A 56,159-nucleotide genomic window follows, 5' to 3' on the forward strand; every position below is an offset into this window, starting at 1 on the left:
AAACCTGACCGCATGAATGCCATAGCGCGCCAGGCTGGTGTCGCGTCTCCCACGGGACGCGTGGATTGAAACATGGCCGGGTAGCCCTCGACCTGGACGGAAGCGCCCCGTCGCGTCCCCCACGGGACGCGTGGATTGAAACTCGCTGCTTGGTGTGCCCATTTATGCGCCCTGGAGTCGCGTCCCCCACGGGACGCGTGGATTGAAACTGGGAGATGGTGGGGGCGCTCTCCCGGCGCGAGGTCGCGTCCCCCACGGGACGCGTGGATTGAAACAGAATGGCGTGACGGCGTGTATCAGCCGGGTTAGGTCGCGTCCCCCACGGGACGCGTGGATTGAAACAAGCTCTCGCGCGAGCTTGTGTACGCCGAGCACAAGTCGCGTCCCCCACGGGACGCGTGGATTGAAACTTTGGATTGCCTTTGCGGAGGAGGAAGTCTGAACGTCGCGTCCCCCACGGGACGCGTGGATTGAAACGCCTTGCGCGAAGCCAAAAAACACCAGCTTTAGACAAAGATATGGCGCAACCTTCTATCGCTTTTGGCATCCCCGGAGAGCATTTATTGGGATTTGCGCAAACCGGGACTGGTCTGTGTGATGGAAGGATCGGAGGTGCAAGGGAAAATCATTGTCCTGATTGACTATAGAGCCAAGAAAATTTTGACAAACACGGTCAGGACGGGGCGACGCATGGATAGATCGGAGGAAATTGAGAACAGCAACTGGTATGAGAGAGTGCGGTAGAGTCTGTCGGGGGGAGTACGCGACGCTCCTTTCAGATTGTCACTGCCAGGGTGATTTAATCCAGACCAGGCGCGATTTCACGGCGGCCCCGAACAGACATGCGCGCAATAATGTATGCATTTCGCGGCCATTGTCAATTTTGGGGCCACCTTATAGCGCGTCTTCCGCCGCCTTTTTTATTTCCTCCGCTATAGCCCCGAAATTTTTATATTCATACGTCAATGAGAGGTCGCTCCCTAGAGGGGATACTCCCTTAACATTGAGACCGATGGCAGCTATATTATCAGGGAGATTTGTTTTCCAGAAAGCAGCAAGGACTCTTTCGCCCCTATAGACTGCCATGACAAAGTCTTTACTTTTATTCCATATGCTGCCATCTTCTAAAAAGTCATATGACTTGGGCTTCCCATATTTTTTTTGTCAGTTGTTCCTTAAGGGTACTGTACTCCTCCTGCACCTGATTCCCATAACTATAATTTGCATATGTTTTATTGGTAGCGATAACTTTTGCCAGCCCATTTTTACCAAATAACAATGTATAGCTCTCAAAAAGGGGATTCGTTTTGGGCAGTGTGTCTGTCGTGTAGAAGGTATAGATGTCCGCCCCAGAGCCCGCGACCTCAACTTTTTTGAGACCTGTGAACTGCTCAGGCTTTTGCACCATTTCCGTGCCGAAGGGTCCGGCCTGAGCAATACCCGAAAGACAAAGGAAAAAGGCAACGGAGAAAATGATCAATACGTTGCGCATGACGGTTCATCGTTAGTTGAAAATGTCATTCCATGATTCCCTAACATGGGATTCATCGCAAGTGACCAATGTTGGCAAGGGCAAAAATGGATTCTAAGCCCCAATCACGTTCCCCACAGAACGTTCGGCTTGATCAGCCGTACCGACCTCTCCCCGCAGTCTAGCCTCCCCCTCTTAATTCAAGGGCGCCGTTCCCTCAGGAACGGCGCCCTTTCAACATTCAAATCCGCTCAAGCACTTACGGCCGCTTGGGCGCCCCCTTGGGCGTCATGGAATAGCGGTAGATCTCGCTGATCTCCTTGTCGTAGCCGGGGTAGAAGCCCTTGCCCATGCCAAGCACGATGCGCGCGCCGCGGTTCATGAGCACGAGCAGGTCGCCGCTGGCCGGGTCAACGCAGAGGCCTTCGATCTCGCCCTGCTTGATGGCCTCGTCCAGGGTCTTTTCGAGCACCACGGGGGCGTTGGTGGCCGAGCTCACTTCCACGCGATAGATGTGGTCGGGCTCGTTGTCGTCGGCGGTGCCGTCGTCGGCGGTCACGAAGAGCGCGCCGTCCACATAGTAAACGCCCTGCACCCACTGCGGCACGGGCTGGAGATGCACCTTGCGCAGATACTTGCCGTTGAGGTCGTACTCATAGAGATAGCGGCCGCTTTCCTCGCCCACCCAGGAGCACATCCACACCGTGCCCTTGACCGGGTCCACGGTGATGCCGGAGACTTCCTCCTGGCCGGACTTGGGCTCGAAGGCGAAGGTGCGCTTCAGCTTCAGCGTTTCCGCGTCATGCACCGCGATCTGGATGTCCTTGCCCACGCCGTCCATGAAGTTCTCGGCGCTGATGTAGAGTTCGCCGTTGTAGATGTCGATGTCGCCGATGTGGTTGGACGGGATGGAGTAGCCCTCGAAAGGCTTGGTGTTCTCCTTCACCAGCTTGCCGTCCATGTCATACTTGTAGAGCGCGGTGCTGCCGCTCACATAGATGAACTTGCCGTCGCAGGCAACGCCCTGGCGGCCGGCCACAGGAATGACGCTTTTGAGTTTGTAGACGTACTTGGGGCCGGGAATCTTGGGGCCGTTCACGGGCGCGGCGGACGCCATCTGGGGGAAGACCAGGGCCAGGGCCAGGGCGGCAAGCGCCAGGAATTTGGGCATGGAACACTCCTTCCGTCTTCAGGTTGGCGGCCGCAAAATGCCGCTTCCGTCTGCACGAGCCCTGCGGTTCGGCAGGATGGCCGGCCAGGGGCCCACAGCGGGCGCCGCGCCGGCCCGCGCCTTCCGCTTCGCGGGGCGCGCCGCGTTCCCGGCGCGAAGCGCCGGAGCCCGCGTTTATTCCAGGACCTCGGCCTTCTTGATGATCACCGGCGTCACGGGCACATCCTCATAATGGCCCTTGCGCCCGGTGGTCACGGCCTCGATCTTGTCCACCACGTTCTGCCCCTGGATGACCTTGCCGAACACCGCATAGCCCCAGCCCTGCGGCGTCTTGGCCTTGAAATCCAGGAAATCGTTGTTCTTGGTATTGATAAAGAACTGCGAGCTCGCCGAATGCGGGTCCGACGTGCGCGCCATGGCGATGGTGTACTTCTGGTTGCGCAGGCCGTTGTCCGCCTCGTTGCGGATGGGGGCCACGGTGCGCTTTTCCTTGAGCTCGGGCGTCATGCCGCCGCCCTGGATCATGAAATCCTTGATGACGCGGTGGAAGACCGTGCCGTCATAGTGGCCGGATTTCACATACTGGATGAAGTTGGCCACCGTGATGGGGGCCTTGCGGGCGTCGAGCCTGAGCACGATGTCGCCGAGGCTGGTCTCCAGCTTGACCACCGGATCGGCCGCGGGCTGCGCCGCCGCCTGGACGCCAGCCGGCGCCAGTGCCGCCATCAGAGCCAGGGAGAGCGCCGCCACAGCGCCGCGCAGGGCGCGGCCCAACCATTTCCCGCGGGGGGCGGGGATATTCTTTTGCATGACAAGCTCCTTCTATCTCAGAATTTTTTGCAAATCCGCGGTGCTGCGGGCGTGCGGCTCAGTCAGCCTCGATGAGCCCCTGCGCGACCAGCACCTGCTTCAGGCGCTCGGTATCCTCAGGGCTCATGGGGCAGAGCGGCAGCCGCATCTCCGCGGACATGCGGCCCATGAGAGCGAGCGCCGTCTTGACCGGGATGGGATTGCTCACCATGAACATGGCGCGGTGCAGCGGGAAGAGCTCGTGGTGGATGGCGCGCGCGCCCGCGAGGTCGCCCCGCGCGAAGGCGTTGCACATGGCGGCCACGCGCCCGGGCACGAGGTTGGATGTCACGGAGATGACCCCCTGCCCGCCCAGCGCCAGGAGCGCCAGGGCCGTGAGGTCGTCGCCGCTCATGACGCTGAAGCGCGCGGGGCAGCTTTCCAGCACCTCGCTCGCCTGGGCCATGTCGCCCGTGGCTTCTTTCACGCCCACGATATGCGGAAACTCCGCGGCCAGCCGCGCCAGCACCGGCGGCAGCATGTTGCAGCCCGTGCGGCCCGGCACATTGTAGGGCACGAGCGGGATGTCCACGGCCTCGGCGATGGCCTTGTAGTGGAGATAAAGCCCTTCCTGGGTGGGCTTGTTGTAGTAGGGCGTGATGAGCAGCGCGCCGTCCGCGCCCGCCTTCTGCGCGAAGCGCGCGAGGCGGATGGCCTCCTGCGTGTTGTTGGAGCCCGCGCCCGCGAGCACGGGCACGCGCCCTGCGGCCTGCTCGATGCAGATCTCGATGACGCGCTCGTGCTCCTCGTGCGTCAGCGTGGCCGATTCGCCGGTGGTGCCGCAGGGCACGAGGCCGTGGATCCCCTCGGCGATCTGGTTTTCAATGAAGGCGCGGTAGCCTTCCTCATCAATGGCGTTGTTCCTGAACGGCGTCACCAGGGCAGTCATCGCGCCGGAAAAAAACATGGAAGACTCCTTGCGGAACTGTCGTTTTCAACGTCGCTGGCAGAAGAGCAGGGCATGCGGGCCGCTCACGGCCCGGGCGGCGCTCAACTGTTGATGAATTCCTTGAGTTCCTTGCCGGCGCGGAAAAAGGGCAGCCGCTTGGGCACGACCTCGACGCTCTCGCCGGTCTTGGGATTGCGGCCGGAATAGCCGCCGTATTCCTTGATCTTGAAACTGCCGAAGCCGCGGATTTCGATGCGCTCGCCGGCGATGAGCGACTTTTTCATGGCGTCGATGAAGGTGTTGACCACCAGGGACGCATCATCAAAGGGGATATTGCTTTCTTCGGCAAGTGCCTTGATAAGCTCGCTCTTGTTCATGCTGCCTCCGTTCGGCTCTTTCGCATTGCCCGTGGAGGTGGGGCAGTGGGGGCTGGCCGGCGGCCGGCCGGCCTCGGAATGCGCAATGCCTTACCCTACGGCAAAGCTCAGGAATGGGCAAGAGGCGCCAGCCAGGAAGCGGGGCCGGTTGACGCCGGGCGCCCTCCGGGCTATGCGGCGCTAAACGGGTGACTGCCGGGTATTGGGCAGCTTCCCGGAGGAGGGGGCGATGCCATACCAGCGGGGGGATTGTGTCTGCATCCTGCGAAAGCTCTCCGGCAGAAATACCTTCGGGGAGAAACGTGTCACGGCCAGGGCGGGGAGCCTGGGCACGGTCTGGCTGGAGAGTGGGGACGGGTGGTATGAAGTACGATTTCAGCGCCCCAGAGCCATCGGCGTGGCCGGCCTTGACATCCACGAAGCCGATCTGGCGCCCTGTACGGAAGACGAGGCCAGCATGGAGGCGATGCAGCGCAGGGAGGGGGCGGCCCGTGCACGTATCGTTGCCATGCGTAAGTTCCCACCTGCACGAGGCTCTTCAACACGCTGTTTCATGGAGAAAGTGACCGCATAGAAAGTTTTTCGCCTGTGCGATAAAGACGTTGAGGGAGCGGCATCGGGAGCGGCATCGGGAGCGCAGAGGAATGACGGAAACAGAAGCAAAAAGTATATTACGGGCAAAACTGGAAAAGATCGCGGATAAGGATTGCCCTCTCGCATGGGTTGGCGATGTCCTTTATGAAGCGCCAACTGCCTTTATCATTGAGGGCTCACTCTATGCTGAGGGAGAAAACCCGGAGGAGAGCGCGGGATTTTGCGCCGTAGACAAAAAAACAGGAAAAAGCGGCATCGTTCTCCCGTACCCGGGGGCGACTCTCTCGATAGAGAGTTTCAGGGATTTCCGCTGGGAGGACTGGATAATCGTCTGATGGCCGAGCATCCTGAGGGCAGAGAGAGCCGTTTGCGTGGCGTTTCGCGTTTTCCTTCCCTGAAAAGAGTTCGTCCTTTTGGTGAGTAGAGCTTGGTGGAAGTGGCAGTTCCCACTCCAGCCGGGGCGTGCGATGCAGCGCGCGCATCGGGGCTGCCCCGCTTGGTTCCATGCAGGGAGCGGAACCTTGGATAACTGGTGGAGACCACGCCCGTGCTGGCACCATTGCAGATAAATCGGGCCAGATCCAATCTGCATGGGGACGCGAGCGGACGGCACGGTTTTCCAAGGCAAGCTCAACAAGTTTCAATCCACGCGTCCGCGGGGACGCGACCAGGCTAGGCCGTCCTTTGACGCAACCTGCTCGCCGTTGCAATCCACATGTCCCGAGGAGGACGTGACGCCCATGATTTCCAGATAATGCGGATCATCACGCTGGTTTCAATCCACGCGTTCCGCGGGGGACGCGACGGGACAGCCCGCCCACAACCTCGCTCGCCTCGTAGTTTCAATCCACGCGTCCCGTAGGGACGTGACCTGCTGACTGCCCACTCCGTGTCCAGCAGATCATCGTTTCAATCCACGCGTTCCGTGGGGGACGCGACCGGGGGCTTGCCCACGCGCGGGGTGCCCGGGAAAATGGTTTCAATCCACGCGCCCACACTCCAGTCCTGTTTCCCTCACCGCCCCGAGAGCGCGGCAAAACGGCGCATGCCCAGGTGGCAGATGGCTACGGCAAGGGCGTCCGAGGCGTCCAGCGGCCACTTGGCGGCGGCTTCGTCGCGCACGTTGAGCAGGCGGCGCACCATGAAGGCCACCTGTTCCTTTTCTGCGCGCCCCGTTCCCACCAGGGATTTCTTGACCAGGGTGGGGGCGTAGTCGGCCACATCCAGCCCGGCGGCGGCGCAGGCCGCCACGGCGGCGCCGCGCGCCTGCCCGAGCTTGAGGGCGCTGGCCGCGTTCTTGGCGGTGAAGACCTGCTCCATGGCGGCCTGGTCGGGCCTGTGGCGGCCGAGGATGGCGGCGAGCTCGTGATAGATGCGCGCGAGCCGGCGCGAAAAGCCGGTCGCCGTCCCTACGTCTGCGTCCTCGCGGCCCCGGGAGCTCGCGGTGCGCACCACGCCGCACTCAACGAGCGAGAGCACGCCCGAGACCTCGCGCACCACGCCCCAGCCCGTGCGCTGCGAGCCGGGGTCGATGCCGATGACGGTGATGGCTGCCATCCCGGTGAGGCGCGCCCGCGTCAGCTAGTCGGTCGGCATGTCGTCCGGGAAGTCCGCGTTGACGTAGACGTTCTGGACATCGTCGTTGTCGTCCAGCGCGTCCATGAGCCTGAGCAGCTTGACGCCCGTCTCGGCGTTGACGGCCACGAGGTTGGCCGGCACCATGGCGAGCTCGGCGGATTCCATGGAAACGCCCGCTGCCTCCAGCGCGTCGCGCACGGCCGCGAAGTCGGCCATGGCCGTCTGGATGGTCCACACGTCCTCGTCGTCGATAACATCGTCGGCGCCGGCCTCGAGCGCGGCCTCCATGATGGCGTCCTCGGCGTAGTCGGCGCGGGGCACCGCGATCACGCCCTTGCGCTCGAACATCCAGGCAACGCTGCCGTTCTCGCCCATGGCGCCGCCGTGCTTGGTGAAAAGGTGGCGCACCTCGGCCACGGTGCGGTTCTTGTTGTCCGTGGCGACCTCCACCATGATGGCGATCCCGCCCGGGCCGTAGCCTTCGTAGAAGGCTTCGGCGATGTCACCGCCCGCGTCCTCGCCGGTGCCCTTGCGGATGGCCGCCTCGATCTTGTCCTTGGGCAGGTTCACGGCCTTGGCCGCGGCGATGGCCGCGCGCAGGCGCGGGTTGCCGGACGGGTCGCCGCCGTTCTTGGCGGCGATGATGATCTCCTTGGCGGCCTTGGTGAACACCTTGCCGCGCTTGGCGTCCTGGCGCCCCTTGCGGTGCTGGATATTGGCCCATTTGCTGTGACCGGACATATGACCTCCCCGTGTGGGTAAAAAAAGTGCCGAAAATTGCCGCGCCGGCCCTAGCCGGCGTTGTCGCTTGGGGGCGCCTCCGCAGTCTCAGCGGCGTCCCCCGCAGGCGCCGCGCCCTTGAAGCCCAGGCCCGTGAAAAAGGTTTCCTTGCTCTCGGCGCGCGAGCTCTTGGGCTTGAAGGTCGTGACCTTGCGGAAGGCCCGGCGCATAGGCGCGAGCAGTTCGCCCACGTCCGGCCCCATGAAGATCTTGACCACGAAGTTGCCGCCCGGCTTCAGGTGCTTGAGCGCTGTCTCGAAGGCCGTCTGCGCGAGCTCCAGCGAGCGCGCCTGGTCCGTGAAGCGCGTGCCCGTGGTGGAGGGGGCCATGTCGCTCATGACGAGATCGAAAGGCCCGGTCTCCGCCATGGCCGCGGCAAATGCCTCCGTGGGCTCAAAGGCGTTGGAGACCATGAACACCACCTGCGGCGGGAAGGCCGTGGCCGTCTCCTGGATGTCACAGGCGAGCACGCGCCCGCGCTTGCCCACGCGCTCGGCCGCGCCCAGCGACCACGAGCCCGGGGCCGCGCCCAGGTCGAGCACGCGCATCCCCGGCGCAAGCAGGCGGAAGCGGGCATCCAGCTCGCGCAGCTTGTAGATGGAGCGGGCCGGATAGTTCTCGCGCTTGGCTTTGAGAAAGTAGTGGTCGCGGTATTCCTTCATGCAGCGGAACAGCATACAGGTTTTTTTGCTGCCCGCCAAGGGGCGCGCCCGCTCCCCCGGTGCTCGGCCCTGGCCGCGACGCCGGTTGACAGAAGCCCCTTTGGCGGGTATCAATCTTGATTCCTTGCCCGTACCTCTGGTGCGAGCTGTCAATCCACAAGGAGAAGCATCATGCGGAAGTTCGAGACCCTCCTCCTGTTCTCGCCGGAGCTTTCGGCCGAGAGCCGCGAGGGCATCCTGGCCGCGCTCACGGGCATCATCGAGCGCGAAGGCGGCAAAATGGTCGAGGTGGACCAGTGGGGCATGCGCGACCTTGCCTATCCCGTGAAGAAGCTCATGCGCGGCTTCTATGTGCGCCTCGTCTACGAGGCCCCGGCGCCGCTGGTGGCCGAGCTGGAGCGCAATATCCGTATCACCGACGGCATCTTCAAGTTCCTCACCGTCAAGCTGGCCGACGAAGCGGCCGGGGAGGATGCGTAAATGGCCTTCAAGAAGAAGTTCGCCCCGCGCCGCAAGTTCTGCCGCTTCTGCGCCGACAAGGAACTGCCGCTGAACTACAAGAATCCCGAAGTTCTGAAGGACTTTATCACCGAGCGCGGCAAGATCATCGCCCGCCGCATCACCGGCACCTGCGCCCGCCACCAGCGCGAGCTGACGCGCGAGATCAAGCGCGCCCGCCAGATGGCCATGCTCATCTACACGGCCACGCACGATTCCGGCGTCAAGAAAAAGAGCAACATCTAGGAGGCGCCCATGAAACTCATTCTTCGCGCCGATGTGGAAAATCTCGGCAATCTTGGCGATGTGGTCGAGGTGAAGCCCGGCTACGGGCGCAACTACCTTCTGCCCCAGGGCCTCGCCATGGTGGCGAGCCCGGCCAACCTCAAGGTCTTCGAGCAGGAGCGCAACAAGCTCCAGGCCCGCATGGACGCCCTGCGCGCCGAAGCCCGCGGCCTCGCCGCCCGCCTCGAGGCCCTCAAGGTGGTCATCCCCATGCACGTGGGTGAAAACGACAAGCTCTACGGCTCCGTGACGAGCACCATCATCGGCGACGCCATCGCCGAGCAGGGCCTCGAAGTGGACCGCCGCCGCATCCTCATGGACGCGCCCATCCGCACCCTGGGCGAGCATCCCGTGCGCGTGCGCCTGCACGCTGATGTCATCGCCGTGGTGCCGGTGCAGGTGGTTTCCGACCACCAGCCCGAGGTGACGGAAGAGGAGCTCGCCGCGGCCGAAGCCGAGGCTGTGGCCGAAGCTGTCGCAGCCGTGGCCGAGGCCGAAGCCGGGGCCTAGGGTGGCGCAGGCAGGTAACGCTTCCGACGCCCCCGGCCGCAAGGCCGGGGGCGTTCCTTCTGGAGCCGGCCCTCGCGCCACTCCGGGCGCTGACAGGACGGCCAGCGCCCAGGCCGACCTCGTGCGCCGCGTGCCGCCGCACAGCGCCGAGGCCGAACAGGCCGTGCTCGGCGGCCTGCTCATGCGGCCCCAGCTCATGCACTCCATCGCGGACATCCTCGTGCCCGCGGATTTTTACCTTCCCGCGCACACGGTCATCTTCCGCGCCTTTCTCGAGCTCTATTCCAAGACCGCGCCCATCGACCTCGTTTCCACGGCCGAACAGCTCAAGGCCATGAACGCCCTGGAGGAGGCGGGCGGGGCCGTCTATCTCGCGGACCTCGCGCAGGCCGTGGTCTCCGGCGCCAATGCCGAATACTATGCGGGCATCGTGCGCGACAAGGCGCTCCAGCGCGGGCTCATCGACGTGTGCTCCGGCATCATCGGCAACTGCTACGACGCCTCGCGCGAGGTGGACGCGCTTCTCGACGAGTCCGAGCAGGCGGTGTTCGCGGTGTCGCGCCGCACGGCCCGGCGCGATTTTTCGCCCACGCGCGAGCTTTTGGACAAGGTGTTTGAAAACCTCTCCAAGCTCGCGGACGCGCGCGATGTGGTGACGGGCGTGACCACGGGCTACCGCCGGCTCGACACGCTGACCGCCGGCCTCCAGCCCTCGGACCTCATCATCGTGGCCGCGCGCCCGAGCATGGGCAAGACGGCCTTCGCGCTCTGCATGGCCCTGCACGCGGCCGTGGAGCAGGAGGTGCCCGTGGGCATCTTCTCGCTGGAAATGAGCAAGGAACAGCTCATGCAGCGCATGCTCGCCGTGTGGGGCAAGGTGGATCTCTCCAGGCTCCGCCGCCCCTCGCAGCTCACGGACGAGGACTGGCAGCGCCTCTACACCGCGGCGGACGTGGTCTCGCGCGCGCCCGTCTATATCGACGACACCCCGGCCCTCTCCACGCTGGAGCTCAGGGCGCGGGCGCGGCGCCTCAAGGCGGAGAAGGGCCTGGGGCTCGTGGTGGTGGATTACCTCCAGCTCATGCGCACGAGCCGCCGCACCGACTCGCGCGAGCTCGAGATCTCGGACATCTCGCGCTCGCTCAAGGGCCTCGCCAAGGAGCTCGACATCCCGGTGGTGGCGCTCTCGCAGCTCAACCGCAAGGTGGAGGAGCGCGGCGACAAGCGGCCCATGCTCTCCGACCTGCGCGAATCCGGCGCCATCGAGCAGGACGCGGACGTGATCATGTTCGTCTACCGCGAGGACGTGTACAAGTACCAGAAGCCCTCGGAGCGGCCGCCGCAGGGTGTCGCCGAGATCATCATCGGCAAGCAGCGCAACGGCCCGGTGGGTGCGGTGGAGCTCATGTATCTCTCGCCCTACACCTCCTTCGAGACCATGGCGCCCGACTGGACGCCCGGCCCCTCGGAAAGCCGCGCCTGAGCGTCGTGGCCGGCAACGCCATGAAGCATGTCATCATCCACACGGACGGCTCCTGCCTCGGCAATCCCGGGTCGGGGGGCTGGGCCGCGGTGCTCACGCATCCCGACACCGGCGCGCGGCGGGAGCTCTCGGGCGGCTTCAGGCGCACCACCAATAACCGCATGGAGATCATGGCCGTCATCGCCGCGCTCGAGGCGCTGAAAGAGCCCTGCGCCGTGGATCTCCATACGGATTCGCAATACGTGCGCAATGCGGTGGAGAAGGGCTGGCTCAAATCCTGGCGCGCGAAAAACTGGGTCAAGGCGGACAAGAAGCCCGTGCTCAACGTCGACCTCTGGCAGCGGCTGGTGCCCCTTTTGGAGCGGCATGAGGTGCGCCTGCACTGGCTGCGCGGCCATGCCGGCCATGCGGAAAACGAGCGCTGCGACGAGCTGGCGCGGGCCTGCGCCGGGCGCCCGGACCTGCCGCCGGATGCGGGCTTTGCGGCGGAGGGCGCCCGCACGTGAGGCGCCCCGCGGCGTTTCCGGGAGTGGGCGGGAGAACTGGCGGGGGCGCCCGTGGCTGAGCCTCTATCGTGGCTCGCGGACGGGGCCGCGCTCTGGCATTCCCTCCTCTGGCCGCTGTTGCGGCTTTTGCTCGGGCTCGCCTGTGGCCTCCTGGTCGCCAATGTGCTCGAGGCCCTGCACTGGACGCGGGCGCTCGCCCGGCTCGCCATGCCGCTGGCCCGCGCCGCGCACATGCCGCCGGTGGCCGGGGCCGCCTTCGCCCTGGCCTTCGTGTCGCCGGCATCGGCCAATGCCCTGCTCGCCGGCCGGCGGGACGCGGGCGAACTTTCCGGCCGCGAGCTCATGCTCGCCAACCTCTTCAACAGCCTGCCCGCCTATCTCGTGCACACGCCGGCCATCTTCCTGCTCACCTGGCCGGTGCTCGGCCTGCCGGCCGTTGTCTATGTGGGCCTGACCCTCGTGGCCGCGGCGGTGCGCACGGCTTTCACCGTCTTTCTCGGCCGGGCGCTGTTGCCCGCGCCGGGGCAGAGCGGCATGGCCGGCGCCGTTCCCGCGCCGGAGGCGCCTCAGCCCGAGGCAGGCCCCCGCCCTGCGCTGGAAAAGGCGTGGCGGCGTTTTCGCCGGCGCCTGCCGAGGCTCGTGGGCTTCACGGTGCCGGTCTACATCCTCATGTACGCGCTCCAGCGGCTCGGCGCCTTCGCCGCGCTGGAGGCGTGGCTGGCCGGGCATATGGACTGGCTCAGCTTTCTGAAGCCGCAGGCCGTGGGCATCATCGTGCTCCATTTCGCGGCCGAGCTCGGCGCGGCCCTGGGCGCTGCCGGGAGCCTGCTTGAGGCCGGCGGCCTCGACGCGCGCGACGTGGTGCTGGCCTTGCTCGCCGGCAATATTCTCTCCACGCCGGCGCGCGCCATCCGGCACCAGTTCCCGGCCTATGCCGGCTTTTTCCGCCCGGCCGAGGCCCTGCGCCTCATCCTCGCCAATCAGGGCCTGCGCGCGGCCAGCATGGCGTTCATGACCTGGGTCTACTATCTCTGGACGCGCACCTAAAAGGGGGGAAACATGATGGACGACACGCCGCCCGCCGGCACGGACTTTCGCGAAAACACCGTCACCGTGCTCCTCCAGCCCGAGGAGCGCCGCCTCACCCTGCGCCGGCCCAAGACCGCGCGGCAACTGCTGGAGGCCCTCGGCCTCATGGAAGAGACCGCCCTGGTGGCGCGCGGCGGGGAACTGCTCACGCCCGACCGCCGCATCTGGCCCGGGGACGAGCTCCTGGTGCGCGTGGTGACATCCGCGGGTTAGGGCAGCATCCGGGTTTTTCAGGCAAAATGGCAGCGCGCGCGCCAGCCCGGCGCGAGCTCTTTCCACGGCGGCGGCGTTGTGCGGCAGATGGCCTCTGCTCTCGGGCAGCGCGGGTGGAAGCGGCAGCCGGCAGGAGGCGCCAGCGGACTCGGCGGCTCGCCGCGCAGGGGCGGCGGCAGGTCGTCGAGGCCCCGGCCGCGGGCCCAGTCGCGCTCGCCCGCCGGCATGGCCGCGAGCAGGGCCTGGCTGTAGGGATGCGCCGGCCCGGCGAAGAGGCGTTCCGCGCTGGCCTCCTCCACGAGCTCACCCAGATACATCACAAGGATGCGCCGGCACATGAAGCCCACCACCGCGAGGTCGTGGGAAATGAAGAGATAGGCCGGGCGGAAGCGCTCCTGCGCGTCGCGCAGCAGGTTGAGGATCTGGGCCTGCACCGACGCGTCGAGCGCCGAGACCGGTTCGTCGCAGACGATGATGTCCGGCCGGGTGACAAGGGCGCGCGCAAGGGCGATGCGCTGGCGCTGGCCGCCGGAAAAGGCGTGCGGATAGCGCTCCCCGGCGCCGGCGAGGCCCACGGCCGCAAGGGCCTCTTCGGCGCGGGCGCGGCGTTCGGCGCGGGGCACACCGGCCGCGGCCAGCGGCTCGGCCACCGAGGCGCGCACCTTAAGGCGCGGGTTGAGGGACGAGGCCGGGTCCTGAAAGACCATCTGCAGCCGCCCGGCGCTCCAGCTTCCGGCGCCCGCGGGGGGCAGCGCGCGCCCCTCCAGCAGTATCTCGCCGGCATCGGGCCTGAGCAGCCCGCAGGCGAGCCGCCCCAGGGTGGACTTGCCGCAGCCCGATTCGCCCACGAGACCGAGGCTCTCGCCGCCCGCGAGAGTGAAGCTCACGCCGTCCACGGCGCGCAGGCTACGCGTTTCGCCAAAAAGGCCCCGGCGCACGGCAAAGGAGCGGGCCACGTCCCGCAGCTCCAGAAGGGGCGTGTCGGCGCCCGGCCCGCTCTCGCTCACGCGAGCCTGTCCTCTTCCCGGGCGCTCACGCCCGCCGAAGCCATGGTCGCCATGTCGTTACAGATGGCCGCCGCGCTCTTCACCAGCGGCCAGGCCAGCGCCGCGCCCGTGCCCTCGCCGAGGCGCAGGCCGAGCGCAAGCAACGGCTCGCCCCAGTCCGGGGTGCCCGCATGAGGGGCGGCGCGCTCGGTCATGCGGCGGATGGCGCCCGCATAGCCGGGCTCGGCCGAAACATGGGTCAGGATGGCATAGCCCGCGAAGTCCGGCGCCATGGCGAGCGCGGCCGCGCACGCCGAAGTGCTGATGAAGCCGTCCACGAGCACGGCCATGCCCTGCGCCGCGGCGCCGAGCATGGCGCCGCACATGACGGCGATCTCGAAGCCGCCAAGCGCCGCCATGGTCTCCACCGGGCCCTCCGCCACGGCATCGGCATTGACGCTGAGCGCCTGCGCCACGAGGCGCGCCTTGCGCGCCACCATGGGTGGTTCGGCGCCCGCGCCGGGGCCGGCCACAGCCTCGGGCGCAAGGCCGAGCAGGGCGCAATAGAGGGCCGTGGCGGCCGTGGAATTGGCGATGCCCATCTCGCCCAGGCCCAGCGTGCGGAAGCCCTCGGCATGGGCGTCTTTCGCAAGGGCAAAGCCCGCGCGCAAGGCCGCTTCGCAGGCCGCAAGGCTCATGGCCGGGCCTTCGCTCAGGTCGGCGGTGCCATCGCCCTGGCGGCGGTCAAGCAGGAGGGGATGCGCCGGGAAGGGCCCGCCCGCGCAGCCCGCGTCCACCACGCGCAGGGAAAGGCCGTTGGCGGCGCAGAGCACGTTGATGGCCGCGCCGCCGGCGAGGAAGTTGGCGACCATCTGGCGGGTCACGGCCTGGGGAAAGGGCGAGACGCCCTGCGCGGCGATGCCGTGGTCGCCCGCCACGGTGAGCATGAGGCCCGGGCCAACAGCGAGGGGACGGCGCCCCTGCGCCATGGCCCAGAGCCGGGCCGCCAGTGTTTCGAGGCGCCCGAGGCTGCCCACGGGCTTGGTGAGACTGTTCAGCCACGCGCGCGCGGCCTCAAGGTTCGCGGGGGCCACGGGACGGATGCGTTCGCCGGGGAAGAGCCGGGAGAACGTATCCGCGCCCGTGCCGCCGCCTTGGGAGAGAGTGTCATTCATGGCGCGACAGTATCCGTTCAGGGCAGCGAGGGCAAGCGCGGAAGCGCCGCCTGCCCGCCGTGCCGCGCGTGTTGCTTCCGCCCTTACTTGCGCCCTACTTCCGCATGACCCGGAGGCCGTTGGCCACCACCACGAGCGAGGCGCCCACATCCGCAAAGACCGCCATCCACATGGTCGCCATGCCGGCGAAGGTCAGGGCGAAGAACACGGCCTTGATGCCCAGGGCGAAGGCGATGTTCTCCACAAGGATGGCGTGGGTCGCCCGCGAAAGGCGGATGAAGCGCGGCACCTTGCGCAAGTCGTCGTCCATGAGGGCCACATCGGCGGTCTCGATGGCCGTGTCCGTGCCGCCGGCGGCCATGGCGAAGCCGATATCGGCCTTGGCGAGCGCCGGCGCGTCGTTGATGCCGTCGCCCACCATGCCCACATGCGCGCCCGTGCGCTCCAGCTCCTCCACGATGGCGAGCTTGTCCTGCGGGAGCAGCCCGGCCCGGTATTCGTCTACGCCCGCTGCCCTGGCCATGGCCCTGGCCGTGGCCTCGGTGTCGCCGGTGAGGAGCAGGGTGCGCACGCCGAGGGCCTTGAGCTCGGCCACGGCCTCCACGCTGGTCTCTCGCAGGCCGTCGGCCACGGCGAACAGGGCTTCGGCGCGGGCGGCTCCGGGCGTGGCAAGCTCCGCCGAGGCGAGCACCACCGTGGTCTTGCCGTCGGCCTCCAGGGCGGCCATGCGCTCCCCGAGGGCCGGGCTTCCCGCGCCGAGGCGTTCCATGAGGCGGTAATTGCCGAGATACCAGCGCCGGCCCGCGCCGCTGGCGGCCACGCCCTCGCCGGGCAGGGCCTCCACGGCTTCCATGTCGAGCAGGGCAAGATCCTTGCCCGCGGCCGCGACGGCCCGCGAGACCGGATGGTCGGAGCGCGCCGCGAGGCTTGCCGCCATGCGGGCGATCTCGTCGCGCCGTCCCTCTTCGGCGAGGAGGATGAAGTCCGTCTGCACGGGCTCGCCGCGGGTGAGGGTTCCGGTCTTGTCGAGGGCGAGGCGGTCGAGCAGGCGCCCCTGCTCCAGATAGGCGCCGCCCTTGATGAGGATGCCCTTGCGCGCGGCCGCGGCCATGCCGGAGACCACGGTCACGGGCGTGGAGATGACGAGCGCGCAGGGGCAGCCGATGACGAGCAGGACGAGAGCCATGTAAACAGAGCCGGCCCACGCCGCGCCGAAGAAGAGCGGCGGCACGAGGGCCGTCACCACGGCGAGGCCGAAGACCGCGGGTGTGTACCAGCGGGCGAAGCTGTCTACGAAGCGCTGCATGGGCGCGCGCGTGGCCTGTGCCTCCTCCACGGCGTGGATGATGCGCGCGAGCGTGGTGTCGCGGGCGGCAGCGGTGACGGTGAACTCGAAGGCGCCGGTCTCGTTGATGGTGCCGGCGTAGACCGTGTCGCCGACGGCCTTCTCCACGGGGATGCTCTCGCCGGTGATGGGCGCCTGGTTGACCGTGGAGCGGCCCTCGACCACCTCCCCGTCCAGAGCCACGCGCTCGCCGGGGCGCACGCGCACGCGGCTTCCCACCGCCACGTCGGCGGCGGCCACTTCGCGCCAGGCGCCGTCCGGCTGGAGCACGGTGGCCGTGGCCGGCGCGAGCGCCAGGAGGTCGCTCACGGCGTTGCGGGCGCGGTCGAGGGCGCGGGCCTCCAGCGCCTCGGAGAGGTTGAAGAGCGCCATGACCATGGCCGCTTCGGGGAATTGGCCGATGCAGAAGGCGCCGGTCACGGCCACGGCCATGAGGGCGTTGATATTGAGGTTGCGGTTGATGAGCGCGAGCCAGCCCTTGCGGAAGGTGCCGAGCCCGGCGAGCAGGATGGCCGCCAGCGAGATGGCCGCGGCGAGCCATTCGGCCCCGGTTTGCATGGCGGCGGGGAAGTGCCCCCATTCGGCGCCGAGTTCCACGGCTTCGGCGAGCGCGGCGAGCCCGGTGGCCCAGCAGATGCGCCGCCAGGGCAGGCCCTGCGGGGCGGCGGCCGCCGCGTCCGGCTGCGCCGGGGCCATGTCGATGGCAAGGAGCGCTTCCTCGATGCGGGAGGGCGCAAGGCCGGGCTCGTGATCCACGGTGAGCAGGCGCTGCATGAGGTTGAACTCAAGGCCGGTCACGCCGGGAAGGCCGCCGAGCTTGTTGCGGATGAGCGCTTCCTCCATGGGGCAGTCCATGTTGGGGATGCGGTAGACCGCGCGGGTGGCCGTGGACGCGGGCACGGGGGTGGTGAAGGCGGCCTGGGCCTCGTGGCTGTGGTCGTGCCCCTCGTGGCTCTGTTCGTGGGCGCCGTGGGTATGCACATGGCCTTCGTGGCCGTGGATCTCATGGTCGTGGCAGCACTGGCATTGAGACATGTCGTTTCTCCTTGGGCCGGGCGTTTCGCAGGCTCCGGCGTTCATCCATGTCAACCATAAGTGCTATAGCGGCTATAGAGTCAAGGGGCGTGAGCGTTCTTTGAGAAAATTTTTTGCGCGGCGAGGACTCAAAGCAAGGAAAGCGGCTCCTCGCTGCGGCGCACATGCCGGGTGAGGGTGCTCTCGCGGCAAAAGGCGCGGATATGGTCCAGAAAGGGCGACGGCGCAAGGGCGAGCTTGCGCCCGTAGAGGCCGCGGGCCCCGGCAAAGCTCGCAAAGATGCCGCGGGCGGCGCGGGTCAGGCCCACATAGAGCAGGCGCCGCTCCTCCGTCAGCGCGGCCTCTGAGGGCTTTTCGGCGGAAGGGCCGAAGAGCAGGTCGCGCCGAAGCGGCAAGAGGCCGTTCTCGAGCCCGGGCAAAAAGACCGCCTGGAATTCCAGCCCCTTGGAGGCATGCAGGGTGAGGATGCGCACGCGCTCCGCTCTGGCGCCTACCAGTTCCGCCTCGTGCAGCCAGGCAAGGCGCTCGAAGAAGGCGCCCCAGGACCCGCACTGGGCCCAAAGGCGGCAGAGCCGCCGCCAGGGCTCGCTCAGGCGCAGGCCCTCGGCCTCGCCGGCAGTGGCCGGGGCGTCCTCGCCGGCGAGGCAATCCTGCGCGAGGAGTTCCTGCGGGGGCGCGAGCGCCGTGCCCTGTTCGCGGGCTTCGCGCCAGCGCTCTTCGGCTGCGGTGAGAAAGCGGCCGCAAAGCTCGTCGCGCCAGAATTCCTCGGCGGCGGGCGCGACGCAGGGCACGCCGGCGGCCTCCAGGGCGGCTTGAAGCGGCGGGATCTGCGCCTTGAGGCGCACGAGCACGGCAATGTCGCCCGGGGCGAGACTGCCGTCGAGCCCGCCGGGCGCGGGCCGCGCTGCATCGAGCAGGCTGTGCGATGTGGCGCCGATGAGCGCCCGCGTCCTTTGCGCCACCCAGCGGGCCTCGGCGCGGGCATCCGGCGCGGCGAAGAGCCTGAGCTCCGCCCCGAGGGGCCGGGCGGCGGTGAGCGGGCCGCAGCGGCCCTTGTCCGCCAGCAGGGCGCGGGCCGTGTCGAGCACCTTCTGGCTTGCGCGATAGCTCTGCCCGAGCCTGAGCACGCGCAACCCTGGCCAGAAGCCACGCAGGCTCTCCGCGCTCTGCCCGGCGGCGCCGCGGAAGCCGTAGATGGCCTGGTCCGGGTCGCCGATGCCGAAAAAGCCGCGCCCGTCCCCGGGCAGAAGGCCGCGCACCGCGGCGAGCTGCACCGGGGAAAGGTCCTGCGCCTCGTCCACGAGGATATGCTTCCAGCGCCCGCGCAGGCCCGGGGCATGCTCGCTCAGCCAGTCGATGAGGTCGCCGTAATCGAGCAGGCCCTGCGCCTTCTTGCGGGCCGCATAGCGGGCGGCGGCTTCGGCCGGTTCTCCGGCGGGCGTCTCGTCGCGCTCCCGCGCGAGGGCCAGCGCGTCCCACAGTTGGCGCGCCCGCGCCCGTGTGAGCCCGGCATTGGCCGCCGTAAAGACACGCAGGGCCGCGTCCTCGCCGAGGAGCACGGGGAGCGCGCCTTCCGCCTCTTCCCTGATAAGCCGCCACGCGAGGCCGTGCAGAGTGTCGCACGCCGGGAGCCGGGCGCCCGGCGCCTGTCCCGTGGCAAGGCGCTCGCGCATCTCGCCGGCAGCCCTGCGCGTGAAGGTGAGCGCCAGGATCTCGTCCGGGGGCGTGCCACCCTCGAGCAGCCGCTCGACCCGGCCCACGAGGATGCGCGTCTTGCCGGCGCCCGGCCCCGCCGCAACGAAGACCGGGCCTTCGTTCCCGGCATCTGTCCCCGCGCTGAGCGCGGCCAGTTGCTCCGGGGAATAGCTGATGGCCGCCGATGCCGTTTTCTTTTCACGCGCCCGCGCAAGGGGCGCGGCGTCCGTCTTGGGGGCCGGCTTTGGGGCTCCTGCCGACTTGGGCGTCTCGAGCCCGGGGAGGCGCCGTCGCCCGCCACCGCTCCCCGTGGTGTCCAGCTCCCCGGGCCGGAACAGGCGCACCGTGCCGTACTGGCCGTCGAAGCCGGCCTCGCGGATCACCTCTCCCGCGCGCATGCGGGCCACGGCCTCGCCCAGGGGCTCCCACCAGGCGCGCACTTCCGCCTCGGGCAGGCGGCAGAGGATGTCGAGCTCGGGGCCGAGCTCCGTGAGGGCCCGGCCATAGCGCTCGCGCACCTTGCGCGAGGACGCACCCACGCCGAGGATCTCGCCGATCACTTCCGCGAGCGGCACCAGCGGCAGCACCTCGGGCTCGCGCGCGAGGGCCGGCGGCGTTGGCCGGTCGGCGAGCTCCAGCACGCGGTGGAGCACGCCGATGGTGAGCGGCCGCCCGCACACCGGGCAGATGTCGCCCAGCTCCCGTGCCTCGGCGGGCTCGAGCACAACGCCGCAGGCCCGGTGGCCGTCGAGGTGGTACTTGCCCTCCTCGGGGTAGAACTCCATGGTGCCGAGGAAGCGGCAGTCGAGGCCGTCCTGCGGCTCGCGCCGCGCCGTGGCCCGAAGCGCCGCGAACATGCCCGCATAGGAGGGGCGCCCCGCGAAGAGATTGGCCTCGCGGCCGAGATTGGCGCCGGAATGGGCGTCGGAATTGGAAATGAGCGCATAGCCGTCAAGCTGGCTTAAGAGGCGGTTCATGGCCGGGTCGGACGAGAGGCCGGTCTCCAGCGCGAAAATATGCTCCGTGAGGTCGCCGAAGCAGTCCTCGGGGCGGTCGAAGCCGGACTTGGAGCCGAAGATGGCGAACCACGGCGTCCACACATGGGCCGGGATGAGCACGCCTGCGGGCACGCATTCCAGCAGGATCTCGAGCAGGTCGCGCGAGTCGAGGCCGAGGATGGGCCGCCCGTCCGAATGGAGATTGCCGATGAGGGCGAGGCGTTCCGAGAGGCGGTCGGCGTCTTCCAGCGTAGGCACGAAGACGAGATTGTGCACCTTGCGCACCTTTCCGCCGCGCTTGTAGATGGAGCTGATCTCGGCCTGGAGGCAGAAGCGCGGGCCGCCGTGCTCCGTGGCCGCTGGCCGCGCCAGGCGGCCGCCCGCAAGGGCCTCCAGCGCCTCAGGCTCGCCCTTGAGGCGGTAGAGGCCGCTTTCTTCATCGAGTACGAGCTGTTCGCGCAGCTCAGCGCGCCACTGGGGATGGGTGAAGTCGCCCGTGCCGAGCACGTCGATGCCCTTGCAGGCCGCCCAGGCCGCGAGATGCGGCACGGTGAGCGCCGTGCTGGTGGCGCGGGAAAAGCGGGAGTGGATGTGCAGATCGGCGACGAAGTTCATGAGGCGTCTCCGTGGGGCTGGGGGCCGGATGCGGCGGGATCTTGCGCGAGCCAGGGGCAGAAGCTGAGCGCCGCGCGCGTCCACGAGGAGCCGGAAGTGGCGCCCCGGCAGTGGAGCGTGAGCGGCGAACACAGGACGGGCTCGGCGCGGGCCCCTTTTTGCGCCAGCAGGAGGAGCCGGGTGGCCGCGTCCCCGCTGTGCGGCCGAAGCGGCAGGACACGGCGCAGGCCAAGGCGCGCGCCCTCGAGGGCGGCACAGATGCGCGTGAGCGCGGATGCCGGCACGATGCAGCAAAAGGCGCCCTTGTGGCGCAAGAGGCGCTGGGCCGCCGCGCAAAAAATCGGGAAGGCGTCGCCCCCGGGCGTACTTTCGGCCCGCAAAGCCTGCTCCCGCATGCCCGAGGGCGAAGGGCGCCCGCTCCCCCCAAGGCCCCAGGGCGGATTGGCGAGCGCCATGTCGTGCGGGCCGGCATCTTGCGGCAACGGCGCCGCCACATCCGCCACAAGAAAGCGGACGCGCCCGGAAAGGCCCAGCGCCCCGGCATTGGCCCGCGCCGCCGCCACAAGGGCGGCCTCGCGCTCGAGGCCCAGGCACACCGCCGCCGGAGAGTGCAGGGCCACGCCCAGAAGGGCCGCGCCGCAGCCGGAGCCCAGTTCGGCCACGGCGCATTCCCGTTTCGCGCTCCGCCGTTCGCGCAGGATTTGCGCGGCGAAGGCCGCGAGCAGCAAGGCCTCCAGCCCGAAGCGGTAGGCGCCCTGCGGCTGGACGAGCCCGCGCGGGTAGTGCGGCAGCGGGGCTTCCGTCACAGGAGGGCGCCGTTCCAGTTGAACAGGCCCTCGCGCCGAAGCTCCGGCAGGCCCTGCGGCGGCGTCTCCTCCATGCGGGCAAAGAAGCTGTAGCCCGCGTCCTGCATCTCGCGCCGCTGCCCGGAAAGATCCAGCGGCCAGGCAGGATAGATCCACAGCGTGCCGCCATAGCGCCTGGTCCAGAACACTTCGCCCTTGGGGCTCATGAAGGGCTCGTTGGGCTTGAGCGCCGCCTGCCCGAAGCGGGAAATGCCCACGGGCCAGAAGCCAGAGACGACGGCCCCCAGCGGGAGCGGGCTTTGCGCGGGGAGCGCCAGCGCGTCGTCGCGCGAAAGCTCCGGGCTCACGAAGGCGGCCGCGAAGCCCTGGCCCGCCAGCACGGCAAGCGCCGCAGCATTGGCGATATTGCAGAAGGGCCCGGCCAGAAGGTCGGCATCCTCCGGGAGCCTTTGGGGAAAAAAGGCCCGCTGCCACGGGGAATTGCAGACAAAGTGCCGCGCGCCCTGCCGCCAGAGCCGGTCGATCATGCGGCTGAGCGCGGCTTCCTCCTCGGGCCAGACCACGGGAGGCAGCCACCACGCCGTGCGGCCAACGAGCGTGCGCGAAAGTTCGGCCGTGCGCGGCGAGAGCCAGAGCGCGGGCACGGCCCGGCGCCCGGGAGTGCTTCCGGCAGCGCGATTTCCTTCCTCTTTTCCGCGGCCCAGCCCGGAAGTGAGCAGCATGTCCGGCCGGGGCCTGGGCTTCACGGGCTTGGGGAGGCGCGGGCCGCCCGCCGGCGGGGCCGTATCCTGCGCGGGGGGCTCCTTCAGGGCGTCAAGGCGCTTGCGCCATTCGCCGAGCAGCCGCTGGAGCTCGGGCTCGCGGCGGTCGATGAGGTAGACCGGGGTGCCCGCTTTGGGCGTGGCGTGCTTCGCGAGCCTGAGGCGCAGGGTGCCTGCCTTTGGCACCCGCCGCGTCACGGGGAGCGTGGCGTGCCAGCGCTCGTCCTCCACGCCTACGCGCAGATAATCGCCGGGCAGAAGCTCGAGATGCGGCTTGAGCTCGCAGCCGCCCTCGGGCGTGATACGGATCTTGCCGGCCAGGAACCCGGAGCTCGTCTGCTTGTCCGGGCTCGCGGCCTCCTCGGGCGATTGCGGTAAAAAGCGCGCCTTCACCCCGGGGCGCCCCAGGGCCAGTTCGAGGATGTCCTGGGCCGTCTTCCGCGCCGCAGGGTCGCCGGGATGGTCGCGCAACAGGCGGTAGGCCGTCACTGTGTGGTAGACATAGTGCGGCCCTTTCTTGCGGCCCTCGATCTTCCACGAGGCGAGGTGCGGCACGTCGAGCAGTGTCTTGACCAGCGGCCCGAGCTCGAGGTCCCGGCAGGAGAAGAAGCGGCCCGCTTTTCCGCCGGCCTTCGCGAGGGGCGCCCGGCCCTGCGGCGGGCGGCCCTCGCCCTGACGCCCATGGGGCGCCCCCTTGCGGCGCGGGGCGTCCTTCCCCTGCGGGCGTCCTCCCTGGCGCGCGAGCTCGCTGTAGACGCGGCGGCAGGGCTGGACGCAGCGCCCGCGCAGGCCGCTCTTGCCGCCCATATAGCTCGACCAGTAGCAGCGGCCGGACACGCAATAGCAGAGCGCCCCCTGCACGAAGAGCTCGAGGTCCAGCCCCTCCGGGCAGGCGGCGCCCATGGCGCGGATCTCGTCGATGGAGAGCTCGCGCGGCAGGATGACCCGGCTCGCGCCGAGGCGCCTGGCCTCCTCAAGGGCCAGCGGGTGCGTGACATTGGCGAGCGTGGAGAGCGCGAGGGCGCCCGTGAAGCCGGCCTGACGGGCGATGTCGATGAGGCCCGGGTCCTGGATGATGAGGCCGTCCGGCTCAACGCGGCGGGCGAGGCGCGCGGCGAGCCGCCAGGCCGCGCCGGTCTCGCCGGGCTTGATGAGGGTGTTCATGGCCACATAGACGCGGCGGCCCTCCTCGTGGGCGAGTTCGGTGAGGCGCGTGAGCTCGCCTATGCCGAAATTCTCGGCCTCCATGCGCGCGGAAAAATGCTTCAGCCCCACGTAAACGGCATCGGCGCCGGCGGCCAGCGCCGCCAGGAAGGAGGGCGTGTCGCCGGCCGGGGCGAGGATCTCGGGGCGCGCCGGCGTATCGGGCGTCATCCCGCTCATGCGCCGTAATACTCCCGGTACCACTCCACGAAGCGGCCGATGCCCACGGCGAGCGGCGTGGCCGGCGTGAAGCCCGTGACCCGGGCGAGGTCGTCCACGTCCGCCCAGGTGGATTCCACATCGCCGGGCTGCATGGGCAGAAGCTCGCGGATGGCCTTCTTGCCGAGGGCCTTTTCCAGCGTATCGATGAAGACGCCAAGCTCCACGGTGTCGTGGTTGCCGATATTGTAGATGCGCCACGGCGCGGAGCTCGCGGCCGGGCTGGGCGCGGCCGCGTCGAAGGCCGGGTCGGGCGCGGCGGGGATGGGCAAAAGGCGCACCATGCCCTCCACGATGTCGTCGATATAGGTGAAGTCGCGGCGCATGCGGCCCTCGTTGAAGACCTTGATGGGCTCGCCCTTCAGGATGGCCGTGGTGAAGAGGTGCAGCGCCATGTCGGGCCGGCCCCAGGGCCCGTAGACCGTGAAGAAGCGCAGGCCCGTGGCCGGGATGCCGAAAAGGTGGCTGTAGGCGTGGGCCATGAGCTCGTCGCTCTTTTTCGTGGCCGCGTAGAGGCTCACGGGGTGATCCACGTTGTGGCGCGTGGAATAGGGCATGGCCGCGTTCAGCCCGTAAACCGAGGAGGACGAGGCGAAAACAAGGTGCTCCACGCCGTTCTGGCGGCAGCCCTCGAGCACATGGCCGAAGCCCACGAGGTTGGAGCTGATATAGGAGGCCGGATCCTTGAGGCTGTAACGCACCCCGGCCTGCGCCGCCAGGTTGACCACATGGGTGAAGCGCTCGGCCGCGAACAGGCGCGCCATGCCGTCCCCGTCGGCGAGGTCGAGGCGCTCGAAACGGAAGGCCGCGCTCTGGGGGAGGGCGGCCAGATCTCTGAGGCGCGCTTCCTTGAGGCCCACATCGTAATAGGCGTTCAGGTTGTCGATGCCCACCACGGTGTGCCCGTCGGCGAGCAGTCTTTTGGCGAGTTGGTGGCCGATGAAGCCGGCGGCGCCGGTGACGAGGACGTGCATAGGCTCTCCTTCAGGATGGCAGCGGGAGAGTATGCCAGATGCGGGCGCGGGGCAAGCGCCCGGCCGTCGTTCACAGGCGCTGCGCCCCGTGGCGAAGGAGGGCCCCGCCGCTTCCCTTTTGCGGCGCCCGGGGCTATAGTCCCCTGACTTTGCGGGCGGAAGGGCGGCAGGGGCCGCATGCCCTCCCGCAAAGCCAAGCAAGAAGGAGACCGATACCGCCATGAGCGAGAACCTGACCGTCGCCGTTGTCGGCGCCACCGGCGCCGTGGGCCGTGAAATGCTCAAGACCCTCCATGACCGGGCCTTCCCGGCCACGCGCGTTGCCGCCTTCGCCTCGGCGCGTTCCGCCGGCAGCCGCGTGCCCTTTGGCGACGAGGAGCTGGTGGTGGAAGAGCTGAAGGAGGATTCCTTCGAGGGTATAAACCTCGCGCTCTTCTCCGCGGGCGGCTCGACCTCCGAAAAGTTCGCGCCGCTGGCCGCGCATGCCGGCTGCGTGGTGGTGGACAATTCCTCGGCCTGGCGCATGGACCCGCGCTGCCCGCTTGTGGTGCCCGAGGTCAACCCCGACGCCCTCGACAAGCACGAGGGCATCATCGCCAATCCCAACTGCTCCACCATCCAGATGGTGGTGGTGCTGAAGCCCATCCACGACGCCGTGGGCGTCACGCGGGTGGTGGTCTCCACCTACCAGGCCGTGTCCGGCACGGGCCAGAAGGGCATCGAGGAGCTGGAGCGCCAGGTGCGCGACCTCTTCAACGGCCGCGACCCGGAAAGCAAGGTCTATCCCTACCGCATTGCCTTCAACGCGCTGCCGCACATCGATGTCTTCCAGGACAACGACTACACCAAGGAAGAGATGAAGATGGTCAACGAGACCGTCAAGATCATGGAAGACCCGTCCATCAAGGTGACGGCCACCTGCGTGCGCGTGCCCGTGTTCTACTGCCACGGCGAAGCCGTCAACGTGGAGACCAGGAAAAAGATGACCCCCAAGGAGGCGCGCATCCTGCTTTCTCAGGCGCCTGGCGTGCGCGTGTTCGACAATCCGCGCGAACTGCTCTATCCCATGCAGGCCGACGCCATCGGCGAGGACGACGTGTTCGTGGGCCGCATCCGCGAGGACGAATCCGTGGAAAAGGGCCTCAACATGTGGATCGTGGCCGACAATGTGCGCAAGGGCGCGGCGCTCAACGCCGTGCAGATCGCCGAGGAGCTTGTCCGGCGCGACCTCGTGCGCGTGCCCGATCGGGACGTGTTCATCGCGTAAGCGCGGAGGGGCGGGGATGGAAGCGTCCGACCGCGAGGCCTATCTCGAAGCCCTGCTGGCCGCGCCGAGGCCGGGCGCGGAAAAGGTGCTCGCCTTCTATGACTGGCGCGTGGGCCGGATCTGTACGGACGGGCGCCTGCTCTTCGTGCCGCTGGACGACCATCTCTGCCACCGGGGCGACGGCCTTTTCGAGAGCATCTGCTGCCGGGAGCGGCGCGTTTTCGCCCTCGAAGCGCATCTGGCGCGCCTGCGCGAGGGCGCGGCCGCGCTTTCCATCACGCCGCCCTGTTCGTGGGAGGAGCTGCGCGAGCGCATCCTCGACGTGGCCCGGGCCGGCGGGCGCGACCATTGCGACGTGCGTGTCTTCCTCTCCCGGGGGCCGGGCGGCTTCGGCATCTCGCCGGCCGAGTGCCCGGTGGCCGGGCTCTACATCGTGGCGCTCGCCTCGCGCCTCCCCACGGAGGAATATTACGAGAAGGGGCTCACCGCCTTCACGAGCGCCATACCCCCCAAGCAGGAATATCTCGCGCGCATCAAGAACACCAATTATCTGCCCAATGTGTTCATGGCGGCCGAGGCGCGGGAGAAGGGCATGGACGTGGCCGTGACCTTTGACGAAGAGGGCCACATGGGCGAGGCGGCCATCGCCAACATCGGCATCGTGGATGCGGCTGGGCGCCTGCGCAGCCCCGAGATACGGCGCATCCTCCCCGGGACGACGCTCCTCGCGGCGCTGAAGCTGGCGGCGGAGCGCATGCCCGTGGTGGAAGGCCCCATCCACCGGGACGAGATCGCCCACGCGCGGGAGATGCTGCTCTTCACGAGCGCCACGCTCTGCGTGGCCGTGACCCACTTTGACGGGCGCCCGGTGGGCGAGGGCGAGACCCGCGGCCGCCCCGGGCCGGTGGCCCTGTGGCTGAAAGACGCCCTGCTCGCGCACATGCTCGCCACCGGGACGCCGTACTAGCAAAGCCGCCCGAACACGCGCGCATGCCGCGCCCCGGGGAACGTGATGCACATTCTTCTCATGGCGCTCCAGCAGGAGGGGGACGGCGCCGGCGCCCCTCCCGGAACTCCCGCGCAACTCGCGCGCGTGGAGGCCGAACAGGCGTTCGCCATGACGGAAGCCCTCAGGGAGGGCGGCCGCTTCACGCCGCTCCTCGTGTGCCGCCGGGGGGCGTGGCTGCATGAGCGCGCCGCGGAGCGGGGCCTGCCGGTTCTGCCCATGGGCGGCGCGGGCGACGTGGCGGCCCTTGTGCGCCTCTGGCGCTGGCAGCGCCGGTGCGACTTTCTCATCATCCAGACCGTGGGCGAAGAGGCCCTGGGCCTTTCGCGCCGCGTGTTCGGCATGCGTAAAAAGGGGAGCGCCCACCTCGCGCATGCCTTTTTCGTGCGGCCGCCCGCGCCGGATGTGGCCCGGGGCCGGCCCGTGCGCGCGGCGAACCGCATCTTCTGCGGCTCGGAGCATGTGCGGGCGCGCCTTCACGAAATCTGGCAAGAGCTCCCCGAAAAGCGCCGCCCCGACGCCCTGCTCGACCTGCTCGCCCCGGGTCTCCCGCTGGCGGACTATCCTCCCGCGCCCGAAACAGAGCGCCATGTCTTCGGCATGGGCGAGAGCCTTGGGCCCGATTCCGGCGCCCTCGCCGTGGTGCGGGCCATGGCCGCGCTCTGGCAGCGGGAAGACCTGCCCCCGTGGGAAGTGCGCATGTTCGGCGCGGGCCCGCGCTTTGGGGAGATACTGCACGAGGCCGAAAGCCTCGGCGTGGCCGGCCGGCTCGCCATCCTCGGCGAGCAGCCGCCCGAAGTGCTCGCCCAGTGCTCGGCGTGGCTCGCGCCCGGCACCTCGCCCGAGGAAGTGCCGCAGACCCTCTGGGCCGGCATCGCGCTCGGCGTGCCGCTCATCTGCGCGCTGAGCCCCCTGCACCGCGAGCGCCTTGCCGGGGCGCCCCCGCATGTGGCGGTGCGCATCAGGGAAAGCGATCCCCAGGCCCTGGCGCGGGCCATGATCGCGGTCATGCGCGACGAGCGCCTCAGGGCGCGCCTGCGCGGGGCCGGCGAGAGCCTGCGCCCGGGCATCGGCCTCGAGGCCATGGCAGGGCGCTTTGTAGCCTTTTGCGGTGAAGTGGCGGCGGGCGTGGAGGGCGCTCAGGCCAGCGCGCTCAAGTCGTAGTCCGAACTTTCCACAATATCGCCCTCCACCACGGCGCCGGGCGTCACACCCGGGCCGCTCACCCATGTCACGCCGTCCACCTCGGGCGCCTGGAACCACACGCGGCCCCGGTGCAGCCCGGGCCATTCGTCCGCGGGTGCGTCCACGAGCACGGGGAGGCGGCTCCCCACCGTCTGGGCGAGGATGTCCGCGCTGATCGAGGCCTGGAGCTCCATGAGGGTCGCGCGTCGCTCCTCGCGCACGGCCATGGGGACTTGCCCGGGGAGTTTCGCGGCCGGCGTGCCGTCCTCGGCCTGGTAGGCGAAAACGCCGAGATGGGTGAAGCGGGCCTCCTCCACGAAGCGGCACAGCTCCAGAAATTGCGCCTCGGTCTCGCCCGGGTAGCCCACGATGAAGGTGGTGCGCAGCGCCGCGTCGGGCAGGATGTTCCGCACGCGCTCGAGCACGCGGCGCGGGTCGCCCGCAAAGGGGCGCCCCATGGCGCGCAGGAGTTCGGGCGCCGCATGCTGGAAGGGGATGTCAAAGTACGGAAGCACCGGGGGCCCGAGCTCGGCCATGCGCCTGAGGAGGGCCTCGGTAATGCCCGTGGGATAGAGATAGAGGAGGCGCAGCCAGAAAAGGCCGTCGAGGCCGGCGAGGGCGGTGATGAGGTCTTCGAGCCGGGGGCGCTCCGCCCCGCCGCTGAAGTCGCTGCCCCAGGCGGAAACGTCCTGCGCCACCAGGTCGAGCTCGCGCACGCCCTGCCCGAGCAAGGTGCGGGCCTCGGCGAGCAGGGCTTCGGCCGGCGTCGAGCGCAGGGGCCCGCGAATGGACGGGATGGTGCAGAAGGCGCAACTGTGGCGGCAGCCCTCCCCCACCTTGAGCCACGCATACGCGGGGCCGGTGGAGAGCAGGCGCCCGAACGCCCCGGAACCTTGCGCCGGAGCAAGGCCCAGCGCCGCGCGCACGAGGGCCGGCCAGCGCGCAAGATCTTCCGTGGGCAGCCAGAGATCCACTTCCGGGAGCTCTTTCGCAAGCTCGGCTACCCCATAGCGGCCCACCATGCAGCCGGCCACGGCCAGCAGCGGCCGCCGCCGGAGCTTGCCGAGATGTTGCGCCGCGTCGAGCACGGCGCGGATGGATTCGCGCACCGCGGGCTCGATGAAGCCGCAGGTGTTGATGAAGACGAGGCGGCTTCGGCCCATGTGGGCCGCGGGCTTCACGGCGACGCCCAGCGAGCCCAGCAGGCGTTCGCTGTCCACGCGGTTCTTGGGGCAGCCGAGGCTCAGCGCCCAGACGGGCAGCGGGCGGCGCAAGGAAGTGGAAGGCATCGCGTCAGAAGGGCACGCGCAGGAAGCGCGCGCTTTCGGGCTGGATGTGCAAAAGCCGCTCGGCGGAAACGTGGTCGGCCCTGGTGACAAAGCTCGCCTTGTTGATGTTGAGGATGGCCTCGGCCTCGTGGCTGCAGTCGAACAGGTGGAGGACATCGCCGTCCACGCGGTCGGCCGTGGTCCAGTGGCGGTTCAGGGGGCCGCCGTCGGGCGTGAGGCTGCGCAAAAAGCGGAAGACGATGGCCCGGCCGCTCTCCGGGGCCAGCCAGTCGCGGCAGGCGGCGAAAAAGGTGTCCGGCCCGGGCAGGGACTTTGCGCCTGCAAAGGGCGCCTGGATGTCCAGCGGAAAGGCGCGGGCCTGGATGCGCAGCAGGTTGTCCACGAGGGCGATATAGTCCGTCTCCTGGGTGAGCACCGCGCGGAAGGCCTCGGGCCGGGAGGCGAGGCCCATGAGCGTCTCGTTCAGGATGTCGCGCGCCTTGAGCACGCGGATGCCGTAGAGCAGGCGCAGCGCGTTGAGCACGGCGTAAATGGCGCAGAAGGTGTCCAGCTTGCCCTGGTAGAAGGGTTTGAGCATGGTCCACGTCACTCCACGGTGACGCTCTTGGCGAGGTTGCGCGGCTGGTCCACGTCCTTGCCGAGGTAGTCGGCCACCTCGTAGCTGAAGAGCTGGAGCGCGGGCAGCACCGCGAAGGCCGAGAGCGGCGCCGGCAGCGGCGGCACGCGCCACACGTCGTCCGCGGCGAGCTCCGTGCCGGGATTGGTGAGCGCGATGACCTTGCCCTGCCTCGCCTGCACTTCCTCGATATTCGACTTGACCTTGGGGAAGAGCGCGTCGTCGAGCGCGATGGCAAAGGTCGGGAAGGCCGGGTCGATGAGCGCGATGGGGCCGTGCTTCATCTCGCCGGCGGCATAGCCCTCGGCGTGGATGTAGGAGAGCTCCTTGAGCTTGAGCGCGCCCTCCAGCGCCAGCGGGTAGCAATGCCCGCGCCCGAGGTAGAAGAAATTGGCCGCCTGCGCGTACTTGAGGGCCAGCTCACGCGCGGTCTTGTGCATCTGCGGCAGGTTGTCGTCGAGCAGGGCCGGCAGGGACTGGAGGATGCCGATGCGCTCCCTGCGGGCAGCCGGGCTGAGCGTGCCCGTGCGCTCGCTCCAGTGGAGGGCCATGAGCGCAAGGCTCAGCATCTGGCTGCACATGGCCTTGGTGGAGGCCACGCTGATCTCGGGCCCGGCCTGGGTGAAGAGCACGGCCTCGGCCTCGCGCGCGATGGACGAGCCCACCACGTTGCACAGGCCGAGCACGGGCAGGCCCCGCTCCTTCATGAGCCTGAGCGCGGCCAGGGTGTCGGCCGTCTCGCCGCTCTGGCTGATGACAAGGCCCATCTCCCCCTCGCCGAAGCGTGGGTTCTCGCGGTAGCGGAACTCCGAGGCGATCTCCACCTGCACGGGGATGCCCGCCCAGGCCTCCAGCAGGTGCCGCCCCCAGAGCCCGGCATGGTAGGAGGTGCCGCAGGCCACCACATGCAGGCGCTTCGGCACCGGGAGGTGCGCGAGTTCCGGCAGCACCACGCCGTCGCCCGAGTGGGCCACGCGGCCGGCGAGGCCGTCGGTGATGACGCGCGGCTGCTCGAAGATCTCCTTGAGCATGAAGTGCCGGAAGCCGTCCTTCTGCGCTGCCTGCATGTCCCACTGGATGGTCTGGGCCTCGCGCTCCTGCGGGGAGAGGTCAGTGAGGCGGAAGATCTCGTGGGCCGAGGCGGTGGCGCGCACGATCTCGCCGTCTTCGAGAAAGACCACGCGCCGCGTATAGGGCAGGAAGGCCGGGATGTCCGAGGCCACGAAGTTTTCGCCGGTGCCGAGGCCCACGATGAGCGGCGCCGCCATGCGCGCGGCATAGAGCGTGTCCGGCTCCGCCACATCGAGCAGGCAGACGGCGTAGGCGCCGTGGGCCTCCCGCAGGGCGGCGGCGAAGGCGTGGAGCAGGTCGGGCTCGGTCTTGCGGCGCTCGGCGATGAGGTTGACGAGCACCTCGGTGTCCGTCTCGGAATGAAATTCATAGCCCCGGGCCGCGAGGCCGGCCTTGAGCTCCTGATAATTCTCGATGATGCCGTTGTGCACGAGGGCGAGGGAGCCGTCGTTGGAAAGATGCGGGTGCGCGTTGCGCTCGGCCGGCACGCCGTGGGTGGCCCAGCGGGTGTGGCCCATGGCGCAGGTGGCGGTGATGGCCGGCGAATCGGCCAGCTTTTCCTTGAGGGCCGCGAGCTTGCCCTTGGCGCGCAGCACATGCAGCCGCCCGGCAAGCAGCCAGGCGACGCCCGCCGAGTCATAGCCGCGATATTCGAGCCGCTCCAGGCCCTCCACCACCACGGGCACAGCCGGGCGGTGGCCCACATAGCCGATGATGCCGCACATGGATCGCTCCCCTGGCGCCGGCCGCGCCTACATGTTCACGCGGTCGACGAGGTTGCTGTTGACCACTTCCACCTTGGCGCCGTCCGCAAGGCTCTGGAGGAAGATGGCGTAGACCGCGTCCTCGCGCTCGCGCCTGACGCCCTCGGTGAGCGCCTCGGCAACGCTCTCCCACTCCGCGCCGTCCGGGGGCAGCACCGCGGCCACGCGGCAGAGGAGGGCGCCGGGGCCCTGCGGGCCGCTGACGCTGTACACGCGCTCGAGCCAGTCGCCCGGCTTGTCCGCGAAGATGGCTTCAGCGAGCGCCGGGTCGGGCGCGAAGTCGGCGAGGGCGCCGCCGCGCTCCATGGCGGGCGCCTGCTTCACGCCGAGGCTTTTGGCTTCGGCCTCCGGCAGGGGGCCGTCCTTGAGCTTTGCCCGCGTGGCCTGCGCGCTGGCCAGCGCGTCGGCGAGCGCCTTTTCCTCCCCGAGGATCTTCACGATGCCGTCCTTCACGTCGGCGAAAGGCTTGGTGGAAGCCGGCTCAGTGGCGACGATGCGCGCCACGAGGTAGCTGTCGCCCGCTTCCAGCGCGCTGTCCACGGGCAGGCCCGCGCCCGCGCCGAGCAGGGCGTCTGCGCCCTCGGGCTTGACCCCGAGGGTGGTGATCAGCCCCTCCTTGTCCAGGAAGCCGCTTTCCGCCGCCTTGAGGCCGTGGCGCTCCGCGCTTTCGGCGAGCGGCTTGTTGAGGATATTGTCCTCGATGAGGCTGTCGAGCGTGTCATGCAGCCTGTCCGAGCCGCGCTCGAAGGCCACGCCCTTGCGCGCCTCGTCGGCGACTTTCTCAAATTCCGGCACGCCGCCGGGATTCTTTTCTTCCACGAGGATGAGGTGCAAGCCGAAGGGGCTGCGCACCGGCTCCGAGACCGTGCCCGGCTCGAGGGCGAAGGCCGCTTCCTCGAAGGCGGGCACGGTGCGCCCGCGCGTGATCCAGCCGAGCTCGCCCCCCGGGCCGGCCGCGCCCTCGGGGTTCACGGCGTCGGCCACCTTGGCGAAGGCCTCGCCGGCCTTGAGGCGGCTGGCGGCCTTTTCGATGGCCTCGCGGGCCTCGCCCTCGGCCGCGGCGTCGGCATCCTGCGGCAGCGGCACGAGGATGTGGGCCGCGCGCACCTGCTCCGGCTGCTCAAAGTGGTTCCTGTTGGCCTCGTACCAGGCCCGCGCGTCGGCCTCGCTCACGCTGTCGGGCTTGACGAGCTCTTCGGGGCGCACGGCCACATAGGCCACGTTGACGCGCGCCGGGATGGCGAAATCCGCCTTGTGGCCGTCGTACCATGCCTGGGCCTCGGCGTCCGTGACCGTGACCTTGTCGAGGAAGCGCCCTGCGGGCACGAAGATATAGTCCACGCTGCGCCGCTCGCGCAAAAAGTCATAACGGCGGCGGGGCTCGTCCGGGTCGCTCCAGGCCGGGGCGGTGACGAGGGCGTAGATCTTGCCGGCCAGGAGCTCGTCGGCGAGCTCCTTTTCATACTGGGCCGGGCTCTTGCGCTGCGCGGCGAGCACGCGGGTATAGGCCTCGGGGTCGAAGCGGCCCTTGTCGTCCTGAAAGGCGCGCATCTTGCCCACGGCCTGCCTGAGCTCCACCGGGGTCACGGTGATGCCCGCGCGCTCGGCCTCCTGAAGGACGAGAGTCTGCCGGATGAGGTCGTTGAGCACCGTGCGCCCGAGATGGTCGCGGATGAGCTGCTCGCGCGTGAGCCCGGGGTTGGCGCGCAGCAGGTATTCCTCGGCGCTGCGGTAGGCGCGCTCGAACTCCTGCGCCAGGATGGGCTGGCCGTTCACCATGGCCACCACGTTGGAGTAATCCCGGTCGTTGAAGTTGCCCACGCCCCAGAAGACGAAGACAAGGATGATGACGCCGAAGGCCACCTTGACGCCGAATGACTGCGCGCTGGTGCGGATATACTCAAGCATGGGCGCTCCCGTGCGGCCCTGGCCGCAGGAATGAGGATCACAGGAAAAGGACAGTATACGCGCGGGCGCGGCAAATTTCAAGAAAGGGCGCCGCGGCCGCGGGGCGGGAAGTGGCAGGATGGAGGAAGGCGGGGCCGGAGGCTAGCGGGCCTCGGTGCCCGGCGGGCACGGCACCGCGCCGCCGCACTGGGTGCCCCCGGAACTGCTGAGGCCGCCCGTATCCAGCGGCAGACGCTCGTCCCGGGGTGTGTCGTCATCCGGGGCAGGCGCCGGGGCGACCGGGCGGGCGTCGGCCTGGCCGCGCGGCTGCTGGGCGCGTTCCACGCGCTCGCGGATGTCGCCCGGAAGGCCGCGCTGCTCGAAGAAGGGCACGCCCTGCGAGCCGGCCGCGAAAACATGGGCCTTGTTGCGCAACAGGCGGAAGCGCAGGAGCAGCATGCCCGGCCGCCAGGAGGCGAAGCCCGAGGGCTCCTGGACATTCTGGCTCTGGGCGAGGGCCTGGGCGATGTTGAGCCCTTCGTCGAGCAGGGCGCGCATGCGCGCCACCTTCCAGACATCGGCCTCGGTCTCGGCGAGGGGGTAGAAGGCCACGTCCACATTGCCGGAGAGCGCGTTGATGCCCTCGATGCAGTAGCGGCAGGAGGGCGAGAAAAACATGCGCGTGACCGGGTTTTCGCTTTCGTCGAGGATGGGCCACACATCCGCCTGGGAGCGCGCCACGGCGCCCACATTGACCACGAAGAGCGCGGCCCACACCCACAGCAGCAGGGAATGCCGCCGCCCCTCCGGGCGCATGCGGCTCTGCGGCGCGGGCTCGCGGCGCAGGAGAAAATAGATGATGGCGAAGAGGAGCGCCGCCACGAGGCAACTGATGCAGGGGGCGGTGAAGGCCATGAGCAGAAGCAGGCAGATGTCGCCCAGGATGGCGAGGGCGGCCACGATGCGGGCCCACTCCGCCGCGCCGAGCAGCGCAAGGCCGGCCAGCGCGCCGAAGGCCGCGGTACCGAACCACCACAGCGAGATGCCGGCGACGGTGAAGTCCTGGTACAGGGTGCAGCCGGTGGTGACGCAGAAATTGACATCGTTCCCGAGCGCGCTCCAGACGCAAAAGGCGGTGCCCAGGAGCGCGAAAAACAGGGGGCCGGCGAGGATGGCGTGACTTCTGTTCATGGTTTGCTGTCGGCGCTGCGCGGGATGTTGGCAGAGTACGGTTTCACGGGCGCAACATGAGCGGGCCGGCCCGGGGCCGCGCCAAGGTGCATCATGCCGCAAGGCTCCATTCTAGGAGTTTTTCCTTTTTTCGTAAAGACGGAATGACGCCGGGCGCCCCGCAGGATGGTGCGGGACGCGCCGGCGGAAAGATGCGGCGAAAGCGGAGGCGCGCCCGCGGGAGGCATTGGCAAAGATGCGGCCTTTTTCTATACTGGCGCCGCCGCGTCCGACAGCCCTGCAATGGCGCCCGGCAGGGGTGCCACCGGCCGTGGACGCCGCCGCCCCTCCCTGCAAAAAAGCCGTCTGTGGTGAATATATGCGGAACTTTCTTTGGCATCCCGGCATCTTTCCCGCGCTGGCGCTCGCGCTTCTCCTGGCCTGCCCCGTGGCGGCGGCCGAATCCACGCCGGCGTCCACCTCGAGCGGCCCCAACCGCGAGGTCAAGGCGGGCATCTTCAATTTCGAGGGCTACCACAGCAAGGATGACGAGGGCAATCTGGTAGGCTACGGCATGGACCTTCTGCGCCTGCTCTCGGAATATTCCAACCTCAATTTCACGTTCTCGGGCTATGACAAGTCCTGGCAGGATATGCAGGAGATGCTGAAGAACGGCGATATCGAGATCGTCAGCACGGCCCGCCGCACGCCGGAGCGCGAAAGCATCTTCGCCTTTTCCCTGCCCGTGGGCCGCAACCACACCGTCCTCACGCGCAAGCTGCAGAACACGCGCCTGCGCGCCGGCGACTACGAGACCTATGAGGGCATGAGGATAGGCGCCGTGGCCGGCAGCAGCCAGAACCGCTACCTGCCCGATTTTGCGAAAGACAAGGGTTTCACCTACACGCTCATCGAATACGAATCGCCGGCGGAGCTTTCCCGGGCCCTCCAAAACGGCGACGTGGACGCCATCCTCTCCAGCAATCTGCGCAAGCCCTATAACGAGACCCTGCTCGACATCATCAAGAGCGACAATTTTCACATCATCGCGCGCAAGGAAAACAAGGACATCATCGACGAGATCAACCACGCCATCGACCAGATGAACCTCAACGAGGGCGACTGGCAAAACCGCCTCTATTACCGTCACTACGGGCCGGACCTTCCCGACCAGGCGGAATTTTCGCCGCGCGAGCAGGAATACAGGGCCGCGGTGAAGCAGGGCGACAAGCCCATCACCGCCACGGCCCGGGCCGACAACGCGCCGTATTCCTTTGTGGAGAACGGCGAGCTCAAGGGCGTCATCCCGGAATATTTCGGCCGCGTCATGGAGGTGGCGGGCCTGCCCTATACGCTCGTGGCCCCCACGGCCCCCGGGGAGGCCGGCGAAAACCGCGCCCATGCGCTCGTCTTGCTGGACCGGCTGGAGCCCGACCGCATCGGCGAGGACGAGCCCTATCACGGCTTTTCCACCGAGCCCTATCTTGTCACCGGCGTGGCCCGGGTGACGCGCACGGACTTCAACGCCCCTGTCCGCAAGCTGGCGCTCCCCAAAGGCATGCCCTTCGACCTGCCGGACGGTCTGCTGAAAAATGTGGAGACGCGGGAATATCCCACCGCGCAGGAGGCCCTGCGCGCCGTGCAGCGCGGCGAGGCCGACGCGGCCTACGTCTTGCCGCTGACCGCGCAGATGTTCATCAACCGCGACCCCGGCGGCGGCCTCACCTACGCCATCCTCAATGACGGGGGCGCCAATTTCAGCATCTATGTGCCGGCCAGCGCGGACCATGAGCTCGGCACCATCCTCAAGAAAGCCGTGAAGGGCGTGCCGCCGGCCACCCTCAACCAGCTCGGCTCCAACTATGTTGCGTACCGCGCCGGCGACATGAGCCTCTGGCACTATCTCTACGCCAATCCGGGCACCATGTCGGTGGCGGCGTGCATCCTCATGCTTGGGGCCTCGCTCTTCCTCATCACGTGGCTCAGGGGCCGCTGGAACCGGCAGCTGCTCACCACCACGGAGCACGCCAATCAGGAGCTCGCGAGCCAGCTCGCCATCGTGGAGGCGCTTTCTCGCGATTATTCCAACGTGCTCGCCATCGATGCGGACAAGGGCAGCACGGGCATCATCAAGCTCTCGGGCTTCGGGCCTGGGGGCACCGCCGAGAGCCAGGGCGCCGAAAGGCCCTATGCGGAACTGGCCGGGCGCTATATCGACGAGAAGGTCCACCCCGAGGACCGGGACTATCTGCGCGACGCGCTCTTGCTTGAGACCATCCGCAAGCAGCTCGCCGAAAAGGAGGAATACAGCGGCACCTACCGCATCGTCGAGAACGGCGAGACCCAGTATTTCCAGTTCACCTTCGTCAGGCCTCACGAAAACGGCGGCCGCGGCTATGACCTCATCCTCGCGGGCTTCAGGAACATCGACGACATGATCCGCCGCGAGCAGGAGCAGAAGCAGGCCCTCGCCGAGGCGCTCGAAAAGTCGCGCTATGCCAGCGCCGCCAAGACGGCCTTTTTGAACAACATGTCGCACGACATCCGCACGCCCATGAACGCCATCATCGGCTTCACCGCGCTCGCCTCCTCCAATGCGGACAACGTGCCCATGGTGCAGCGCTACCTGGGCAAGATCATGACCTCGGGCAACCACCTCCTGAGCCTGATCAACGACGTGCTCGACATGAGCCGCATCGAGAGCGGCAAGGTCAAGATCGAGGAGCAGGAGGTGAGCCTGCCCTCCATCCTCCATGACCTGCGCACCATCGTGCAGGCGGATGTGCGCTCCAAGCAGCTGGAATTCCAAATCGACACGCTCAACGTGGTCAACGAGACCATCTTCTGCGACCGGCTGCGCCTCAACCAGGTGCTGCTCAACATCCTGAGCAACGCCATGAAGTACACCCACCCCGGCGGCCGGGTGAGCGTGCGCGTCATCCAGGTCACGCCGGCCGAGGACGGCAGGGCCACCTATGAGTTCCGCGTGCGCGACAGCGGCATCGGCATGAGCAAGGAGTTCCTCAAGCATGTCTTCGAGCCCTTCGAGCGCGAGCAGACCACCACGGTGAGCGGCATCCAGGGCACGGGCCTGGGGCTCGCCATCACCAAGAACATCGTGGACATGATGGGCGGCACCATCGAGGTGGAGAGCGAGAGCGGCAAGGGCTCGGAATTCGCCGTGACCTTCACCTTCCGCGTGGTGGAGGAGGACACGGCCGACATGCTGCTGCCGCAGTATGAGGGCACGCACGCGCTGGTGGTGGACGACGACATCAACACCTGCACCAGCCTCTCCAAGATGCTCTCCGAGCTCGGCATGAAGCCCGACTGGACCACCCTCGGCAAGGAGGCGCTCGTGCGCACCGAGTTCGCGAGCGAGCAGAACGAGGCCTACGGCGCCTATTTCATCGACTGGATCATGGCCGACATGAACGGCATCGAGCTCACGCGCCGCCTGCGCAAGACCGTGCCCCCCGAGGTGCCGATCATCATCCTCACGGCCTACGACTGGACGGACATCGAGGAGGAGGGCAAAGAGGCCGGCGTCACGGCCTTCTGCTCCAAGCCCATCTTCCTTTCGGGCTTGCGCAATGTGCTCGTAAGCCCTGGCACGCCTGAAGAGGAGGAAGAGGCCGAGCCAGCGACGCCCGAAAGTTTCGCCGGCAAGCGCCTTTTGCTCGCCGAGGACAACGAGATGAACCAGGAGATCGCCCAGATGATCCTGGAAAACGCGGGCTTTGAGCTCGACATCGTGGAAAACGGCCAGCTCGCCGTGGCCAAGGTGCGCGACATGCCCGCCGGCACCTATGACCTCATCCTCATGGACGTGCAGATGCCGGTCATGGACGGCTATGCGGCCACCCGGGCCATCCGCGGCCTGGAGGACCCCATCCGCTCCGGCATCCCCATCATCGCCATGACGGCCAACGCCTTTGACGAAGACCGGGAGGAGGCCATCAATTCGGGCATGAACGGCTATGTGGCCAAGCCCATCGACATCAAGAAGCTCATGGAGACGCTGGACGAGTTCTTGCGGCAGCGCTGAGCGCGTTTTACGACAAGGCCAAGAAAAACCTCCCGCCTGCGGGAGGTTTTTTCATTTCAGGGCCGCGCGGGCCGAGGGCGCGGTGGCGCGTCCCACCTCACTCCATGTACCGCGTGGAGGGCGCGCAGGTGATGCCCATCATGGTGAGGTCATAGACATTGGCCTCGGCCACCTCCGGCGTGGCCGCGGAGCAGCAGTCCGTGCAGACGATGGTCAGATAGTCGAGCCCCATGGCGTCCACGGCCGTGGCGCGGATGCAGTTGGGATACTGCGTCCCGGTCACGAACACGGTGCTCACGCCGAGCCCGCGGAGCACCATGTCGAGGTCCGTGCCCATGAAGGCGCTGAAGCGCTGTTTGGTGACGATGATGTCTTCTGGCGCGGGCGCGAGCGCGTCCACCACCTGCGCGCCCGGCGTTCCCGGCACGCAGAAGGGGTGCCCCTCCTCGAACAAGTGGCGGCGCGTCATCTCGGCGTCGATGCCCGAGGCGCGGTGCTCGCGGTTCACATAGATCACCGCCCACTGGTTCTCGCGCCCGTAGGCGAGGAAGCGCGCCAGGGCCGGCACGGTGGCGAGGGCGCCTTCCACGCGCATGGGCGCGCCGGGCAGGACGAAATCGTTGAGCATGTCCACCACGAGGATGGCGCTGTGAGCCTGTTGGAGCATGGTTTCTCCCGGTTTAGCGGCGTTCAGGGCTGGATGTTGCTCGCGGGGAGCTGGTAAGCGAACCAGGCGTAGAGCAGGCAGATGAGCGCGCACACGGTCATGCCGATGGAGGTGGAGAGCTGGATGTCGCCCATGCCCACCAGCGGCGAGACGATGAAGCCGAACACATAGCCGCCGAGCCCGAGGATGGCCGAGGCCGCGCCGGCGGAAAGGCGCCCTTCGGTCATGGCGAGCGTGTTGGAGGCGGCGAAAACGATGCCCGAAAAGAAGAGCATGGGCACGATGAGCCCCTCGAAGACCCAGATGCTGTCGAGAAACGAGATGGCGCCCGCCTCGAGGCAGGCAAAGGCCACCATGCCGGCCGCGCCGGTGATGGCGGCTTTTTTCATGGTGCGAAAGCGCACGGAAAGCGTGGCGCCGAGCACCACGGCCATGGCGTTGAGGCCGAAAATGAGGCCGAACTGCATGGCGTCGAAGCCGTAGCGCTCCTGGATGATGAAGGGGCCTGAGGAGATGTAGCAGAAGAGCACGCCGAGAGCCGCGCTTTTCAGGATGACATGGATCATGAAGGGCCGGTTCTTGAGCAGGGGCAGGTATTCGCCGAAGAGCGCGCGCCACGGGCCGTGGTCGCGGTTTTTGGGGGCGAGGCTTTCGCGGAAGAAGAAGGTGAGGAAGATCATGACGAGGCCGATGCCGGTGAGCACGAGGAAGATGCCGCGCCAGCCTATGGCCCTGGCCATGAAGCCGCCCAATAGAGGCCCGGAGACCGGGGCTATGCCGTTGATGGCGCCCACGGTGGACATGATTTTGGCGAGCGCGCGCCCGGTGTACATGTCCGCCGGGATGGTCTTGGAGAGCATGACCGCGCCCGAGGCGCCCAGCCCCTGGAACAGCCGGCAGCCGAGAAAGAACGCGATGCCCGGCGAAAACACGCTCACCCCGGAAAACACGATGAACATGGCGAGCGACACGAAGAGCACGGGCTTGCGGCCGATCTTGTCGCTGAGCGGCCCCCAGACGAGGCCCCCGAGGCCGAGGCCGATCATGACGAAGGAGAGCCCGAGCTGCACCACGGGCCGCGAGGTGTGGAACTCGGCGCGCATGGCCGGCAGGGTGGGCAGGTAGAGGTCGTTGACCATGGAGGGGAAGGCGCTCATGGCCGCGAGAAAGCAGAGGAGAAAGAGAAAATATCCGTGGCCGCCCTGCGGGGTCCCGGCAGGGGCGGGGGGGGTGTCCGGCCCGGTGCCGGACGGCGGTGCGGGGTGTTTTGCGGCTGGTGTCTCGGCCATGCGGTCCTCGTTTTTCTTGCGGCGGCAAGCGGGAGGCATCGTCCCGCGAAAGGCGGCCGGGAGTGCCCTGCGCGCCCCGGCAAGAGTGGTACAGTTTGCGCCCAAAGGCAAGCCGCGGGCGCGCCCGCGCCTCACCGCCGCGCGGCGGGCATCTTCCTTACAAACAGCTATTTCGTCTTGCGCAGGGCCGCCATGATGGTCGCGGCGGTCTCGTGGTCGTAGTACTCGTAGGCCGTCCTTGCGGTCTCAAGGATCTGCACATCCGTGAGCAATCCCTTTTGCAGGGCTGTGAGCAGGAGCGGCAAAAGCTCGCCCTGCATGTGCTGCGGCGCAAGGCATCGCCGCATGAGGTCAAGGGCGCCGGGTGTGGGCGTAAGCTCCCACGACATGCGGGCGAGCTCAAAGGCCGTGTCCGGCACGGGGTCGGGGAAACCCTTGTTGAAGCCCATGTCCCAGCGTCGGCCGAAGGCGAAAACAAGCTCCCCGGCCAGCGTGAGCAGCCCCTGCGCCGTCGGGGCGCCCGCGAGGGACGCTTCCGGGACTTTTGCCATGCCCGTCTCACGCGCACAGGCCAGCAGCCCCTCCCGGGCGGCGGCAAGCTCGTTTTGGCGGATATCCAGCAGGGCCAGCTTGAGGCGCGCCGGGCTCGTCGCGCCCAGCTCCAGCGCCCGGCGATAGTGCGCGCGGGCGTTCCTCCCTTTTTTCACCCGCGCCTCAACGTCGCCGAGCAAAAGTTCGGCCTCGGCCGCCTTGTCTGAGGAAGAATGCGCCACCTCCGCAAGCGCCTTCACGGTGCGCGAAAAGTCGCCCCCGAAGCGCTGCACATAGAGCAGTTCTGACGTTATCCCGTGCCATTGGGCCTCTTCGGCGTGCGCCGGGCCGACCCGGCGGCGGCCCGCGGGGATGCGGGCCAGCAACTCCGCCGCCACGGGCGCGCTCCCGTACAGCGCGCGGCAGGTCTCCTGCCCGTGCGCGCCAAGGCCGGCATAGCGCTCATAGTTTTCGAGCACTTCGGTCATGCGTTCGATGAGGCTGTCCGGCGTGTAGAACACGAGGTCCCGAAAGTCCCCAAGGCCGAAATCGTGCCCAAAAGGCGAGCGCTCGGTGAAAACGGCCGCGCCCGCGGCGAGGCCCTGCAACACGCGTAGGGTAAGGCCGGGAAAGAAGTTCTCGTTGAGGACGATCTTCGACTCGGCAAAGACCTGCTGGCTTTGCTCCAGGGGGAGCCCGGAGCGGACGTTGAGGTCAAAGTGCGACCCGAGCAGCCTGAGGATATTGTTGCGCTTGGGGCGATGCGCATTGGTGGTGCCGATGAAGGTGATGTCGTGCTTTTTCGCCCTCGCCGGCTGGAACCAGGAAGTATGCGCCGGCAGGGGCAACCAGGAGAGGTGGGGCGCCAAGCCGGCGAAGTCAGCCACGCACTGGGGCTGGTCCACGAAGACCGCGTCGAAATTTTGCACGCAGGGGCGCAGCCAGAAGGCGTTGAGCGGCGTGTCGATGCAGTAGGCCGCCATGGGCAGATCGCAGGGGCCGAGGGCCGGGAGATCCGAAGCCGCGCCGAAAAGCTCCCATATCACGAGGTCCACGGGCGCGGGCAAGGCCTTGAGGGCGTCCGTAAGGGTCTCGCCCTTCCTGAAGACGAGCTCGCGGACCTGATGGCCGTTGAGCCTGAGCCCTTCGCGTAAAAAATGGCCCTTCAGGGCGATGTTCATGGGGCTCCCGGGTTCCCCGGCCGGGGCCGGGGAGGTGTCAGGCCGTTGCGCGCCGGCCGCCGGCGCGCTACAGCTGAAGGGGCGGCCGGGGCACCGCCCAAGGATGCCAGAGCCGCGGGGAAAGGTCGAGGACAAAGGGGGCGTGCCCTATGAATGAGCTGTCATACAAGGCCCTGCCCGACCTGCATGGAGAAATGCGGGCCTTCTTCGCCACGGGCGCCACGCTGGAACCGGCCTTTCGCAAGGCCCGGCTGCGCGGTCTGGCCGCGGCCGTGCGGCGGCGCGAGGCTGACATCACGGCGGCCCTCCACGCCGACCTCGGCAAGCCCGCTGCCGAGGCCTACCTCACCGAAATCGCGGAAACGCTGGACGCGGCGGAGTATTACACCGCAAGGGTGGCCCGCTTCAGCCGGGCGCGCCGGGTCTGGCCCGGGCGCACCATATTGCCGGCCTTCTGCACGGTCCACCCCGAGCCCTTCGGCGTGGCGCTCGTGTTCTCGCCGTGGAACTATCCCTTCCAGCTTTCGCTCATCCCGCTCATCTGCGCGGTGGCCGCCGGCAATTGCACGGTGCTCAAGCCCTCGAAGCAGTCCCCGGCCACGGGGCGCCTTTTGCAGGAGCTCGTCGCGGAATGCTTTGACGCCGGCCACTGCCGGGTCGTGCTCGACGCGCCGGAAGCCCCGGGCGCGCCGCCGGAGCAGACGGCCAACGCGCTGCTCGCGCTGCCGTGGGACTTTATTTTCTACACCGGCAGCCCGCGCGTGGGGCACCTCATCATGGAGAGCGCGGCCAGGCACGTCACGCCCGTGTGCCTCGAGCTCGGCGGCAAGAGCCCGGTCATCGTCACCCGGGATGCCGACCTCGCCGTGGCAGCCCGGCGCATCGCCTGGGGCAAGCTGCTCAACGCCGGGCAGACCTGCGTGGCGCCGGACTACCTGCTCGCCGATGCCGCCATCCTCGACGAGCTCGTGGCGGCCATCGAACTGGAGTTCGGCCATTTCCTCGGGCCAGATGCCCTCGCCTCCCCGGACTATGGCCGCATCGTCTCCCCCGCGGCCTTTGACCGGCTCTCGGGGCTCGCGGCCCGTTGCGGGGTCAAGCTCCGCGCCGACAAGGAGCGCCTGAAGATCGCGCCCGTGGTCTTCAAGACCGACCTCGCAAGCCCGGCGCTGGAGGACGAGATCTTCGGGCCGCTGCTCCCGGCCATCGGCTATGCGAGCCTTGACGATGCCATAAGCTACATCCGCGCCAATCCCAAGCCGCTCGCCTGCTACCTCTTCACCCGGGACAAGGCCGTGGAGCGGCGCGTGCTGCGCGAAGTCTCCTTCGGGGGCGGCTGCATCAACGACGTGGCGCTCCAGGCGTCCTCCAGCCATCTGCCCTTCGGCGGCGTGGGCAGAAGCGGCATGGGCCGCTACCACGGCCGCGCCGGCTTCGACCTGTTCAGCAACCTGAAGGGCGTGGTGCGCCAGTGGCCGTCCTTCGACCTGCCCCTGCGCTATCCGCCCTACGGCAAGGGGCGTCTGAGGTGGCTGAAACGCCTGCTCGGCGGCTAGAAGGCGGGGACCGGCGTTTTTTCAGGGGGATGCCGGCCCCCGGTCATCCGGCGGGGGCCTTAGCCGCCGGTATGGCGCCTGTAGGCTTTGGCGAGGCTGTAGGGGCGGATGGCGTTGAGCGAAATGCCGATGGTCGTCAGGTTGTGTAGCACGGCGGTCAGCGCCGGCGGCAGCCCGAGCGCGATGGCGCCCAGAAGATAGAGCGAATTGAGCCCGATGCCGAGGCGCGCGTTGGTGTGGATGCGGGCAAGCGCCCGCGCCGCCAGCAGGCGTATCTTCACGAGGTCGCAGAGGGTCGAGTTGGTGAAGACCACGTTGGCCACCGCCCGCGCGAGGTCCGTGCCGTCGCCCATGGCCACGCCCACCGATGCCGCGGAAAGGGCCGGCCCGTCATTGATGCCGTCGCCCACCATCATCACCTTGCAGCCTTCCCGGGTGAGCTCCATGACGATCTTGCCCTTGTCCGTGGGCAGCACATGGGCGCGGAATTCGGTGATGCCAAGCTCGTTCGCCACGGTGCGCGCCGTCTTTTCGCCGTCGCCCGTGATCATCAGGATGCGGCCGAAGCCCAGGGCGCGCATGGCGCTCACCACCTGGCGCGCCTCGGGCCGCAAGGGGTCCTGGATGGAGACCATGCCCGCGGCCTTGCCGTCGATGGCGAGGAAGAGCACGGAATGCCCCTTGGCCGTCTCGCGGGCGATGGCGTCCGCAAAGACCGCGAGGTCAACACCCTCGTCGTGCTCTATATAGTGGCGGCTGCCGAGATACATCTCGTGCCCGTGCAGGTGCGAGGAAATGCCGTGCGCCACCACGTATTTCACCTCGGTGTGCTCCTCCTCGTGGGCGATGCCCTCTGCGCTCGCGTGGCTCACGATGGCCCGGGCGATGGGATGCGGAAAATGCTCCTCCAGGCAGGCCATGATGCCGAGGACGGTGCGCGGGTCGTGGCCCGGCGCGGCCACCACCTCGGCCACCGAGGGCTGCGAGGTGGTGAGGGTGCCTGTCTTGTCAAAGACCAGGGTGTCCGCCTCGCGGATGGCCTCGAGGTAGCGGCCGCCCCGAATGGCGATGCCCTGCTGCGTGCCGTGGCGCATGGCCGTGAGCACGGCCAGCGGCGTGGCGAGCTTGAGCGCGCAGGAATAATCCACGAGCAGCACCGAGGACGCGCGGTAGATGTTGCGCGTGAAAAGCCAGACGAGGCCGGCAAGGGCGAAGGTAAAGGGGACGGCCTTGTTGGCGAGGCTGGTATAGCGGGCCTCGATGGCGGACTTCTGCTTTTCCGACTGCTCGATGAAGGTCACCACCTGTTGGAGCCGCGTGCTCTCGCCCACCTGGGTCACGCGGATGACGAGGCGCCCTTCCTCCACGATGGTGCCGGCATAGACGGCCCCGCCGTGCGAGCGCTTGACGGGCATGGATTCCCCGGTCATGGCGGCCTGGTTGACGAGGGCCTCGCCGCTCTCCACGATGCCGTCCACGGGGATGGAGCTGCCGTCGTTGACGACGATAAGGTCGCCCCGGCGCACCTGCCCGAGGGGACGCGCCGCCTCGGTGCCGTCCGGCTGGAGCACCCAGACGGAATCCACATCGAGCGTGAGGCTCTCGGTGAGGGAGGCCAGCGCCCGCTGCCGCGTCCAGACCTCAAGGGCGTCGCCCACGGCGAGCAGCATGGTGAGCAGGCTCACGGTGCGGAAATCGCGCATGAGCAGGGAGACCGTGAGCGCCGAGGCGTCCAGAACGTCCACGTTCAGGCGCCCGCGCGCGAGCGAGCGGCAGCCCTTGAGAATGAAGGGGATGGCCACGGCCGTGCTCACGAGGGCCCGCAGGGACCAGGGCAGGAAGGGCCGCACGATGAAGAAGCGCACCAGCGCCGCCACGCCGCCCACCGGGTTTTCGCCGGTCACGATCTTCTCGATCTCTTCGGGGGTGATGCCGTGCCGGGCCTTGTGGCAGGTCTCGCCGGCCACATGCGCAAGCGCCGCTGCCCGCGCCTCGGGGCTCTCCGCAAAAAAGAGGACGCGCCCCGTGCGGTGATTGACGCTCACCCCGGTGAGCCCGGGGAGGGCCGCAAGGCCGTGGGCCAAAAGCAGCGCGGCCCGGGGCGTGAGGGCGGCGGCGCAGCGCAGGCGGACGCGGTGGGGGCGGCGCTCCGTCGCCGGGAGCTCGTGGACGATCTCGAACTTCATGGGGCCTGCCTTGGGGGGATGACGGCGCGGTAGCCGGGGGCAGGGTCTGCCCCCCCGTACCGGCCTTTGCTGTTGATGGGCGCCTATTTGCCGCTGTCGGCTTCGGCGCGGGCGAGATTTTCCTGCATGCGGGCCTCGTCCACCTGCTCGCGGGCTTCCGCGGCCATGTCCTCCAGGTCTTCCTTCATGGTTTCCATTCGGCTCATGACCGCGTCCTTCATGACCATGCTCTTGCTCATGAGGCCGGTCATGAGCGGCTTCATGTGGCTGAAGTCGAGCTTGTTGCGGTTGAGGGCCGCAAGGCCGGCCGCGCCGGCAATGGCGCCGCCAAGAAAGGTCAGCAGCAGTTTCGTCCCGTCGCTCATGGTGCCTCCGTAGGGGTTTCAGGTGGAAAAGGACTGTGGGAAAGAGCTTGGCAAAAAGGGGATTCCGTGTCAATAAAAACAAAATTCAATTTCAATTTCATGAAGGAGGAACCATGGCCCCCTATCTTGCCCATGTCTCGCGCGAGCGCGCCCGCATCCGCCACCAGGCCCTCGCCGACCCTAAGGCCCAGGCGCAGGTTTTCGAGTTCCTGAAAGGGGAGGCCGGCATCGCCGGCATCAAGCCGGGGAGAAATTCCTTCCTGCTCCTGCTCGAGCCGGAAGCGGACCTCGGGCAGATCTGCGCGCACCTGGAAACGGCGTTCCCGGCCCTTGGCACGGGCGGGGACGCCGCACAGGGCGAGGCCCCGGCCCGCGTGTCCGCAAGGCCGAAGACGCACAGTGGTCGGAAATGCAAGCTCCTGACCATGCTTACCTTTGGCCTCACCACCGTGGGCCTTGCCTTTACCGGCTTCAAGCACGCCCATGCCCTTGCCGGGGGCATCTTTGCGCTGTTGGCCACCGACCATGTGTGGGAGCGGAGAAAGGCGCTCTAAGGCTCTCCCAAGCAGGATTCGCCCTGTCTCACCCCGGTGGGCCGACGACGGAACAGAACGGCAATGGAGTGGGGCAGGGCATCCCGGCGCGGGTGGGCTTGAATGGGAGAGGCGCAGCCCGGTGACGGGGAGTACGGACAAGGCAGGCCTGGCGGTGCTTTTTCGATGCACGTGCCGGCCACGGGGGCGGCCGTGACCCTCTAGGCCGGCTCGCTCCGTGGTTCCGCGGTCTCACGCAGCAGCTTTTGCCACGCCGCGGCCGCGTTTTCGAGGCTGAAATCCTCGGCGCGCCGCATGCCGGCTTCGATTTGGGCGGCGTCGGGCGGAGACTCGAGTACGGCTTCCAGCGCGTCGGCCAGCGCGCGTGCGTCGTTCATGGGTACGAGGCGGCCAAATTCGCCGCCGCGCAGGATCTCGGCCGGCCCGCTCGGGCAATCGGTGGCGACCACGGGGATGCCCAGGCAGAGGGCCTCGACGAGCACATTGGGGGAGCCTTCCCGGTTGGAACTCAAGGCCAGTACGGCGGAACGCGCCATGAGGGCGTAAGGGTTGCGCTGGTAGCCGGCAAAGAAGACATGCCCTTCCATGCCCATGTCCTTGGCGAGCTGCCCAAGGCCTTCCCTTTGCGAACCCCGGCCCGCAAGGCAGAGGTTGAAGTCGCGCCCGCGCTCGCGCAAAAGCGCGCCGGCCTCCATGAGCAGGGGAAGGTTTTTTTCCTTCTCCAGCCTGCCCACGGCGACGATGACGGGCTTCTCGAAGCAGGCTTCGAGAGCCTGGGGCAGGGGCGCCTGCGCCTGCCTGCGGATCTTTTCGAGATCCGAGGGGTTCCTGAGCACCCGCAGGCGCGGGGCGAGCGCGGGCCAAAGAGCGGCACCGGAACGCCCGACGCCCTCGCTCACGCACACAGTAAAGCGGCAGCGCCGCAAGGCCCAGCCCAGAAGCGCCTTGTACACCCGGGCGGACAGGCCGCGCTTTCCCGCGAGCTTGCCGCGCAGGTCCGTGTGCAGCCAGGCCACGGCCTTTGCCGGGGCGAGGAGCGCGGCCGCCAAGATGCTTTGCAGCTGCACGGTGCCGACCACCGCGTCGCTCTCCGCCGCCATTTGGCGGATTTTCAGGAAGTGCCGCAGCTTTGGGAACAGGCCCGGCTTGTCCGGCATGGAGAAGTTTTGCCCTTCCGGCAGCATGGCGGCCAGTTGCGGCAGGTGGTGCAGGCAGCAGACCGTGGAGTCGAAGGCGCTCCCGGGCAGGCTTTTGGCGACATCGAGGCTGATCTTTTCCGCGCCGCCGGCCCAGTCGTGCATGATGAACAGGCATTTCAGCATGGCGCCAGCCTAGTGGCCTTTGAGGGGCCGTATCCTTTTCATGATATCGTAGCTGCGGAAAAGCAGGAGCCGCGCGGGCATGAGCCTGTCGTCGCTTAAAATTTTCAGCACCAGCGGCATGAGGAATTTCTTGATGCCCGGATATTCGCAACGGATGAGCGACGCGACCTGCGGCGCCCTGGCGGCGCATATCGCAAGGGCTGTTTCACGCTCCTCCTTCCTTGCGCGGTGAAAACCGCCGAGGCGTCTCAGGGCCTCCCGCGCCCAGACCCGGTATCCATAAGGATCGGTGGCATAAACCTTCCTTTCATTCAAGGTTTGTAAAATGGAGGCAGTGGCATCGATACAGGCTTCGATTTTTTTGAGCGGGCGATTGCGATAGGCGCCAACACTGTTTGCGCGCACAACTTGCGTATAAACTATATCGTCGACGCATGCCACCTTTAAAGGCAACGAAATTGCCTCGGAGAGAAATAACAAGTCCACAGCTATAGGTGCCTCGTCATGGAGCCTCACTTTTCCACGAATTTTATCCGCGCGATAAATGGCACTCCACCAGTCGTCATTAAAGCACAGCGGACTTTTTGACATGATGTCTTCGTGCCATTGGCGCGGCGTTTCGTGCGCTGAGCCGTCCGTCTCGAGGATCCTTGACCGCCCCTTGATGATATCCGCTCCGCTTCTTTCCGCTTCGGCCAAGAGAATCTTGCAAAAATCCGGTTCAATGGTGTCATCGCAATCGGGAGTGGCGATCCAGCGGCCTGTGGACATGTCCAGGCCACGGTTCCTGGCGGCGGCGTGACCGGAATTCCTTTCATTGACCAGGATTTTAATGCGCGGGTCGCGGTCCGCGAAAGAGCGCACTATTTGCGGCGTGCCGTCGGTCGAGGCGTCATCAATCACGATGATTTCAAGATCGGGCACTGACTGGTCCACGACGCTTTGCAGGCAGTCAGCCAGCCATTTTTCGCCATTATAAACGGGGATGATGAAGGAAACGAGGGGTTGCTCCATGATGGGTCATGACTCCGGATTCGGGGTGGGGGAAAGGAAGCCCGGGCAGTATTTCCGGATGCAAATGGCCAGCGCCGCGAAAAAGAGCAGGGAGAGAACGATATTGAGGCAGGCCGCACCCTTGAGCCCGAACAGCGTGGGCAGCAACATGGCCAGCGGCAGGCTGGCGGCGGCCACGAACACAGAGGAGAAAAAATAGGGCCGCTCGTGCCCTGAGGCGACCAGCACCTGAGGGCCGATGACGCCATTCATGCCCATGATGGGCAATGCGGCGACCATGATGTTGAGGATGGGGATGGCCTCGGCGTACTTGGCGCCCAGGGCGAGCGGAATCAGCCACGGCGCCGTGAACCAGAGCAGGAGCGCCGCCAGCAGCAACAGGCCCACGGTCACGATGAGGGACCAGAACAGCATCCGCCCGGCTGTTTTCGCGTTGCCGTGGCGCAGGGCGCAGATCTCGGGGTAGATGGTCTGGGTCAGGGGCTCGCTCGCGTCGGAAACGGCCTTGATGATCTTGTCCGCGGCGAGGTAGATGCCCATCTCCGCCGGCAGGAGAAAATAGCCAAGCACGAGTTTTGCGGTCTCCGCATGGACCATATTGGTCAGATTATTGGCGAAAAGGGTCCTGGTTTTGCGCAGGATGCGCCAGGCCCTCTTGAGGTTCAGCCTGAAGGGCCAGCTCTTGGAGAGATCCCGCAGGAGATAGGCGGACACAAGGGCCCTGCAGAGAAAATTGAACGCAAAATACAAGCCCCAGCGTTCAGGGCGGTCGATGAGGAGGACGATGAGGGCGAGGATGGTGAGGTTCGCGAGCGTTTCCCAAATGGTCACGCGGCGCATGCCCTGGCGCACCCCCCGATAAAACCACAGGGGCCTGAAGCCGCGCGCGACACCATAGAGAATGGCGAGCAAGTAGACGCCAGGATATTCGCGGGCATAGGGGATGACCGGCACGAGGAGGAGGGCCCCCAGAAGGCAAAAGCCGGCGAGAAGAAACTTGGCCGAAGTGACGGCCCCGAGGATGGCCGCCTGCCGGTGCCTGCCGCCACGGGCGAAGGCCACGTCCCGCACGGCGCCGAGGGTGAAGCCCCAGTTCATCAGCGTCTCCACCATGGACGGCAGGATGCTGAAATACATGAGGATACCGAAGGTGCGCATGTCCAGGATACGCGCGAGCCACGGGATGGCGAGCAGCGGCAGCACGATCTGGGTGGCCTTGATGGCGCCGAGGGAGAAAAAGACCCCGAACAGGGGCCGGAAGAGGCTAAGGGGACCTGGGCCATTATCACGCCGCATGCCCCGCCCCCGCGAGGCGGCGGTAGAGCGCCCCGAAGTTCTGATACACCTTGGCGGCGTCGTGCTTCTCTTCAATATAGGCGCGCGCGGCGCGGCCGACTCGGGACCTGAGTTCGGCATCGGCCAGCAGCTTTTTGACCGTCTCGGCCATGTGCGCCTCGTCCTGGCAGAGGAAGCCGGTCACGCCGTCCTCGACCACGGCGCGGTTTGCCGGGATGTCCGTGGCGACCACGGGCCTGCCGAGGGCCATGGCCTCGAGCAGTGTGTTGGAAAGGCCGTCCCAGGCGGAGGAATGGACATAGATGTCGAGCTTCGCCATGCCGGCAAGCGCCTGCTCTCGGGTGAGCCAGCCGGTGCGCGCCACGCTTTCCGGGAGGAGGTCGGTATCCTTCGACGCGCCGAGCCAGATCCAGCGGACCTCGTCCACGAGCCCCGCTACCTTGGAAAAGTAGACGAAGTTCCGCTGCAGGGAGAGCCGTCCGCAAGTGCCGGCCAGCAGAGGCTCCCCGGGGGCTTTTTCCGCCGGGGCGCCCGCGCAGGCGTCGATGGCCGAGAGGTCGAGGGCGTTGGGGATGAAAAAGCACTTCTCTTGGGGGGCGAGGCGCGCGGCGCAGCCGTATTCCTCCTCCCCGCAGGCCACGGTGATGCTGTTGCCCCGGGCGGCGAGCCATTCCATGGCGGTACAGACCGCCCTGTTCAAAGGACCGATATGGTCGCGCAGGAAGGAATAGCCGCGCGGGCTGTAGAGCACGGGCCATCCGCCGGAAAAGGCCGCCATGCGCCCGAGGAAGCCGGCGATGGAGGAATGGCAGTGCACCACGTCCGGCGCGAGTTTTTTGAGGGCGGACTTCAGGGACCGATAGGCTCGAAAATTCTTGACAGGATGTATCCGGTTTTCCATTTCCGGCAAATACTGGAACTCCACCTCGGGCGGGAAGAGCGCCCGAAAGTTCTCGGGTGTTTCCGGCCTGAGGGAGTGGATGACGGTAAAGCTGAAGTCGTCCCGCATCATGCGGCAGAGCGTGGCGATGGAAGTGAGGCAGCCGGCGCCGAAGGATTCCACCACATGCGCCACATGCGGTTTTTTCGTCGCGGGAGGGGCTTCGGGGAAGGAGCCGTTCTTCATGGGCGCCAGTCACCGGGCCCGGTGGGCACGGGCTTGAGGTTCTTCTCTTTCCAGAGGGCGGCCAGCTCGGGCAGCGTCACGAAACGCACGTCCCAATGCTTCCTGAGCCAGTCGATCCAAGCGCCGACTCTCGCGACCAGGCCCTCGACAGCCGCCGCATCCGGGATGTGGGGCGCGCCGCCGGGCATCATTTCCGAAGAATGCCAGTTCATCACGAGAACATTTCCGCGTTGGAGGCAAAGCCTGCTTGTAAGTTTCATGCTCCAGAGCGGGTGATAGGCGGGCAGCAGCGCCATGGTGTTCCAGTGCCGCATGAAGGCGCGCGCCTTTTTGCCCAGGGCGTTTTGCGGCAGCATATGCAGGTTTGCGGCAAGGCGCGAAAGAGGCGCCACCGTGAGCGGCGCCTCGAACATGCGCCGGCCGCCGTGCTCGATCCAGTAGGGCTGGTTGGGGGCGGCGAAATGGTTCGCGCCCTCTTGCGGCGTCTTCATCTCATAGAGCGGCCGCACCGAGGCGTCTGCCTCCACGCCGGCCTCGAAAAGCAGCGGCCAGTGCTTCTTGTGCAGGTCCCAGCGGCCCATGCGGAAAACCTTGAGGTCACGGCCCTGAAAGTCACGGCCGGCCTTAAACACGCTTTCCAGCTTTGCCGCAAGGAGGCCCTGGTCGAGCTCGCAGGCCGGCACCGCGTAGAGTACGTCCGGCCCCGGGGGAATGGGCGGCGTGTTCCAGAAATGCAGGTGGGCGCCAATTTCCGCGTCATGGTGGTCGCGCAGGTTTTCCAGCACGGGCCAGGCGCTCCTGTCCGCGAAAACGGTGTGCGCACAGAAGAGGGTCGGCTTCACCCCGCGCGCGAGCAGCGGCGCGAGCCCCTGGAGCCAGGACACATTGCGCACGCCTGTCACCTTGCAGGGAAAGGCATCGGTAAAGAGGCCCTCTTCCTCCACGTCAAGCGTAATCATCACATATATGGGCTTGGGCATAGTCTCGTGCTCTTTTCGGCAATACAGCCGTCCCCCCAGGCGGAGCGGGCCATGTCAAGGCCGGCAGCGTTCGCGCCATCGGCGTTTTTCGCGGCGCTGCGGGCAGCCCCCCGCCGGGCGCTTGCCCGAAGGTGGGCGCCGGGGCGCCGCGCACCGGCGCCCCCTTGCCGCTTCCCTGTTTTCAGGCAGGAATGTTAATAATATGGAGCGGGATACTTTGCCAGATTAATTTATTCTCCTGTTTTTTCGCATGGCTGGTTGGCGGGTGCGGTTTCCCGCCTTGAGCTTTTCGCCGCTCCCGCGTATGCTGCACAATTGCCGCCCTTCACCAATGCGGCATGGCCGCCCGAAGGTTCGCTACGGAGAACGCCGCATGATTTGTGATTTCGCCAGCATGACCGCCCGCCTCCGCGCGTTTGCGGAGGGCTGCGCCGCCGCAAGGCGCGAGCGCCCCGCGGATTTCTGGCACGGGCTGCTGTTCTGGGCGTTCTGGATCTCCCTCGCGTCCTTCCCGCTCGGTTACGGCATGCGCGAGGTCATGCCGCTGGTCTGCGTGGTCTTTCTTGTGCCCTATTACCGCCATGCGTGGCGTGAGAGCGTGCTTGCGCGCCTCAGGGTGTGGTGGCTCTTTCTCTGCGTGGCCCTCATGACCGCCATCGGCGTTGTCTGTTCGCCGGACCCGGTGGCGTCCCTGCTGCATGCGGGCACCGGCGTCAACAAGGGCTTCATCCTGCCCTTTATCGCCATGGAGTGCGTGCGCGACGGGCGCGACCTCAGGCGCCTTGTCTGGGCCTGCGCGCTCGCCTGCTTCTGGGAGGGCATCGACGGCGTGTGGCAGGCAGCCACGGGCCGCGATTTCATCATGGGCTACGCGCTCAATGCCCGGCGCCTCACCGGCAGCCTCGGCGACTACACGGTGGGCAATTATATCGCGCTCGCGCTCATCCCGGCCTTTGGCGTATGGTTCATCCTCCGGCGCGCCCTCGGCCCGGGCGCCTCGGCCCTGCTCTTCCTGGCGCTGTTCTGGCCGGGCTTCTTCCTCTGCGTCGGCGCGGCGAGCCGCAGCGGCATGCTGGCCATCGCCACGGCCATCGGGCTCTGGCAACTGCTGCGCGGGGGCTGCGCGCGCTTTTTGCGCGCCGTCCTCTGGCCGGCCCTGGTCTTCGCCGCCTTTTATCTCTGCCAGGCCCCGAGGCTGCATGTGGAGAGGATCGCCGGCGACGGCCGCTGGAGCCTCTGGGAACTGGCCTGGCGGGTCTTTCTGGAGCATCCGTGGTTCGGCGCCGGCGCGGGACGCTACAACGCGGCTTTCCGCGAGCTGGGCCTCACCCCGGCCAAGGACGCCCTCACCATCAGCCACCCGCACGACCTGTACCTCGACCTGCTCTACGCGCACGGCATCGTCGGCTTCAGCCTCGGCATGGTCTTTTTGCTGGGCTTTTTGTGGTGGGGCTGGCAGAAGATACGCCCGCAGCTTGCGGCCGAGTGCCGCGAGCCCGGCGGCGGCATTTACTGGCGGCTTGCGGCCTGGTTCTGGCTCGGCTATGCCGCGTGGCTCGTCAACGGCATTTTCGGGCATGACTTTTACCGCATCTGGTGGCTCGCGCTCGCCATGAGCCATCTCGGCATCATGATTGGCGCCGTGGTCAACGGGGTGCCGGTACGGGAGTCCGAGGGCGCGGCCATGCCCCCGCCGCTTCCGCACGGCGCCCCGGCACCTACTCCCGGTACTTCCGGCTCTTGAGGGGCGGCTGTCCGAAAAGCCGCTTGTAGTCGCGGTTGAACTGCTGGGCGCTCCCATAGCCCACCCTCGCCGCGGCGAGCCTCGCCTGCTCGTGCTCCTCGAGGATGAGGCGGCGCGCCTCGTGGAGGCGCAACTGCTTGTAATACTGCAACGGGCTCAGGCCCGTGAGCGTCTTGAACGAGCGGTAGAGCGTGGATTCCGACATATACACCGCCCGCGCGAGCTCGGCGAGGCTCACGGGCGCGTCCAGATGCTCGCGCAGATAGCCGATGGCCGCGAAAAGCTGCCGCCCGTAGCGGCCGCTGCCGTAGATGGCGTGAAGCACGTCCGCCTGCGGCCCGGCGAGCAGCAGGTAATGCAGGTCCCTCATGGCCAGCTCGCCGCGCACCGGGACCTGCTCCGGCGCGTCGAGGATATGCGTCACGCGCACGAGCGTTTCCATGAGGTCGGGGCCGGCGTCCGCGATGGAGATGCCCGGCGTGTGCGGGCTGTGGCGCTCCTTCCAGCCGAGCTGGAGGATGAGGTCGCCGATCATTTGCCGGTTGATGTGGAAAAAGAGCGTCAGCAGCGGCTTTTCGGGGCTGGCCTCAATTATCTGCGAAGAGCTCGGCATGTCCATGCCCACGAGGAGGAGCTGGTTCTCCGTGAGCGTGTGCTCCTCGGCGCCGTAGAGCGTCCTCTTGCTGCCCTGCACGAGGAGCGAGGCCAGCGGCTGGTCGAAACGGTGCTCGGAGATGCCCGCATGGTCGCGCCGCGCCATGAACACGCCCGGGATGGCCGTGGGCCGGATGCCGTCCTCCGGCATGCGCGCCAGGAGCGCCCGCTTCAGGTTTTCGCCCGCGCGGGCTATCCTTTCCCTGTCCTCGTTGCTCATGTCCACCTTGCCTCCCCGTGGCGGCATGGTAGCACCGCCCGCGGCCCTCGCAAGCCGGATGAAGGAAAATGGCAATTTTTTGCCAAAAAGCGGCCTTGCCCGCCGGCGGTGCCGCTTCTTATATATGCCGGCGAAGCCCCGGGGCAAGGCCCCGGCGCCCTCGACCACGCACCATCAAGCCCAGCACAAGGAGCAGACCATGCGGCATGCGATCTTCGGCATCATCCTTTCGGCCCTTCTGGTGTTCGCCTTTGCGGCCCCGTCCTTTGCGAACGACGCGCCGGGCCAGTCCATCATCCGCAAGGAAGAGCTCAAATCCGTGAAAGGCGCGGACAGCATCTTCACCGGCGACGTGACCATCACGCCGCTCTATCCGGCGAACAACGCCATGCGTTCCAGCGGCG

47 protein-coding genes and 1 CRISPR repeat array (1 of these 48 running past the window's edge) are annotated in these 56,159 nt (G+C 67.6%); of the genes, 16 read left to right on the plus strand and 31 right to left on the minus strand.

Annotation, left to right across the window (positions count from 1 at the left end; all coding sequences use genetic code 11):
* Positions 1 to 39 precede the first annotated feature (39 nt).
* Positions 40 to 477: a CRISPR direct-repeat array (repeat unit 33 nt; unit sequence GTCGCGTCCCCCACGGGACGCGTGGATTGAAAC).
* 655 nt (positions 478 to 1,132) lie between these two features.
* From HDR50_RS04220 to HDR50_RS04240, 5 genes are all read right to left on the minus strand, one after another.
* Positions 1,133 to 1,492 (minus strand): hypothetical protein, encoded by a 360-nt coding sequence (locus tag HDR50_RS04220; protein ID WP_291356215.1) that lies wholly within the window; start codon positions 1,490 to 1,492, stop codon positions 1,133 to 1,135.
* Positions 1,493 to 1,730: 238 nt separating this feature from the next.
* Entirely contained in the window at positions 1,731 to 2,642 is a 912-nt protein-coding gene (locus tag HDR50_RS04225; protein ID WP_165079232.1) for an SMP-30/gluconolactonase/LRE family protein, read from the minus strand.
* Positions 2,643 to 2,816: 174 nt separating this feature from the next.
* Positions 2,817 to 3,368: a peptidylprolyl isomerase gene (locus tag HDR50_RS04230; RefSeq protein WP_291356342.1), complete on the minus strand. Its 552-nt coding sequence runs from the start codon at positions 3,366 to 3,368 to the stop codon at positions 2,817 to 2,819.
* Between the two features lie 142 nt (positions 3,369 to 3,510).
* Positions 3,511 to 4,398, minus strand: a complete 888-nt coding sequence (dapA, locus tag HDR50_RS04235) for a 4-hydroxy-tetrahydrodipicolinate synthase (RefSeq protein WP_291356217.1) — start codon at positions 4,396 to 4,398, stop codon at positions 3,511 to 3,513.
* Between the two features lie 83 nt (positions 4,399 to 4,481).
* A complete protein-coding gene (locus HDR50_RS04240) occupies positions 4,482 to 4,757 on the minus strand; it encodes an HU family DNA-binding protein (protein ID WP_165079235.1) in 276 nt (91 codons plus the stop codon).
* A 644-nt stretch (positions 4,758 to 5,401) separates the two neighbouring features.
* On the opposite strand from HDR50_RS04240, the gene HDR50_RS04245 reads away from it, so the two are divergent.
* Complete coding sequence (locus HDR50_RS04245; protein ID WP_291356220.1) at positions 5,402 to 5,686, plus strand: hypothetical protein; 285 nt, start codon at positions 5,402 to 5,404, stop codon at positions 5,684 to 5,686.
* A 679-nt stretch (positions 5,687 to 6,365) separates the two neighbouring features.
* Here HDR50_RS04245 and ruvC read toward each other — a convergent pair.
* The 3 genes from ruvC to HDR50_RS04260 are packed head-to-tail and all read right to left on the minus strand — an operon-like array spanning position 6,366 to position 8,371.
* Positions 6,366 to 6,908: a crossover junction endodeoxyribonuclease RuvC gene (gene ruvC, locus HDR50_RS04250; protein ID WP_291356222.1), complete on the minus strand. Its 543-nt coding sequence runs from the start codon at positions 6,906 to 6,908 to the stop codon at positions 6,366 to 6,368.
* A gap of 24 nt (positions 6,909 to 6,932) precedes the next feature.
* Positions 6,933 to 7,670 (minus strand): YebC/PmpR family DNA-binding transcriptional regulator, encoded by a 738-nt coding sequence (locus HDR50_RS04255; RefSeq protein ID WP_291356224.1) that lies wholly within the window; start codon positions 7,668 to 7,670, stop codon positions 6,933 to 6,935.
* Positions 7,671 to 7,720: 50 nt separating this feature from the next.
* Positions 7,721 to 8,371 (minus strand): RlmE family RNA methyltransferase, encoded by a 651-nt coding sequence (locus tag HDR50_RS04260; RefSeq protein ID WP_291356344.1) that lies wholly within the window; start codon positions 8,369 to 8,371, stop codon positions 7,721 to 7,723.
* Positions 8,372 to 8,542: 171 nt separating this feature from the next.
* On the opposite strand from HDR50_RS04260, the gene rpsF reads away from it, so the two are divergent.
* The 7 genes from rpsF to HDR50_RS04295 all read left to right on the plus strand — a co-directional run bounded on the left by rpsF (position 8,543) and on the right by HDR50_RS04295 (position 12,955).
* The gene (gene rpsF / locus HDR50_RS04265) at positions 8,543 to 8,851 is read left to right on the plus strand and encodes a 30S ribosomal protein S6 (protein WP_165079228.1); all 309 of its coding nucleotides are present in this window, start codon (positions 8,543 to 8,545) and stop codon (positions 8,849 to 8,851) included.
* Positions 8,852 to 9,115 (plus strand): 30S ribosomal protein S18, encoded by a 264-nt coding sequence (rpsR, locus tag HDR50_RS04270; RefSeq protein WP_165079227.1) that lies wholly within the window; start codon positions 8,852 to 8,854, stop codon positions 9,113 to 9,115.
* Positions 9,116 to 9,124: 9 nt separating this feature from the next.
* Positions 9,125 to 9,664 (plus strand): 50S ribosomal protein L9, encoded by a 540-nt coding sequence (rplI, locus tag HDR50_RS04275; RefSeq protein WP_291356227.1) that lies wholly within the window; start codon positions 9,125 to 9,127, stop codon positions 9,662 to 9,664.
* A gap of 121 nt (positions 9,665 to 9,785) precedes the next feature.
* Positions 9,786 to 11,147, plus strand: a complete 1,362-nt coding sequence (gene dnaB, locus HDR50_RS04280; protein WP_291356346.1) for a replicative DNA helicase — start codon at positions 9,786 to 9,788, stop codon at positions 11,145 to 11,147.
* Positions 11,148 to 11,167: 20 nt separating this feature from the next.
* A complete protein-coding gene (rnhA, locus tag HDR50_RS04285) occupies positions 11,168 to 11,653 on the plus strand; it encodes a ribonuclease HI (protein ID WP_291356229.1) in 486 nt (161 codons plus the stop codon).
* A 51-nt stretch (positions 11,654 to 11,704) separates the two neighbouring features.
* Positions 11,705 to 12,700: a hypothetical protein gene (locus tag HDR50_RS04290; protein WP_291356231.1), complete on the plus strand. Its 996-nt coding sequence runs from the start codon at positions 11,705 to 11,707 to the stop codon at positions 12,698 to 12,700.
* Positions 12,701 to 12,712: 12 nt separating this feature from the next.
* Entirely contained in the window at positions 12,713 to 12,955 is a 243-nt protein-coding gene (locus HDR50_RS04295) for a hypothetical protein (RefSeq protein ID WP_291356233.1), read from the plus strand.
* A gap of 17 nt (positions 12,956 to 12,972) precedes the next feature.
* On the opposite strand, the gene HDR50_RS04300 is transcribed toward HDR50_RS04295, so the two are convergent.
* From HDR50_RS04300 to HDR50_RS04330, 7 genes are all read right to left on the minus strand, one after another.
* On the minus strand, positions 12,973 to 13,962 hold the full coding sequence (locus tag HDR50_RS04300; RefSeq protein WP_291356234.1) for an ABC transporter ATP-binding protein: 990 nt from the start codon (positions 13,960 to 13,962) through the stop codon (positions 12,973 to 12,975).
* Positions 13,959 to 15,116, minus strand: coding sequence for a nicotinate-nucleotide--dimethylbenzimidazole phosphoribosyltransferase (cobT, locus tag HDR50_RS04305; protein ID WP_291356236.1), 1,158 nt, complete (start codon positions 15,114 to 15,116; stop codon positions 13,959 to 13,961). Before cobT ends, HDR50_RS04300 begins: the two co-directional genes overlap by 4 nt.
* Before the next feature lie 94 nt (positions 15,117 to 15,210).
* Positions 15,211 to 17,316, minus strand: a complete 2,106-nt coding sequence (locus tag HDR50_RS04310; protein WP_365816818.1) for a heavy metal translocating P-type ATPase — start codon at positions 17,314 to 17,316, stop codon at positions 15,211 to 15,213.
* 308 nt (positions 17,317 to 17,624) lie between these two features.
* Positions 17,625 to 20,804, minus strand: coding sequence for a UvrD-helicase domain-containing protein (locus HDR50_RS04315; RefSeq protein ID WP_291356240.1), 3,180 nt, complete (start codon positions 20,802 to 20,804; stop codon positions 17,625 to 17,627).
* Positions 20,801 to 21,610 carry a methyltransferase gene (locus tag HDR50_RS04320; RefSeq protein WP_291356242.1) on the minus strand — a complete coding sequence of 270 codons (810 nt, stop codon included), beginning with the start codon at positions 21,608 to 21,610 and terminating at the stop codon, positions 20,801 to 20,803. Before HDR50_RS04320 ends, HDR50_RS04315 begins: the two co-directional genes overlap by 4 nt.
* Positions 21,607 to 23,754, minus strand: a complete 2,148-nt coding sequence (locus HDR50_RS04325) for a peptidase U32 family protein (protein ID WP_291356244.1) — start codon at positions 23,752 to 23,754, stop codon at positions 21,607 to 21,609. The genes HDR50_RS04320 and HDR50_RS04325 overlap by 4 nt, the downstream gene beginning before the upstream one ends.
* Positions 23,751 to 24,767 carry an NAD-dependent epimerase/dehydratase family protein gene (locus HDR50_RS04330; protein ID WP_291356246.1) on the minus strand — a complete coding sequence of 339 codons (1,017 nt, stop codon included), beginning with the start codon at positions 24,765 to 24,767 and terminating at the stop codon, positions 23,751 to 23,753. The genes HDR50_RS04325 and HDR50_RS04330 overlap by 4 nt, the downstream gene beginning before the upstream one ends.
* Before the next feature lie 220 nt (positions 24,768 to 24,987).
* Here HDR50_RS04330 and HDR50_RS04335 point away from each other — a divergent pair, with 220 nt between their 5' ends.
* The 3 genes from HDR50_RS04335 to HDR50_RS04345 are packed head-to-tail and all read left to right on the plus strand — an operon-like array spanning position 24,988 to position 28,204.
* Positions 24,988 to 26,034: an aspartate-semialdehyde dehydrogenase gene (locus HDR50_RS04335; RefSeq protein ID WP_291356248.1), complete on the plus strand. Its 1,047-nt coding sequence runs from the start codon at positions 24,988 to 24,990 to the stop codon at positions 26,032 to 26,034.
* A 16-nt stretch (positions 26,035 to 26,050) separates the two neighbouring features.
* Complete coding sequence (locus HDR50_RS04340; protein ID WP_291356250.1) at positions 26,051 to 27,001, plus strand: aminotransferase class IV; 951 nt, start codon at positions 26,051 to 26,053, stop codon at positions 26,999 to 27,001.
* Between the two features lie 45 nt (positions 27,002 to 27,046).
* On the plus strand, positions 27,047 to 28,204 hold the full coding sequence (locus HDR50_RS04345; protein ID WP_291356252.1) for a glycosyltransferase: 1,158 nt from the start codon (positions 27,047 to 27,049) through the stop codon (positions 28,202 to 28,204).
* Here HDR50_RS04345 and rimO read toward each other — a convergent pair.
* The 5 genes from rimO to HDR50_RS04370 form a co-directional block, all read right to left on the minus strand.
* Positions 28,180 to 29,514, minus strand: coding sequence for a 30S ribosomal protein S12 methylthiotransferase RimO (gene rimO / locus HDR50_RS04350; protein WP_291356254.1), 1,335 nt, complete (start codon positions 29,512 to 29,514; stop codon positions 28,180 to 28,182). The two genes, HDR50_RS04345 and rimO, sit on opposite strands and share 25 nt — an antisense overlap.
* A gap of 4 nt (positions 29,515 to 29,518) precedes the next feature.
* Positions 29,519 to 30,091 (minus strand): hypothetical protein, encoded by a 573-nt coding sequence (locus tag HDR50_RS04355; RefSeq protein WP_291356256.1) that lies wholly within the window; start codon positions 30,089 to 30,091, stop codon positions 29,519 to 29,521.
* Between the two features lie 8 nt (positions 30,092 to 30,099).
* On the minus strand, positions 30,100 to 31,926 hold the full coding sequence (gene glmS, locus HDR50_RS04360; RefSeq protein ID WP_291356258.1) for a glutamine--fructose-6-phosphate transaminase (isomerizing): 1,827 nt from the start codon (positions 31,924 to 31,926) through the stop codon (positions 30,100 to 30,102).
* Positions 31,927 to 31,953: 27 nt separating this feature from the next.
* Positions 31,954 to 33,873 (minus strand): SurA N-terminal domain-containing protein, encoded by a 1,920-nt coding sequence (locus HDR50_RS04365; RefSeq protein WP_291356259.1) that lies wholly within the window; start codon positions 33,871 to 33,873, stop codon positions 31,954 to 31,956.
* A 141-nt stretch (positions 33,874 to 34,014) separates the two neighbouring features.
* On the minus strand, positions 34,015 to 35,043 hold the full coding sequence (locus HDR50_RS04370; RefSeq protein WP_291356261.1) for a hypothetical protein: 1,029 nt from the start codon (positions 35,041 to 35,043) through the stop codon (positions 34,015 to 34,017).
* A gap of 358 nt (positions 35,044 to 35,401) precedes the next feature.
* On the opposite strand from HDR50_RS04370, the gene HDR50_RS04375 reads away from it, so the two are divergent.
* Entirely contained in the window at positions 35,402 to 39,070 is a 3,669-nt protein-coding gene (locus HDR50_RS04375) for a response regulator (protein WP_291356263.1), read from the plus strand.
* A gap of 97 nt (positions 39,071 to 39,167) precedes the next feature.
* On the opposite strand, the gene HDR50_RS04380 is transcribed toward HDR50_RS04375, so the two are convergent.
* From HDR50_RS04380 to HDR50_RS04390, 3 genes are all read right to left on the minus strand, one after another.
* The gene (locus HDR50_RS04380) at positions 39,168 to 39,737 is read right to left on the minus strand and encodes an isochorismatase family cysteine hydrolase (protein ID WP_291356266.1); all 570 of its coding nucleotides are present in this window, start codon (positions 39,735 to 39,737) and stop codon (positions 39,168 to 39,170) included.
* Between the two features lie 23 nt (positions 39,738 to 39,760).
* Positions 39,761 to 41,026, minus strand: a complete 1,266-nt coding sequence (locus HDR50_RS04385; RefSeq protein WP_291356268.1) for a multidrug effflux MFS transporter — start codon at positions 41,024 to 41,026, stop codon at positions 39,761 to 39,763.
* Between the two features lie 167 nt (positions 41,027 to 41,193).
* Complete coding sequence (locus HDR50_RS04390) at positions 41,194 to 42,738, minus strand: glycosyltransferase (RefSeq protein ID WP_291356270.1); 1,545 nt, start codon at positions 42,736 to 42,738, stop codon at positions 41,194 to 41,196.
* A 149-nt stretch (positions 42,739 to 42,887) separates the two neighbouring features.
* Between HDR50_RS04390 and HDR50_RS04395 the strand changes: the two genes are divergently transcribed.
* Complete coding sequence (locus tag HDR50_RS04395) at positions 42,888 to 44,294, plus strand: aldehyde dehydrogenase family protein (RefSeq protein WP_291356271.1); 1,407 nt, start codon at positions 42,888 to 42,890, stop codon at positions 44,292 to 44,294.
* 59 nt (positions 44,295 to 44,353) lie between these two features.
* Here the strand turns inward: HDR50_RS04395 and HDR50_RS04400 are convergent, their stop codons facing one another.
* Entirely contained in the window at positions 44,354 to 46,480 is a 2,127-nt protein-coding gene (locus HDR50_RS04400; RefSeq protein ID WP_291356273.1) for a heavy metal translocating P-type ATPase, read from the minus strand.
* An 83-nt stretch (positions 46,481 to 46,563) separates the two neighbouring features.
* Positions 46,564 to 46,845 carry a hypothetical protein gene (locus HDR50_RS04405; protein ID WP_291356275.1) on the minus strand — a complete coding sequence of 94 codons (282 nt, stop codon included), beginning with the start codon at positions 46,843 to 46,845 and terminating at the stop codon, positions 46,564 to 46,566.
* A 113-nt stretch (positions 46,846 to 46,958) separates the two neighbouring features.
* On the opposite strand from HDR50_RS04405, the gene HDR50_RS04410 reads away from it, so the two are divergent.
* Positions 46,959 to 47,399 carry a hypothetical protein gene (locus HDR50_RS04410; protein WP_291356277.1) on the plus strand — a complete coding sequence of 147 codons (441 nt, stop codon included), beginning with the start codon at positions 46,959 to 46,961 and terminating at the stop codon, positions 47,397 to 47,399.
* A gap of 200 nt (positions 47,400 to 47,599) precedes the next feature.
* Here the strand turns inward: HDR50_RS04410 and HDR50_RS04415 are convergent, their stop codons facing one another.
* From HDR50_RS04415 to HDR50_RS04435, 5 genes are read right to left on the minus strand one after another with little or no spacing between them, the layout of a single operon-like run.
* Positions 47,600 to 48,721, minus strand: a complete 1,122-nt coding sequence (locus HDR50_RS04415) for a glycosyltransferase (protein WP_291356279.1) — start codon at positions 48,719 to 48,721, stop codon at positions 47,600 to 47,602.
* A 9-nt stretch (positions 48,722 to 48,730) separates the two neighbouring features.
* Complete coding sequence (locus tag HDR50_RS04420) at positions 48,731 to 49,735, minus strand: glycosyltransferase family 2 protein (protein WP_291356280.1); 1,005 nt, start codon at positions 49,733 to 49,735, stop codon at positions 48,731 to 48,733.
* 6 nt (positions 49,736 to 49,741) lie between these two features.
* The gene (locus HDR50_RS04425) at positions 49,742 to 51,031 is read right to left on the minus strand and encodes an oligosaccharide flippase family protein (RefSeq protein ID WP_291356281.1); all 1,290 of its coding nucleotides are present in this window, start codon (positions 51,029 to 51,031) and stop codon (positions 49,742 to 49,744) included.
* Entirely contained in the window at positions 51,021 to 52,157 is a 1,137-nt protein-coding gene (locus HDR50_RS04430; protein WP_291356282.1) for a glycosyltransferase, read from the minus strand. The genes HDR50_RS04425 and HDR50_RS04430 overlap by 11 nt, the downstream gene beginning before the upstream one ends.
* Positions 52,154 to 53,137: a glycosyl transferase family 1 gene (locus tag HDR50_RS04435; RefSeq protein WP_291356284.1), complete on the minus strand. Its 984-nt coding sequence runs from the start codon at positions 53,135 to 53,137 to the stop codon at positions 52,154 to 52,156. Before HDR50_RS04435 ends, HDR50_RS04430 begins: the two co-directional genes overlap by 4 nt.
* A 373-nt stretch (positions 53,138 to 53,510) precedes the next feature.
* Here HDR50_RS04435 and HDR50_RS04440 point away from each other — a divergent pair, with 373 nt between their 5' ends.
* The gene (locus HDR50_RS04440) at positions 53,511 to 54,881 is read left to right on the plus strand and encodes an O-antigen ligase family protein (RefSeq protein WP_291356286.1); all 1,371 of its coding nucleotides are present in this window, start codon (positions 53,511 to 53,513) and stop codon (positions 54,879 to 54,881) included.
* Here HDR50_RS04440 and HDR50_RS04445 read toward each other — a convergent pair.
* On the minus strand, positions 54,856 to 55,782 hold the full coding sequence (locus HDR50_RS04445; RefSeq protein WP_291356288.1) for an AraC family transcriptional regulator: 927 nt from the start codon (positions 55,780 to 55,782) through the stop codon (positions 54,856 to 54,858). The genes HDR50_RS04440 and HDR50_RS04445 overlap by 26 nt on opposite strands.
* A gap of 172 nt (positions 55,783 to 55,954) precedes the next feature.
* On the opposite strand from HDR50_RS04445, the gene HDR50_RS04450 reads away from it, so the two are divergent.
* Positions 55,955 to 56,159, plus strand: partial view of a cupin domain-containing protein gene (locus tag HDR50_RS04450; protein WP_291356290.1) — the start only. Its footprint extends 284 nt past the window's final position; 205 of the gene's 489 nt are visible here — the first part of the coding sequence; the start codon lies at positions 55,955 to 55,957; its stop codon lies off the right edge, out of view.

This window comes from Desulfovibrio sp. (genome assembly GCF_014803725.1).
Classification (GTDB): domain Bacteria; phylum Desulfobacterota; class Desulfovibrionia; order Desulfovibrionales; family Desulfovibrionaceae; genus Desulfovibrio.

Excerpts from the sequence above, each read along its gene's own strand:
- HDR50_RS04260 (WP_291356344.1), bottom strand. The coding sequence starts at position 8,371 with ATGAAGGAATACCGCGACCACTACTTTCTCAAAGCCAAGCGCGAGAAC.
- rpsF (WP_165079228.1), top strand. The coding sequence starts at position 8,543 with ATGCGGAAGTTCGAGACCCTCCTCCTGTTCTCGCCGGAGCTTTCGGCC.
- HDR50_RS04315 (WP_291356240.1), bottom strand. The coding sequence starts at position 20,804 with ATGAACTTCGTCGCCGATCTGCACATCCACTCCCGCTTTTCCCGCGCC.
- HDR50_RS04405 (WP_291356275.1), bottom strand. The coding sequence starts at position 46,845 with ATGAGCGACGGGACGAAACTGCTGCTGACCTTTCTTGGCGGCGCCATT.
- HDR50_RS04365 (WP_291356259.1), bottom strand. The coding sequence starts at position 33,873 with ATGCTTGAGTATATCCGCACCAGCGCGCAGTCATTCGGCGTCAAGGTG.
- HDR50_RS04430 (WP_291356282.1), bottom strand. The coding sequence starts at position 52,157 with ATGAAGAACGGCTCCTTCCCCGAAGCCCCTCCCGCGACGAAAAAACCG.
- HDR50_RS04230 (WP_291356342.1), bottom strand. The coding sequence starts at position 3,368 with ATGGCGGCACTGGCGCCGGCTGGCGTCCAGGCGGCGGCGCAGCCCGCG.
- HDR50_RS04380 (WP_291356266.1), bottom strand. The coding sequence starts at position 39,737 with ATGCTCCAACAGGCTCACAGCGCCATCCTCGTGGTGGACATGCTCAAC.
- HDR50_RS04255 (WP_291356224.1), bottom strand. The coding sequence starts at position 7,670 with ATGTCCGGTCACAGCAAATGGGCCAATATCCAGCACCGCAAGGGGCGC.
- HDR50_RS04240 (WP_165079235.1), bottom strand. The coding sequence starts at position 4,757 with ATGAACAAGAGCGAGCTTATCAAGGCACTTGCCGAAGAAAGCAATATC.
- HDR50_RS04415 (WP_291356279.1), bottom strand. The coding sequence starts at position 48,721 with ATGCTGAAATGCCTGTTCATCATGCACGACTGGGCCGGCGGCGCGGAA.
- HDR50_RS04355 (WP_291356256.1), bottom strand. The coding sequence starts at position 30,091 with ATGCTCAAACCCTTCTACCAGGGCAAGCTGGACACCTTCTGCGCCATT.
- HDR50_RS04220 (WP_291356215.1), bottom strand. The coding sequence starts at position 1,492 with ATGCGCAACGTATTGATCATTTTCTCCGTTGCCTTTTTCCTTTGTCTT.
- rpsR (WP_165079227.1), top strand. The coding sequence starts at position 8,852 with ATGGCCTTCAAGAAGAAGTTCGCCCCGCGCCGCAAGTTCTGCCGCTTC.
- HDR50_RS04420 (WP_291356280.1), bottom strand. The coding sequence starts at position 49,735 with ATGGAGCAACCCCTCGTTTCCTTCATCATCCCCGTTTATAATGGCGAA.
- HDR50_RS04395 (WP_291356271.1), top strand. The coding sequence starts at position 42,888 with ATGAATGAGCTGTCATACAAGGCCCTGCCCGACCTGCATGGAGAAATG.
- HDR50_RS04445 (WP_291356288.1), bottom strand. The coding sequence starts at position 55,782 with ATGCCGCCACGGGGAGGCAAGGTGGACATGAGCAACGAGGACAGGGAA.
- rnhA (WP_291356229.1), top strand. The coding sequence starts at position 11,168 with ATGAAGCATGTCATCATCCACACGGACGGCTCCTGCCTCGGCAATCCC.
- HDR50_RS04330 (WP_291356246.1), bottom strand. The coding sequence starts at position 24,767 with ATGCACGTCCTCGTCACCGGCGCCGCCGGCTTCATCGGCCACCAACTC.
- HDR50_RS04225 (WP_165079232.1), bottom strand. The coding sequence starts at position 2,642 with ATGCCCAAATTCCTGGCGCTTGCCGCCCTGGCCCTGGCCCTGGTCTTC.
- rplI (WP_291356227.1), top strand. The coding sequence starts at position 9,125 with ATGAAACTCATTCTTCGCGCCGATGTGGAAAATCTCGGCAATCTTGGC.
- dapA (WP_291356217.1), bottom strand. The coding sequence starts at position 4,398 with ATGTTTTTTTCCGGCGCGATGACTGCCCTGGTGACGCCGTTCAGGAAC.
- HDR50_RS04345 (WP_291356252.1), top strand. The coding sequence starts at position 27,047 with ATGCACATTCTTCTCATGGCGCTCCAGCAGGAGGGGGACGGCGCCGGC.
- rimO (WP_291356254.1), bottom strand. The coding sequence starts at position 29,514 with ATGCCTTCCACTTCCTTGCGCCGCCCGCTGCCCGTCTGGGCGCTGAGC.
- ruvC (WP_291356222.1), bottom strand. The coding sequence starts at position 6,908 with ATGGCAGCCATCACCGTCATCGGCATCGACCCCGGCTCGCAGCGCACG.
- glmS (WP_291356258.1), bottom strand. The coding sequence starts at position 31,926 with ATGTGCGGCATCATCGGCTATGTGGGCCACCGCCCGGCTGTGCCCGTG.
- HDR50_RS04325 (WP_291356244.1), bottom strand. The coding sequence starts at position 23,754 with ATGAGCGGGATGACGCCCGATACGCCGGCGCGCCCCGAGATCCTCGCC.
- HDR50_RS04335 (WP_291356248.1), top strand. The coding sequence starts at position 24,988 with ATGAGCGAGAACCTGACCGTCGCCGTTGTCGGCGCCACCGGCGCCGTG.
- HDR50_RS04295 (WP_291356233.1), top strand. The coding sequence starts at position 12,713 with ATGATGGACGACACGCCGCCCGCCGGCACGGACTTTCGCGAAAACACC.
- HDR50_RS04435 (WP_291356284.1), bottom strand. The coding sequence starts at position 53,137 with ATGCCCAAGCCCATATATGTGATGATTACGCTTGACGTGGAGGAAGAG.
- HDR50_RS04385 (WP_291356268.1), bottom strand. The coding sequence starts at position 41,026 with ATGGCCGAGACACCAGCCGCAAAACACCCCGCACCGCCGTCCGGCACC.
- HDR50_RS04410 (WP_291356277.1), top strand. The coding sequence starts at position 46,959 with ATGGCCCCCTATCTTGCCCATGTCTCGCGCGAGCGCGCCCGCATCCGC.
- HDR50_RS04375 (WP_291356263.1), top strand. The coding sequence starts at position 35,402 with ATGCGGAACTTTCTTTGGCATCCCGGCATCTTTCCCGCGCTGGCGCTC.
- HDR50_RS04370 (WP_291356261.1), bottom strand. The coding sequence starts at position 35,043 with ATGAACAGAAGTCACGCCATCCTCGCCGGCCCCCTGTTTTTCGCGCTC.
- HDR50_RS04400 (WP_291356273.1), bottom strand. The coding sequence starts at position 46,480 with ATGAAGTTCGAGATCGTCCACGAGCTCCCGGCGACGGAGCGCCGCCCC.
- HDR50_RS04390 (WP_291356270.1), bottom strand. The coding sequence starts at position 42,738 with ATGAACATCGCCCTGAAGGGCCATTTTTTACGCGAAGGGCTCAGGCTC.
- HDR50_RS04440 (WP_291356286.1), top strand. The coding sequence starts at position 53,511 with ATGATTTGTGATTTCGCCAGCATGACCGCCCGCCTCCGCGCGTTTGCG.
- HDR50_RS04425 (WP_291356281.1), bottom strand. The coding sequence starts at position 51,031 with ATGCGGCGTGATAATGGCCCAGGTCCCCTTAGCCTCTTCCGGCCCCTG.
- cobT (WP_291356236.1), bottom strand. The coding sequence starts at position 15,116 with ATGAATGACACTCTCTCCCAAGGCGGCGGCACGGGCGCGGATACGTTC.
- HDR50_RS04340 (WP_291356250.1), top strand. The coding sequence starts at position 26,051 with ATGGAAGCGTCCGACCGCGAGGCCTATCTCGAAGCCCTGCTGGCCGCG.
- HDR50_RS04245 (WP_291356220.1), top strand. The coding sequence starts at position 5,402 with ATGACGGAAACAGAAGCAAAAAGTATATTACGGGCAAAACTGGAAAAG.
- HDR50_RS04310 (WP_365816818.1), bottom strand. The coding sequence starts at position 17,316 with ATGGACTGCCCCATGGAGGAAGCGCTCATCCGCAACAAGCTCGGCGGC.